The sequence below is a fragment of the Rhizobium sp. PRIMUS64 genome, from assembly GCF_023006465.1.
In the GTDB taxonomy this organism is placed as follows: Bacteria; Pseudomonadota; Alphaproteobacteria; order Rhizobiales; family Rhizobiaceae; genus Rhizobium; species Rhizobium leguminosarum.
On the sequence record NZ_JALBGX010000005.1, the window covers coordinates 57,672 to 115,342 of the forward strand.

Annotated in this window: 52 protein-coding genes (2 of these 52 cut by a window edge); 20 read left to right on the plus strand and 32 right to left on the minus strand. The window is 61.2% G+C overall.

Features of this window, described 5'->3' with window-relative positions; translation table 11 throughout:
- The 3 genes in view from MOV76_RS03855 to MOV76_RS03865 are tightly spaced (at most 47 nt apart) and all read left to right on the plus strand, a layout consistent with a single transcriptional unit that may run on beyond the window.
- A protein-coding gene (locus MOV76_RS03855) for an SRPBCC family protein (RefSeq protein ID WP_112907364.1) crosses the window boundary here: on the plus strand, positions 1–24 show its 3' portion. It extends 1,230 nt beyond the left edge of the window; only the last 24 of its 1,254 coding nucleotides appear in the window; the start codon falls outside the window, past its left edge; its stop codon occupies positions 22–24.
- The gene (locus tag MOV76_RS03860; protein WP_247263871.1) at positions 14–1,105 is read left to right on the plus strand and encodes a hybrid-cluster NAD(P)-dependent oxidoreductase; all 1,092 of its coding nucleotides are present in this window, start codon (positions 14–16) and stop codon (positions 1,103–1,105) included. The genes MOV76_RS03855 and MOV76_RS03860 overlap by 11 nt, the downstream gene beginning before the upstream one ends.
- A 47-nt stretch (positions 1,106–1,152) precedes the next feature.
- Complete coding sequence (locus MOV76_RS03865) at positions 1,153–2,433, plus strand: Xaa-Pro peptidase family protein (RefSeq protein ID WP_247263872.1); 1,281 nt, start codon at positions 1,153–1,155, stop codon at positions 2,431–2,433.
- A 6-nt stretch (positions 2,434–2,439) separates the two neighbouring features.
- Here MOV76_RS03865 and MOV76_RS03870 read toward each other — a convergent pair whose 3' ends face one another.
- The 18 genes from MOV76_RS03870 to MOV76_RS03955 form a co-directional block, all read right to left on the minus strand.
- Positions 2,440–3,453 carry a GlxA family transcriptional regulator gene (locus tag MOV76_RS03870; protein WP_247263873.1) on the minus strand — a complete coding sequence of 338 codons (1,014 nt, stop codon included), beginning with the start codon at positions 3,451–3,453 and terminating at the stop codon, positions 2,440–2,442.
- A 55-nt stretch (positions 3,454–3,508) separates the two neighbouring features.
- Positions 3,509–4,507 (minus strand): 4-hydroxyproline epimerase, encoded by a 999-nt coding sequence (locus MOV76_RS03875; protein WP_247263874.1) that lies wholly within the window; start codon positions 4,505–4,507, stop codon positions 3,509–3,511.
- A gap of 16 nt (positions 4,508–4,523) precedes the next feature.
- The gene (locus MOV76_RS03880; RefSeq protein ID WP_018445121.1) at positions 4,524–5,375 is read right to left on the minus strand and encodes a proline/glycine betaine ABC transporter permease; all 852 of its coding nucleotides are present in this window, start codon (positions 5,373–5,375) and stop codon (positions 4,524–4,526) included.
- Positions 5,372–6,220, minus strand: a complete 849-nt coding sequence (locus tag MOV76_RS03885) for a proline/glycine betaine ABC transporter permease (RefSeq protein WP_210069520.1) — start codon at positions 6,218–6,220, stop codon at positions 5,372–5,374. Before MOV76_RS03885 ends, MOV76_RS03880 begins: the two co-directional genes overlap by 4 nt.
- 5 nt (positions 6,221–6,225) lie before the next feature.
- Positions 6,226–7,371, minus strand: a complete 1,146-nt coding sequence (locus MOV76_RS03890) for a glycine betaine/L-proline ABC transporter ATP-binding protein (protein WP_018445123.1) — start codon at positions 7,369–7,371, stop codon at positions 6,226–6,228.
- 46 nt (positions 7,372–7,417) lie between these two features.
- Positions 7,418–8,269 (minus strand): glycine betaine ABC transporter substrate-binding protein, encoded by an 852-nt coding sequence (locus MOV76_RS03895; protein WP_210069521.1) that lies wholly within the window; start codon positions 8,267–8,269, stop codon positions 7,418–7,420.
- Positions 8,270–8,348: 79 nt separating this feature from the next.
- A complete protein-coding gene (locus MOV76_RS03900) occupies positions 8,349–9,695 on the minus strand; it encodes an FAD-binding oxidoreductase (RefSeq protein WP_247263875.1) in 1,347 nt (448 codons plus the stop codon).
- Complete coding sequence (locus MOV76_RS03905) at positions 9,692–11,209, minus strand: aldehyde dehydrogenase (protein ID WP_222284128.1); 1,518 nt, start codon at positions 11,207–11,209, stop codon at positions 9,692–9,694. Before MOV76_RS03905 ends, MOV76_RS03900 begins: the two co-directional genes overlap by 4 nt.
- Positions 11,202–12,113 carry a dihydrodipicolinate synthase family protein gene (locus tag MOV76_RS03910; RefSeq protein WP_222284127.1) on the minus strand — a complete coding sequence of 304 codons (912 nt, stop codon included), beginning with the start codon at positions 12,111–12,113 and terminating at the stop codon, positions 11,202–11,204. The genes MOV76_RS03905 and MOV76_RS03910 overlap by 8 nt, the downstream gene beginning before the upstream one ends.
- A complete protein-coding gene (locus tag MOV76_RS03915) occupies positions 12,110–12,826 on the minus strand; it encodes a GntR family transcriptional regulator (protein ID WP_247263876.1) in 717 nt (238 codons plus the stop codon). The genes MOV76_RS03910 and MOV76_RS03915 overlap by 4 nt, the downstream gene beginning before the upstream one ends.
- 500 nt (positions 12,827–13,326) lie before the next feature.
- Positions 13,327–13,899, minus strand: coding sequence for an S-(hydroxymethyl)glutathione synthase (gene gfa / locus MOV76_RS03920; protein WP_018246031.1), 573 nt, complete (start codon positions 13,897–13,899; stop codon positions 13,327–13,329).
- A 54-nt stretch (positions 13,900–13,953) separates the two neighbouring features.
- A complete protein-coding gene (gene fghA, locus MOV76_RS03925) occupies positions 13,954–14,790 on the minus strand; it encodes an S-formylglutathione hydrolase (RefSeq protein WP_247263877.1) in 837 nt (278 codons plus the stop codon).
- A gap of 3 nt (positions 14,791–14,793) precedes the next feature.
- Positions 14,794–15,921 carry an S-(hydroxymethyl)glutathione dehydrogenase/class III alcohol dehydrogenase gene (locus MOV76_RS03930; protein WP_247263878.1) on the minus strand — a complete coding sequence of 376 codons (1,128 nt, stop codon included), beginning with the start codon at positions 15,919–15,921 and terminating at the stop codon, positions 14,794–14,796.
- A 152-nt stretch (positions 15,922–16,073) separates the two neighbouring features.
- Positions 16,074–16,769, minus strand: coding sequence for a dimethylsulfonioproprionate lyase family protein (locus MOV76_RS03935; protein WP_018246035.1), 696 nt, complete (start codon positions 16,767–16,769; stop codon positions 16,074–16,076).
- Between the two features lie 15 nt (positions 16,770–16,784).
- On the minus strand, positions 16,785–17,714 hold the full coding sequence (locus MOV76_RS03940; RefSeq protein WP_018448099.1) for an electron transfer flavoprotein subunit alpha/FixB family protein: 930 nt from the start codon (positions 17,712–17,714) through the stop codon (positions 16,785–16,787).
- A gap of 25 nt (positions 17,715–17,739) precedes the next feature.
- Entirely contained in the window at positions 17,740–18,489 is a 750-nt protein-coding gene (locus MOV76_RS03945) for an electron transfer flavoprotein subunit beta/FixA family protein (RefSeq protein WP_131701978.1), read from the minus strand.
- Positions 18,490–18,523: 34 nt separating this feature from the next.
- On the minus strand, positions 18,524–19,126 hold the full coding sequence (locus MOV76_RS03950; protein WP_247263904.1) for a dimethylsulfoniopropionate lyase: 603 nt from the start codon (positions 19,124–19,126) through the stop codon (positions 18,524–18,526).
- A gap of 48 nt (positions 19,127–19,174) precedes the next feature.
- A complete protein-coding gene (locus MOV76_RS03955; protein WP_247263879.1) occupies positions 19,175–21,211 on the minus strand; it encodes an NADH:flavin oxidoreductase in 2,037 nt (678 codons plus the stop codon).
- 147 nt (positions 21,212–21,358) lie between these two features.
- Here MOV76_RS03955 and MOV76_RS03960 point away from each other — a divergent pair, with 147 nt between their 5' ends.
- The 7 genes from MOV76_RS03960 (at position 21,359) to MOV76_RS03990 (ending at position 29,074) form a co-directional block, all read left to right on the plus strand.
- The gene (locus MOV76_RS03960; protein WP_018246039.1) at positions 21,359–21,988 is read left to right on the plus strand and encodes a TetR/AcrR family transcriptional regulator; all 630 of its coding nucleotides are present in this window, start codon (positions 21,359–21,361) and stop codon (positions 21,986–21,988) included.
- A gap of 11 nt (positions 21,989–21,999) precedes the next feature.
- Entirely contained in the window at positions 22,000–22,794 is a 795-nt protein-coding gene (locus MOV76_RS03965; RefSeq protein ID WP_247263880.1) for a pyrroline-5-carboxylate reductase, read from the plus strand.
- Between the two features lie 67 nt (positions 22,795–22,861).
- Positions 22,862–23,863, plus strand: a complete 1,002-nt coding sequence (locus MOV76_RS03970; protein ID WP_018246041.1) for an ABC transporter substrate-binding protein — start codon at positions 22,862–22,864, stop codon at positions 23,861–23,863.
- Between the two features lie 95 nt (positions 23,864–23,958).
- Positions 23,959–24,846: a proline/glycine betaine ABC transporter permease gene (locus MOV76_RS03975; RefSeq protein WP_018246042.1), complete on the plus strand. Its 888-nt coding sequence runs from the start codon at positions 23,959–23,961 to the stop codon at positions 24,844–24,846.
- Positions 24,839–25,918, plus strand: coding sequence for a glycine betaine/L-proline ABC transporter ATP-binding protein (locus MOV76_RS03980; RefSeq protein WP_247263881.1), 1,080 nt, complete (start codon positions 24,839–24,841; stop codon positions 25,916–25,918). The genes MOV76_RS03975 and MOV76_RS03980 overlap by 8 nt, the downstream gene beginning before the upstream one ends.
- Positions 25,919–26,075: 157 nt before the next feature.
- Entirely contained in the window at positions 26,076–27,077 is a 1,002-nt protein-coding gene (locus MOV76_RS03985) for an Ldh family oxidoreductase (protein ID WP_247263882.1), read from the plus strand.
- Between the two features lie 998 nt (positions 27,078–28,075).
- Positions 28,076–29,074, plus strand: a complete 999-nt coding sequence (locus tag MOV76_RS03990) for an AraC family transcriptional regulator (protein ID WP_047622940.1) — start codon at positions 28,076–28,078, stop codon at positions 29,072–29,074.
- 11 nt (positions 29,075–29,085) lie between these two features.
- Here MOV76_RS03990 and MOV76_RS03995 read toward each other — a convergent pair whose 3' ends face one another.
- The 7 genes from MOV76_RS03995 to MOV76_RS04025 form a co-directional block, all read right to left on the minus strand.
- Entirely contained in the window at positions 29,086–29,370 is a 285-nt protein-coding gene (locus MOV76_RS03995) for a hypothetical protein (protein WP_018246047.1), read from the minus strand.
- Positions 29,367–31,661, minus strand: coding sequence for an FdhF/YdeP family oxidoreductase (locus MOV76_RS04000; RefSeq protein ID WP_247263883.1), 2,295 nt, complete (start codon positions 31,659–31,661; stop codon positions 29,367–29,369). Before MOV76_RS04000 ends, MOV76_RS03995 begins: the two co-directional genes overlap by 4 nt.
- Before the next feature lie 77 nt (positions 31,662–31,738).
- On the minus strand, positions 31,739–33,667 hold the full coding sequence (locus MOV76_RS04005) for a diguanylate cyclase (protein ID WP_247263884.1): 1,929 nt from the start codon (positions 33,665–33,667) through the stop codon (positions 31,739–31,741).
- A 449-nt stretch (positions 33,668–34,116) separates the two neighbouring features.
- Entirely contained in the window at positions 34,117–35,556 is a 1,440-nt protein-coding gene (locus tag MOV76_RS04010) for a coniferyl aldehyde dehydrogenase (RefSeq protein WP_193442532.1), read from the minus strand.
- 21 nt (positions 35,557–35,577) lie between these two features.
- Positions 35,578–36,684, minus strand: coding sequence for an NAD(P)-dependent alcohol dehydrogenase (locus tag MOV76_RS04015; protein WP_193442529.1), 1,107 nt, complete (start codon positions 36,682–36,684; stop codon positions 35,578–35,580).
- A gap of 56 nt (positions 36,685–36,740) precedes the next feature.
- Positions 36,741–37,565, minus strand: a complete 825-nt coding sequence (locus MOV76_RS04020; protein WP_112907415.1) for a p-hydroxycinnamoyl CoA hydratase/lyase — start codon at positions 37,563–37,565, stop codon at positions 36,741–36,743.
- Between the two features lie 58 nt (positions 37,566–37,623).
- Positions 37,624–39,210 carry an AMP-binding protein gene (locus tag MOV76_RS04025; protein WP_247263885.1) on the minus strand — a complete coding sequence of 529 codons (1,587 nt, stop codon included), beginning with the start codon at positions 39,208–39,210 and terminating at the stop codon, positions 37,624–37,626.
- Positions 39,211–39,410: 200 nt separating this feature from the next.
- On the opposite strand from MOV76_RS04025, the gene MOV76_RS04030 reads away from it, so the two are divergent.
- Complete coding sequence (locus MOV76_RS04030) at positions 39,411–39,896, plus strand: MarR family winged helix-turn-helix transcriptional regulator (protein ID WP_247263886.1); 486 nt, start codon at positions 39,411–39,413, stop codon at positions 39,894–39,896.
- A gap of 122 nt (positions 39,897–40,018) precedes the next feature.
- Positions 40,019–41,425, plus strand: coding sequence for an adenylate/guanylate cyclase domain-containing protein (locus MOV76_RS04035; RefSeq protein WP_247263887.1), 1,407 nt, complete (start codon positions 40,019–40,021; stop codon positions 41,423–41,425).
- Between the two features lie 446 nt (positions 41,426–41,871).
- Here the strand turns inward: MOV76_RS04035 and MOV76_RS04040 are convergent, their stop codons facing one another.
- A complete protein-coding gene (locus MOV76_RS04040; protein WP_247263888.1) occupies positions 41,872–43,575 on the minus strand; it encodes an adenylate/guanylate cyclase domain-containing protein in 1,704 nt (567 codons plus the stop codon).
- A 241-nt stretch (positions 43,576–43,816) separates the two neighbouring features.
- Positions 43,817–44,716 carry an AraC family transcriptional regulator gene (locus MOV76_RS04045; protein WP_247263889.1) on the minus strand — a complete coding sequence of 300 codons (900 nt, stop codon included), beginning with the start codon at positions 44,714–44,716 and terminating at the stop codon, positions 43,817–43,819.
- Between the two features lie 248 nt (positions 44,717–44,964).
- Here MOV76_RS04045 and MOV76_RS04050 point away from each other — a divergent pair, with 248 nt between their 5' ends.
- The 8 genes from MOV76_RS04050 to MOV76_RS04085 all read left to right on the plus strand — a co-directional run bounded on the left by MOV76_RS04050 (position 44,965) and on the right by MOV76_RS04085 (position 53,541).
- Positions 44,965–46,428 (plus strand): aldehyde dehydrogenase, encoded by a 1,464-nt coding sequence (locus MOV76_RS04050; protein WP_247263905.1) that lies wholly within the window; start codon positions 44,965–44,967, stop codon positions 46,426–46,428.
- A 69-nt stretch (positions 46,429–46,497) separates the two neighbouring features.
- On the plus strand, positions 46,498–47,817 hold the full coding sequence (locus MOV76_RS04055) for an ABC transporter substrate-binding protein (protein WP_130748185.1): 1,320 nt from the start codon (positions 46,498–46,500) through the stop codon (positions 47,815–47,817).
- On the plus strand, positions 47,810–48,577 hold the full coding sequence (locus MOV76_RS04060; protein WP_258719705.1) for an ABC transporter ATP-binding protein: 768 nt from the start codon (positions 47,810–47,812) through the stop codon (positions 48,575–48,577). Before MOV76_RS04055 ends, MOV76_RS04060 begins: the two co-directional genes overlap by 8 nt.
- Positions 48,574–49,302 (plus strand): ABC transporter ATP-binding protein, encoded by a 729-nt coding sequence (locus MOV76_RS04065; protein ID WP_247263891.1) that lies wholly within the window; start codon positions 48,574–48,576, stop codon positions 49,300–49,302. The genes MOV76_RS04060 and MOV76_RS04065 overlap by 4 nt, the downstream gene beginning before the upstream one ends.
- The gene (locus tag MOV76_RS04070; RefSeq protein ID WP_247263892.1) at positions 49,299–50,213 is read left to right on the plus strand and encodes a branched-chain amino acid ABC transporter permease; all 915 of its coding nucleotides are present in this window, start codon (positions 49,299–49,301) and stop codon (positions 50,211–50,213) included. The genes MOV76_RS04065 and MOV76_RS04070 overlap by 4 nt, the downstream gene beginning before the upstream one ends.
- Complete coding sequence (locus MOV76_RS04075; RefSeq protein WP_247263893.1) at positions 50,210–51,247, plus strand: branched-chain amino acid ABC transporter permease; 1,038 nt, start codon at positions 50,210–50,212, stop codon at positions 51,245–51,247. The genes MOV76_RS04070 and MOV76_RS04075 overlap by 4 nt, the downstream gene beginning before the upstream one ends.
- 39 nt (positions 51,248–51,286) lie before the next feature.
- On the plus strand, positions 51,287–52,072 hold the full coding sequence (locus tag MOV76_RS04080; protein WP_247263894.1) for a coniferyl-alcohol dehydrogenase: 786 nt from the start codon (positions 51,287–51,289) through the stop codon (positions 52,070–52,072).
- 23 nt (positions 52,073–52,095) lie between these two features.
- Complete coding sequence (locus MOV76_RS04085) at positions 52,096–53,541, plus strand: aldehyde dehydrogenase (protein WP_247263895.1); 1,446 nt, start codon at positions 52,096–52,098, stop codon at positions 53,539–53,541.
- Between the two features lie 147 nt (positions 53,542–53,688).
- On the opposite strand, the gene MOV76_RS04090 is transcribed toward MOV76_RS04085, so the two are convergent.
- The 5 genes from MOV76_RS04090 to MOV76_RS04110 all read right to left on the minus strand — a co-directional run.
- Complete coding sequence (locus MOV76_RS04090) at positions 53,689–54,867, minus strand: hypothetical protein (protein WP_247263896.1); 1,179 nt, start codon at positions 54,865–54,867, stop codon at positions 53,689–53,691.
- A complete protein-coding gene (locus MOV76_RS04095; RefSeq protein ID WP_247263897.1) occupies positions 54,864–55,610 on the minus strand; it encodes a GAD-like domain-containing protein in 747 nt (248 codons plus the stop codon). The genes MOV76_RS04090 and MOV76_RS04095 overlap by 4 nt, the downstream gene beginning before the upstream one ends.
- 87 nt (positions 55,611–55,697) lie before the next feature.
- Positions 55,698–56,573, minus strand: a complete 876-nt coding sequence (locus MOV76_RS04100; protein ID WP_247263898.1) for a GAD-like domain-containing protein — start codon at positions 56,571–56,573, stop codon at positions 55,698–55,700.
- Positions 56,574–56,902: 329 nt separating this feature from the next.
- Entirely contained in the window at positions 56,903–57,196 is a 294-nt protein-coding gene (locus MOV76_RS04105) for a PAAR domain-containing protein (RefSeq protein ID WP_026158225.1), read from the minus strand.
- Between the two features lie 104 nt (positions 57,197–57,300).
- A protein-coding gene (locus MOV76_RS04110) for an SMI1/KNR4 family protein (RefSeq protein ID WP_309506049.1) crosses the window boundary here: on the minus strand, positions 57,301–57,671 show its 3' portion. 205 nt of this gene lie beyond the right edge of the window; only the last 371 of its 576 coding nucleotides appear in the window; the start codon falls outside the window, past its right edge; the stop codon is at positions 57,301–57,303.

Below are 57,671 nucleotides of genomic sequence, written 5' to 3' on the forward strand. Positions count from 1 at the left end.
CGGATGCGCGCCCATGGATACTAGAAGCCCACAGGCGCCCGCGCCCAGAGCCGCCCTTCACGACCTGTGGAACCCAGAGGAAGACGACGCGCTGGTTTGCCTCGACGTTCAGCAGGAGACCCACGACGTCAAGACATTCACCTTCGCCTCCCGTGAGGGTAAGCGGTTCGCGTTCAAGGCCGGGCAGTATTTTCTGTTCGACCTGGAACATAATGGAGACGCTGAAAACAGGTGCTACAGCATCTCCTCCTCGCCGCATCGGACGAACGCCTTCTCCGTGACGGTGAAGCGCGTTCCCGGCGGCAAGATCTCCAACTGGCTTCATGACACCCTGGTTCCCGGGGCAACCGTCAAGGCGAACGGCCCGCTTGGCCATTTCGTCAGGCCCGCGGCTTCGAAACCGAAGCTTCTGCTGCTGTCCGGCGGTTCCGGCATTACGCCCGTCATGTCCATTCTGCGTGAACTCGCCGACAGTTGCGAACCTGCCGACGTCGTCTTCATGCATGCCGGCCGGACGCCGCAGGATCTGATCTTTCGCGACGAGCTCGCCTGCATCGCCCGCAGGCTGAAAGGCCTTCGCCTGCACTTCCTCCCGGAGACCGTTGCCGGCGAGCCATCCTGGCCCGGTCTGACCGGCCGTATCTCGGCAGACTATATGCGGCTGGCGGTTCCCGATATCGCCGACAGAACCGTGATGTGCTGCGGCCCCGCCCCGTTCATGGCCGCCGCGCGCGGCATTGCCGCCGAACTCGGCGTGCCCGACTCGAACTACCTGGAGGAAAGCTTCGACGCCGCGGTCATCGACGAACCCGAAATCCCTGCGGTTCAGGAGGCCGCTGCCAAGGTCTTTCAGGTCACCTTCTCGAAGCAGGCCCGCAGCATCGACGTCTCCGGCGACCAGAGCGTGCTCTCATGCGCGAAGAAGGCAGGCGTCAGGATCCCGTCGTCCTGCGCGAACGGCGTCTGCGGCACCTGCAAGTCGAAGCTGACGTCAGGCACGGTCGACATGAACCACAATGGCGGAATTCGTCAGCGGGAAATCGACGCCGGCCTCTTTCTGCCCTGCTGCTCCAAGCCGCTTAGCGATCTCGTCATCGAGCGCTGAGCGCCCGGTAACGTCGCGTCACCCACCGACAACAGGGATTCACTGAAATGTTGCGAGAGGAAAGCGTTTCCGCCGAGCTGACCGGCCCGACGGTCTTCAAGGATGAGCGAAAGCAGGCATATCTCAATCCCGAGGGAGCGGATCGGCCTCTTATCAGTCCTTTGCCGGCCACGACGCTCGATCTGGCTCGCCGCTATCGTCTGGAGCGCCTGCGCACGAAGATGCGCGAATGGGATTGCGGCGCCCTGCTCCTCTACGATCCCGTCAACATCCGATATGCCTTCGATTCATCGAATATGAGCATCTGGACGATGCACAACGCCTCGCGCTACGCTCTGATCCTGGCCGATGGTCCGGCCATACTTTTCGAATTCGAAGGCGCCGAACATGTCAATGACGGGCTTCCCGGCATCGACGAGATCCGGCCGGCGAAGTCATGGATATTCTTCACGGCCGGGAACCTTATGGAACCCCGGCTGAAAGCCTGGGCGGAGGAAGTCGCGGACCTCATAAAGAGCAACGGCGGCAACAAGCGCGTGGCGGTGGACAAGCTCGAACCCGCCGGCGCGTTCGAATTGCGGGAACGCGGCTTCATGCTCTTAGACGGTCAGGAGCTGGCCGAGCGGGCGCGATCCATCAAAAGCGCTGACGAAATCGAGCTGATGAGATGGACGATCCGTGTCTGCGAAGCAGGCATGGCGCGGATGTACGAGGTATCCGAGCCGGGCCGCACCGAAAGAGAGATCTGGGCCGAGCTTCACTTCGAAAACGCACGCAGCGGCGGCGAGTGGCTCGAGACCAAGCTCTTGAGCGCAGGCCCCAGAACCAATCCCTGGTATCAGGAATGTTCGGACTACGTGGTCAAACGCGGGGAGATGATATCCTTCGACACCGATATGATCGGACCCTACGGCTATTGCGCCGACCTCTCGCGCTCGTGGACAGCGGGACACGTCGCGATGAACGCCAAGCAGAAGCAACTCTACGCCGCCGCCAGGGGTCAGATCGAGCACAATCTCGCAATCCTGAAGCCCGGCATGACCTTCGCGGAGTTCAACGCGCTGTCGTGGCGGATTCCGGAGAAATACCAGCCTTATCGATACACGCTTGCTCTGCACGGAACCGGAATGGCGGACGAATGGCCAGGGATCCTTCTGCATCCGGATTTCGACCCCGATTTCAGCGGCCTCATCGAGGAGGGCATGGTGCTCAACGTCGAGAGCCTGATAGCCGAAGCCGGATCTGAAAGCATCAAGCTGGAAACCCAGGCTCTGATCACGGCAAGGGGCGCGGAGCGGCTGGACACCTTTCCGTGGGAGGATATCTGAATAAGCTCAGTGTGCTCTCGAAGCGGCTGCACGATGCTGTGAGGGGGTCTGCCCGAATGTGCGTTTGAACGTTCGCGTGAACTGCGAGGCATTTTCAAAGCCGACATCCAGCGCGATCTCGATCAGGGGCGCCTTCGACTGGGCCAGGATCGATTTCGCCCGCTCCATGCGAACACGATTATAGGCCTTGGCAGGAGACATCCCGGTCTTGTCGATAAAGATCCTCTCCAGTTGCCGCCGAGACAGGCCAACCGTGGCGGCAAGCTTTTGAATCGACATGCTGCCATCGACGAACTGTTCCATCGTAATCATCGCCGCCTTGACGCGGGCGTCGTCATAGTCGTCGTAGAGCGGACGCCGGGGCTGTATGTCCGATGGAGTCCGGGCCTTTTCGATCTGAAGCACTTCAAGCGCGTTTCGTTCAGCGTCGCGGCTGATATATTTTCTGACCAGCAACGCCGCCATGTCGGCGGAACTGCTGCCGCCTGCGCACGATCCGCGCTGGCGATCGAGATTGAAGAGCCGGTCGGAGCGAACGCTAAGCTCGGGGAACCGCTCCCGAAACTCCTTGTAATGCAGCCAGCTCACACAGGATTCATGCCGCTTCATCAGGCCTGCTGCAGCAAGAATGAACGAACCCGTGCACACGCCGATCAGCGGCACCTTCTTGGCGTCGGCCTGCTTGAGAAAAGTGATGGTCTGCTGGTCGACAGGGTTCTCCACCGTCAGAAGGCCGCCGACGACCACGATGTAGTCGAACCTCGACGGATCGACGAAATCGGATGTCGGAGCAACCTGGACGCCGCAACTCGCGGTGATCAAGTGCCTCGTGCTGCCGATCACCTGCCAGTCTGCAAGGACCCTTCCGGAACGATCCTGCTCGTCGCTGGCAAGCCGCAGCGTGTCCACGAAGAGCGCAAAGGCGGACAGCGTGAATGATCGCGCCAGAACGAACCCAACCTTGAGCCGGCCAGCCGACTTCGCGTCGGCGTCTGCCTGTCGATGCTGCTCAGGTCGCATAGTCATCTCCTTGCCGCTTCTTACCGCGCCCCCGTCTTCTCAGACGAAAACGCGCTCATCGGATCTGAAAGCCATGCGCCAGCGGATCCCGATCGTCAACGAAAATGGTGTTGTGGCCGATGACGCGTGCCCAGCCTCCGATGCTTGGAAGAATACCGCTATGGGGCCCAATGCGTGCCTCGGCTTCGACCCGGCCCTCGAAGACGGTTCCGATCAGGCTTTCATGCCGATATCTCGACCCGACGGTAAGCCGTCCCTTCCCGTAGAGCTGGGCCATGCGGGCGGAAGTGCCAGTGCCGCCCGGCGAGCGATCGATGGCCTTCTCGCCATAGAAGACCGCGCAACGCCCATCCGAGGTGTCGTTCACGGGGCGGTCACACCAGATGGCATGATGGACGCCGCGAATCCTCGGATCGTCGGGATGAACGGGATCGCAAATATCGGCAAGCGCTGACCTGAGCTTCTGGCTGCAGCCGACGATATCCGATGCGGTCATGCCGTCGAGCCCGCTCCAGTTATCCTGCGGTTCGATGACCGCATAATAGTTGCCGCCATAGGATATATCGACGCGCAGGCGGCCCATTCCCGGCACATCGACCTCGACATCCGCCTCGTGCAGATAGCTTGCAACATTGTGGAGACGAACGGATTCGACATATCCGCCCTTTTCCTCATAGGTGACATCGACCCTCCCCGCAGGCGTCTCGATGGCAACCCTTCCCGGCTCCCGCGGCTTGACGAGCCCTTCCTCGATCGCGGCGGTCACGACGCCGATGGTGCCGGCGCCGCACATCGGCAGGCAGCCGCTCACTTCGATGAAAAGAACGGCAAAATCGCAATCCTCCCGGTAGGCCGGATAGATGATCGCCCCCGACATGATGTCGTGACCCCTTGGCTCGAACATCAGCGCCTGGCGCACCCAGTCGTGATCGCGGACAAAAATCTCCCGACGCTCGCTGATCGGCGCATGCGGAAGCAGTGGGCCGCCTCCGGCAACAAGGCGCACGGGATTTCCTGACGTATGGGAGTCGATGCAGAAGAAGCTGTTTCTCATCTTTTGGTGTCCTTGCTCATCTCGTCTTCGGCAGCCTGTCACGGTCGAGCAGACCGCGGGACAGCCGGTCGAGCAGAAGGGCGATTGAGACGATCGCCAGGCCCGCCCGCAGGCCAAGCCCCATCTCCATGCGCGTCAAGCCGCGCGTCACCTCCGCGCCGAGACCGCCGGCGCCGACGAGCCCGGCCAACACCACCATCGCCAGGGACAGAAGGATGCATTGGTTGAGCCCGACCAGGAGCGTCTGCCTGGCCAAGGGGATCTCGATCTTCCAAAGCACCGAACGAGGCGGCGCGCCGATGGCGCTGCCGAGTTCCACGAATTCTCTCGGCACCTGGTTGAACGCCAGGGTGGTCAGACGGAGCATCGGCGGAATGCCATAGACGATCGTGGCGATGATTGCCGGCACACGTCCAAGGCTGAAGATCATCACCGCAGGAATGAGGTAGACCCAGGGCGGCACGGTCTGCATCACGTCGAGAACCGGGCGAACCATCGCCTCCAATGTCTTGTGGCGCGAGCACAGGACGCCGATCGGGAAGGCGATGAGCACGGAGATCAAGACAGCGACCGTGACCAGGGATAGGGTCTGCATCGATGCCGTCCACAGCCCCATGAGGAGACAAAACCCCAGGCAAAGCCCCGCAAGGATCGCGGCGCGCAGACCGACGGCGACGAATGCCAGGATGACGACGATCGCGATAAGCCCATAGGGCGGCACGAAGAGGAGGGCCGCCTCGAATCCGGAAAGAACCGCTTCGATCAGGTAGCTGATCGCCGCAAACAGCGGATGAAGGTTGGTGTTGAGCCAATCGACTGACGGCGCCAAGAAAGCGCCGGGCGAAAACTGCAGGATGGACGGATTCATGACTTCCTCCCCGTTCCCAAACGAGCCGCGCTCTGAGTTATCCGGTCAAGCACCATGGTCAGAACCACGATGGCTATCGCTCCATTGATGGAGGTCGCGATGTCGAGCGTTCTGATCGCGCCGTAAATCGTCTCGCCGAGCCCGCCGGAACCGACGATGCCTGCGATCACGACCATGCCGAAGGCCATCATCAGGCTCTGGTTGATCCCTGCCATGATGCTCGGCAGCGCAAAGGGAAGGCGGATCTTGAAGAACATCTGCGCCGGTCTGATCCCAAGCGCCTCTCCAAGTTCGATGAACTCCCTGGGCGTCATCCGGATACCGAGAGACGTCAGGCGGATTGCCGGCGGCACGGCGACGATCACCGTCGCGATCAGTGCCGTCGCCGGTCCATAGCCGAGCAGGGCGATCGCCGGCAGCAGATAGATGTATGGCGGAAGTGTCTGGATCAGATCCAGGCCGGGCTCCATGAAGCGATCGAGGGCGGGGAAAAAGCCGGCGGCAATACCGATCGGGATCCCGATCGCCAGGGCGAGTGCGGTTGCGGTCAATACCAGCGCCAGGGTGCTCATCGTCTCCGGCCAGAGCCCCATGGAAAAACAAAGCGCCAGCGCGACGCCGCTCAGCACGGCGAACCAGACATTGACCAGCCGCCAGCCGATGAGCGCCACGATCAGCGCGACCAGGTAGAAAGGCGGAAGCTGCAGAAGCCAGAGGATCCCGTCATAGAGCCCTTCGAGGACCTGCCTGATAGAATCGAAAAGGAACTCGCCGTTGTCGCTCACCCACTCGAGCGCCGAGTCCGTCCATTCGTCAAAAAGATCGGTGAAGCCTGAACTATCCATGTCAATCAGCTCCAGTTGTGGGACGCCGCCGTGAGATCGTGGGTGGACGTCCCCTTGACGCCCATCAGGAGGCTGCGTGGCGTGACCACGCCGACGATCTGATCATTGTCGACGACGGCGATGGCATCTCGCTCCGACTGCATCGTCAATGTGATGAGTTCGTCGATGTCGGCATCCGGCGTCGTGCGCGCCAGCGATGCGATGTCGGAATTCGGCTGGCTCTCATGGAATTCGGCGACGCTGCGCATGACGGAATGCGCCTTGATCAGATGGAGGCGGGATATGCCGGCGACGAATTCGGCGACATAAGCATCTGCCGGGTTGAGGATGATTTCCTCGGCCGTGCCGGTCTGGATGATGACGCCGTCCTTCATGATCGCAATGCGGTCGCCGATCCGGATCGCCTCATCGAGATCATGGGTGATGAAGACCGCGGACTTGCCCAAGGCTTTCGTCAACTGCCGGAACTCGTCCTGAAGCTGACGCCGGATGAGTGGATCGAGAGCGCTGAACGGCTCGTCCATCAGAATGATCTCGGGGTCGGAAGCGAGCGCGCGGGCGAGCCCGACGCGTTGCTGCATGCCGCCGGAAAGCTCGTTCGGATATCGATTCACCCAGTCGGCGAGGCCGACCTTCTCGAGCGCTGCAACGGCGGTCTTGTTTCGCTCCGGCTTGGCAATTCCCTGTACCTCGAGGCCGAAGGCCGCATTTTCCAGGACTGTGCGATGCGGCAACAGAGCGACGCTTTGAAACACCATGCCGATGTTCCTGGCGCGCATCTGCCGGAGATCGACCGGCGACAGGGCGGCGAGGTCGCGTCCCTTGACGAGGACTTTGCCGGAGCTCGGCGTGATCAGCTTGTTGAGAAGGCGGATGAGCGTCGATTTTCCGCTTCCAGACAATCCCATGATGCAGAAGATTTCGCCGCGCCGGACCTCAATGCTCGCGTCGGACACGCCGACGACGCAGTTGAACTCCTTCAACACCTCCTTTTTGCCGAGGCCGCGCTCCTTGATCGACTTCATTGCCGCAGCGGACTTGTCACCGAAGACTTTCCAAAGGGATTGGCAGTCGATCAGGACGTCATTGATATCGGCATTTATGGCTTTCATAGCGATCCCCTTTGAGCCATTCGGCGCTGGCTTCTTCATTAGGTTTCAGGGTGACCGCCCGACGGATCGGACGGCCACGACGCGTTTAGTTCTTCCTGATGTTTTCCCAGCGCTTGATCAGGTCGGCATGGGCGCCGATCCAATCCTGCACGGCCTGGTCCATGGTCTTGCCTTCATTGACCGCGCCGTTGATGGCGGTGATGTCGGCGATCGGGACGTAGACGCTGGCCATAACTTCACGCGCATGCGGGTTCTCTGCGGAGAAGCCCTTGTGGCCGATCCAGTAGTAGCTCTGCGGCGGCGGGAATACGCCCTTCGGGTCCTTGAGGTACTTGACCTCGTACTTCTGAACCATCCAGGACGGCTCCCAGATCGTTACCGCAATCCACTCCTTGCGATCATAGGCGGACTTCAGCGCCGCCGTCATCGCGGCGGTGCTGCCCTCGACGAGCTGGAGCTTGAGGCCGTAGTCCTTGACCGCATTCGAGGTATCGCGCATCAGGCCCGAACCCGGTTCGATACCGATGATCTTGCCGCTGAACTTGTCGGCGTTTTCGTTGAGCTGTTCCAGCGAGTCGATCGGGACATATTTAGGAACCGCAACGCCCTGATAGAGGCCGTGCGAAACGGGCGAAATCTTTTCGAGGCGGTTCTTGTTCTTGTCCCAGTAGTCCTGCGCAACATAGTCCGTCTGCGAGGTGAGAACCTGGATGTCGCCCTTGGCGAGAGCGGCGTAGGCGATGCCCCACTCGGAGAACTCGGTGACCTTGACCGTATAGCCGGCGTCTTCGAGAACCTTCTTGGTGATTCCGGTGATGGGCGTCAGGTCCTCCCACGACATCGTACCCATGGTGATCGTCTTTTCTTCCGCGCGAGCAGGAAGGATGCTGACCCCGATCATCGCAGCGGCGCAGAGCGCCCTCCACAAATTTTTCATTGTTCTTACTCCTGTTTTACGTTCCCATTCTCATTGAAGTCTGCGAGCGGGCAGTCTTCATATTGCGTGGGCCGAGGGATCATCCCTCGCGGCCTGCGCGCAATTCCTGCAAACGGATCATCGCGTTGATGCCCAGCCAGGCGAACGGCTCCGGCGGGAGCCTCGAAGGCTCAGGGTGATCCATGTATTGTTCGAGATGCCGGGAGGCCGTTCGGGTCGCCAGTTCCGCCGCCATCATACCGGCGAGTGTGCTCTTGACCGTTCCAAGCCCGTTTTCGCAGCATGCGGAAAACAGTCCTTCTTCGATCTCGCCGAAGGCGGGCACGTGGTTCCGGCTGAGACACAGACGACCTGCCCAGCTATGTTCGAAAGGGACATTCGCGAGACCCGGGAACCGCGCGTCGAGCGCGTCTCGATGGGCCCTGGCCATCTTGCCCATGCGCCAGTCCGACGCCTCCAGCTTGCTTTCGTAGGTGTACTTCGTGCGGATTACGATCCGCGACTGGCCAGCGGAGGTAATCTTTCGAATCGTGGCTCCCATCGCATCTGCCGGGAGCAGCGCCCACTTGTCCTGCCCTGAGGCCTTCTGGCCGAAGTCGTCTGCTGGAAACGGCGCTGTCATCGAGGCATAAGCAAAGATGTGCATCAGGCGGCCGCGATAGTGCCCGAAATCGTCGATGTGGCCATTGACCCCGAGGATCACCTTTGGAGCGGTGACCTTCCCTCGGTTTGTCATGGCGGCCCAGGTGCCGCTGTCTTGCTTCAATGAAGTGACAGGAGAACGCTCGAAAATACTGACCCAGCCCGACAGGCCCGCCGCAAAAGAGCGGATGTAATCGGCGGGCTGGATAAGCACCGCTCCGGGCGTGTACAGACCGCCGGTGTAGTAATCCGATGCGGTGATCTCCCGCATCTCTTTCGCGTCGAGAAACGTATGCTTCTCGCCAGCGCCCCTCAGGGATTCTCCGAAGCTCCGGTTGAGCCTCATGCCGCGAGCAGTGGCCGCGGCGTTGATCTTTCCAGCCGGGTCGAATGTCGCGCGCGACATCCCATACTCCTCCGCCGCTTGCGCGGCAAAGGCTATCGCTGAGCGGTTCTGGGCCATCTCCAGCCGAGTGGCGTCCGCCTCTCCACTCGAATACTCCCCACCTGAAAGGTTGTGCGGAACGTCGATCATGAAGCCGGAATTTCGGCCCGACGTCCCCTTCCCCACTTCGCTCGCATCAAGGATGACGATCTTGTCATCCGGCCGAAGTTCGAGAAGACGGCGGGCCGCCGAGAGGCCAGCAAACCCCGCGCCGACGATCAGCCAATCCGCGGTCACATCGCCGTCGAGGGTCCGGACCGGGAAAGGACGTTTGCTGACCGCCTCCCAGCCCGAGACGCCATTCTCAACAGGCAAACGTTTGACCGACTTCGAGATCATCGGATGGTCTCGTCGACCGAGCGATCCGAGACGTCGATCCAGATCGTCTTGAGTTCGCAGTAGTTGTCGTGGGCGAAGACCGACTTGTCGCGGCCGCCGAAACCGGACTCCTTGTAGCCGCCGAACGGCGTGCTGGCGTCGCCTTCTCCGAAGCAGTTGACGGTGACGACGCCGGCGCGGATTTCGCGCGAGAGCTTGATGGCGTTCCTCAGGCTGCCGGTATAGACGGACGCCGTCAGACCGTAATTCGTGTCGTTGGCAAGAGCGATTGCTTCGGCAAGCGAATTGAAGGTGGTAACAGACAGCACCGGCCCGAAGATCTCTTCCTGGAAGAGGCGGCTGGCGGGCGTTACACCCTCGACCACCGTCGGTTCGATAAAGATGCCGCCATGCGTTTCGCCACCATGGGTGACCGTCAGCTTCTCCTTCCTGGCGCCGTCGAGGAAGGATTTCACCTTCTCGAAATGAGCCTTGCTGACAAGCGCGCCGATGCGGTTTGCGGGATCGAGCGGATCGCCGGTCTTCCATTCGCGCATATAGGCGCCGATGCGTTTCAGCAGCTCATCCTTGACCTTGGAATGAACGATGAGACGCGACGTGGCCGAGCAGTTCTCGCCCATATTCCAGAAGGCGCCGTTGACGACCTGCTCGGCAACGAGGTCTAGGTCTTCGGCATCGTCGAGAACGACGGCGGGGTTCTTGCCGCCGCATTCGAGCACGACGCGCTTGAGATTCGAGTCCGCTGCATAGCGCAGGAAGCGGCGGCCGGTAGGCGTCGATCCGGTAAAGGCCACCATATCGACATCCATATGCATGCCGATCGGTTCTCCGACTTCCTTGCCGCCGCCGGTCACGACATTGAAGACGCCGGCTGGAATGCCCGCTTCATGGGCAAGCTCGGCGACACGCAGCGTTGTGAGCGTCGTTTCCTGCGCAGGCTTGACGATCACCGAGCAGCCGGCAGCGAGCGCCGGACCGATCTTCCAGGCCAGCATCAAAAGCGGGAAATTCCACGGAAGCACGCATCCGACGACGCCGACAGGCTCACGCACGATCATCGTCAGCGCGTTGGCGCCGACAGGCGCGGTGTTGTCATAGAGCTTGTCGATCAGTTCGGCGTGCCAACGGATTGTGTGAATGGTATCGGGAACATCGACCGTCTGGCATTCGCCGACCGGCTTGCCGCTGTCGAGGCTCTCCATCACGGCGAGTTCGTGACGATTGTCCTCCAGCAGCCTGGCGAGCTTGAGGAGCACCGCCTTGCGTTCTGCCGGCGAACGCAGCCGCCAGCGGCCGTCGTCGAAGGCTTGCTTTGCCTTGGCGACGGCGGCGTCGACATCGGTGGCATCGCATGCGGCAATCTCGGCGAGAACCTCGCCCGTCGCGGGATTCGTCGAGGTGAATGTCTGCCCGGAATTGGCCGGACGAAATGCGCCGTCGACGAAGGCATTCGTCGGAAACTGAAGACTGGCGGCGATCGCCTTGTATTCGGAAGCGGTCAAGGGTTCATGCATGATTTGCTCCCGAGGTGATCTGGCCGACCGTGCGCTTCAACGTGGCGACGACGGTCTGGAGGGTTCGTTTTTCTTCGGAGTTGAGCGGCCGCAGCGGCGCGCGGACCGATCCGACATTCAGCCCGATCAATTCGCATCCATGCTTGATCGATTGGACGAACTTCCCGCACTCCAGGAAATCCATGAGCGGCAGCATCGCCGTCATGATGGCGCGGCCCTTGTCGAAATTCTTTTCGAGCACGCAGGCTTCATAGAGGGCGACATGTTCGCGCGGGAGGAAATTGGAGCCGGCGCAGACCCAGCTCTTCGCGCCCCAAGCGAAGAATTCGAGCGCCTGGTCGTCCCAGCCGCAGGACAGCGCAATATGGGGAAATTTCCGGGCTAGCAGGTGCAGATTGCCCATGTCGCCGGAGCTTTCCTTGATGGCGATCACGTTCCTGGACTTGCCGAGGCGGGAGAAATACTCCTCGCCCATCATCACGCCCATACGAGCCGGATAGTTGTAGAGCATGATCGGCAGGTTGGCCGCGCGGTCGACGGTCAGGGCGTGGACCGCATTCTCGCGCTCGGTCGGCAGCGCGTAGGGCGGTGACGACACCAGGATCGCATCCGCGCCGATTTCCTTCGCCGCCTTTGCGTATTCGACCGAATCTTCGGTCCGCGTGGCGCCGGTCCCGATAATGAGCGGCAGCCGCGTGCCGATGACGTCCCTCGCATAGGCCGCAAGCTCGAAACGTTCCTGGCTGCTCTGGGCGTAGTACTCGCCGGTCGAGCCGCCGACGATGATGCCGTGGACGCCCGCCTCGATCAGCGACTCGAGCACGGCGGCAAATCCAGCCCTGTCGATCTGACCAGTTTGGTCGAACGGCGTCACCGCCGGCGTATAGATCCCCTCAAACTTCACGACGATTTCTCCAAGAGGTGGGTGGCGGGGCCGCCGAGGAAGGCGTCTGCCTTGAGACCTTGCGGGGCGATGAACATCTCCATGTTCTCGCGGGACAATTCCCAGTGTTCGAAGACGAGGTCGACGACGGCATTCTCGTCGTGAGCGCCGAGCGCATCGATGAAGCCGTCATGATGGCCGACGGCCACTTGAAGCCGTCGCTTCATGTCCTCGTTCCTCGGCCGGAAGAAGGTGTGGCCGATACGCGCGTGGTCGATGAGCAGCCGGCCAAGGCTCGGCTGCAGATAGACGTTGCCCGACATCTCGCCGAATATTTCGTGGAAGCGATTGTTCGCGAGGACCATCGCCAGGGCGTCCATGTTCTCGCTGGCGGCGCGGAACCGCTCCTGGGTCTGCTTCAGGTCCGAAAGCTGAGTGGGCTTGAAGTTCTGCACGGCGAGACGGCCGATTGCCGCGTAGATCATCGGCGCGACGAGAAAGAAATTCCGCAGGGTGGAGTGGTTCATCGGGATGACCCGTGCGCCCCTGTTCTCGCGGATGTCGATATAGCCCTCACCGGCAAGGCGACGGAATATGTCGCGGACCGGCGTCCGGGAGAGCCCGTATCTTTCGCTCAAACTGGCCTCGTCCAGATCGGCGTCCGGGTCCAGTTCCATCGTCAGAATCTGCCGTTTCAGATCTTCGTAGAGATTGCTCTTGGGGGTCTTCGCCATCGTCATTCTCCGGCCGCTGGTTGCTCTACGCCGTGAAGATGGCACGCCTCTTAGGGTGAGTCAATAATTGTGTACATTGAGTACACAATTAGTATTTCTAAAATACACAATGATGCCGAGCAAAGCGTCCCCGGCGCGCGTCAGGCGTCATTTCAAAGCGCTGTCCAGGGATCGGCGTTCCGCGGCGGCGGCCATCGCGGAGCTTCCCAAGCGAATTATGGTGGCGGGTCTGTGAGAATTTCGGTGCAGTCGAGGTTGATGCGATTTTTATGCGCATCAACCTTGATCATCAGGCGTCGGAAGCTGGCTGCCGGCAAGCCGGTGCGCAGCCATCACGGACTTTCTCGATATCCGGTGGCGGCGGTTTTGTCGGGGAGCGCCGGCTCGGCGTCCCAGAGCATTTCCGCTTTCTCTCAAGTCACGGAAATGCTCTCTTTTGTTTTTAAGCAATCCCGGACGCAAAAACGCTGCGCACTTTTGCTGGGAATTGCTTTAGCCGATCACGAGGCCAGCACGCCGCTCTTCTTGGCGGTCCAGGTTGCGATGTAGTCCATAAGGCCAGGGTTTAGGCAATCGTAAGGCTCGAGGCCTGATGTCCTCAGCTGCGCCCTGACGGCGTCCATCTTCGCGGGGTCGAAGCCGCTTTCGATGATCGACGACACGAAGGCCGCAAAGCCCGGCTTCGCCCAGCCGCTTTCCTGGAAGCGTTCCGGATGGATGAACGACAATCCCTGGAACGGATGTTCGCGAACGACCGGCCCATACATATGCACGCCGCATTCCTTGCAGGCGGTGCGCTGGATCAAGGCGGCGGAATCGACGACAGCGAGCTTGTCGCCATTCTCCAAGACTTCGACACTTTCGGTCGGAGCGACCGCCACGACCGAAAAGACTGCACCTTCGGGCTTCCAGCACTTCGTGCAGCCGCAGGCGTGATTGTGGGCGATATCGCTCTTGATTCTTACCTTCACCGGATTGCTGGCGCACTTGCAGACGAGCGTCCCGCCTGCAAAAGCAGCGTCAGTCGCCCGAAAGCCTGAATCCACTGCCGGATGTATGGCTATGCTGGTCATGGGTTTCTCCTCCCCTTCTGGGCCGTTTGCGATATGCCCGGCCAAGCTCTGCAATCAGTCTCCCAATCTCCGCGCGTGCCAGCGCAGATGGTCTTCCATGAATGTCGAAATGAAGAAGTAGGAGTGACCGTAGCCTTCCTGCATGCGAAGCCGCAGGCTGATGCCGGCCGTCTCGCAGGCTTGCCTCAGCTCTTCGGGGCGCAATCCATCCTCCAGGAAGCTATCCGCCGTCCCTTGGTCGACGAGGAATTCCGGGAACCGGTGCCCGTCTTCGATCAGCGAGCAGGCATCATATGCCCGCCATTTCTTTTCATCCGATCCGAGGTATTTCTGGAATGCCGGCTTTGACCAGCCGGAGACCGATGGATGGCTGATCGGCGCGAAGGCCGAGCAGCTGCTGAAGCGTTCGGGGTTCTTGAGCGCGATCGTGATCGCGCCATGTCCCCCCATCGAGTGACCGAAGATTCCCTGTCGCGTCATGTCGACCGGAAATTCGGCCGCGATAAGCTTCGGCAATTCATCGACGATGTAGCTGTACATCCGATAGTTCTGTGCGAATGGCGGCTCGGTGGCGTCGACATAAAAACCGGCACCCTTGCCAAACTGCCAATTATCCGGCTCGTCTGGGACGGCATCGCCGCGTGGACTGGTGTCGGGGCAGACGATAACAATACCGAGTTCTGCGGCAAGACGCCGATACTCTCCCTTGTCCATGACGTTGGCATGGGTGCAGGTCAGACCGGAAAGGTACCACAGAACTGGCAGCTTCCGTCCTTTGGCCTGCGGCGGTAGAAATACCGCAAAGGTCATGTCGCAGTCGCAGACATCCGAGCGATTGACGTAAACGCCCTGGGTGCCGCCATGAGAATTGTCGGTCGAGATGGTTTTCATGACTCAGTAGACCACCACGCCGCGGATGCTCTTGCCCGAATGCATCAACTCGAAGCCCTTGTTGATGTCTTCGAGCGGCATGGTGTGGGTGATCATCGGATCGATCTGGATCTTGCCCTGCATGTACCATTCGACGATCTTCGGCACGTCGGTGCGCCCGCGCGCGCCGCCGAAAGCGGTGCCCATCCAGTTGCGGCCGGTGACCAGCTGGAACGGACGGGTGGAGATTTCCTGGCCGGCGCCGGCAACGCCGATGATGATGGACTTGCCCCAGCCGCGGTGGCTGGCTTCGAGCGCCTGGCGCATCACCTTGGTGTTGCCGGTGCAGTCGAAAGTGTAGTCGGCGCCACCGATCAGGTCGCCGTTGCGTTTGGTCAGGTTGACGAGGTAAGGCACGATGTCGTCACCGACCTCCTTCGGATTGACGAAATGCGTCATGCCGAATTTCTCGCCCCATGCCTTACGGTCAGGGTTGATATCGACGCCGATGATCATGTCGGCACCGGCAAGTTTCAGGCCCTGGAGCACGTTGAGACCGATGCCGCCGAGACCGAAGACGATCGCCGTGGCGCCGATCTCCACCTTGGCGGTGTTGATGACCGCACCGATGCCGGTCGTCACCCCGCAGCCGATGTAGCAGATCTTGTCGAAGGGCGCGTCGGGATTGACCTTGGCAAGGGCGATCTCCGGCAGCACGGTGAAGTTCGAAAAAGTCGAGCAGCCCATATAATGGTGGATCTTGTCCTTGCCGATTGAGAAGCGGCTCGTTCCGTCCGGCATCAGCCCCTGGCCCTGGGTAGCGCGGATCGAGGTGCAGAGATTGGTCTTGCGGGAAAGGCAGGAATAGCACTCGCGGCATTCCGGGGTGTAGAGCGGAATGACATGGTCGCCCTTCTTGACCGAGGTGACGCCGGAGCCGACATCGACGACGATGCCGGCACCCTCATGGCCGAGGATGGCCGGAAACAGGCCTTCAGGATCGGCGCCCGACAGGGTGAAATCGTCAGTGTGGCAGATGCCCGTCGCCTTGACCTCGACCAGCACTTCGCCGGCCCGCGGTCCCTCCAGCTGCACGGTCATCACTTCCAGCGGTTTTCCTGCCTGAACGGCAACGGCGGCGCGAACGTCCATCTTGATATCCTTCCTCTTAAATTGAATTCTGATGCTACATATTCCGATAGACCGGCTTCTCAGCGATCTGCTTCGCTGCGTGACCGCCGAGACTTCATGCTCTCGCCTTCGGCCTTTTCGTTCATCTCAGGCTCGTCGTTGCCAAGCACCCATCACGTCTCCCGCTCAACCTGGCACCAGACCGCAAGCAGAGGCCGGGCTGTGCATCTTATCGCGAAAGATTGGCCGGCGTCGTTCGCAAAGACCGTGCCGACACCGGCGGAGAACCACTCGGAATCGCCAAGGCGGATTTCGCCCGGCGAAAGCAGAATGAAGGCGCGCGGCTGCGTCTGAACATGATCCGGGAAACGGGTGTAGCGATCCATGTAGATCACGCCGACCCTGAGATCGGCGCGTTCCTCCATGCCGCCAGGACCGACCACGACCGCATGGGAATGCGTATCGCCAAAATTCAGGCTTGCAAACGGACCGGAGCGGCCGCGTCTCCAGAGCAGTTTGTCGGCGAGACTATGGAACTGGCTGGCGATCGCCTCGTATTTCCGTCCCGATTTCGCAAGATGGCCGATGGCGTCATCAAGCCCTTCCGGCGCGCCGGGAAGAGACCCGCCCTCCGGGCGCACCTTGCCGGTCTTGAGCAGTTTCTGGAGAACCTTGCCCGCGACGAAGCTGGCGACGGCAGGAGCCTCCGCCGACAACATCAGCCCGCCGACATCGTTGAGGAATTCCTGCAACGGCCGAGAACGTCTTTCCCTGCCGATGTCGTGTAGCCGTATGTATGCCGGCTTCTCGTCATCGTTCAGGAGAAGGTCGGCACCAGGTTTGATTGGACGTCCCACGACGCGCGCCACGTTCGGTCTCCCCCGCTAGAGTGCCTTTTGCAATTCCGGCAGGGCGTCGAAGAGATCGGCGACCAATCCGTAGTCGGCGACCTGGAAGATCGGCGCCTCTTCGTCCTTGTTGATGGCGACGATCACCTTCGAATCCTTCATGCCGGCCAGATGCTGGATGGCGCCTGAAATGCCGCAGGCGATATAGAGCTGCGGCGCCACCACCTTGCCGGTCTGGCCGACCTGCCAGTCGTTCGGCGCATAACCGGCATCGACGGCCGCACGGCTGGCACCGACGGCAGCACCCAGCTTGTCGGCGAGCGGCAGGATGACCTCCCTGAACTTCTCGGCAGAGCCGAGTGCCCGGCCGCCGGAGATGATGATCTTGGCAGAGGTCAGCTCCGGACGGTCGGAGGCCGACAGCGCGTCCCTGACGAAGGTCGACAGCCCCGGATCGGAAACCGCCGGGATCGCCTCGACGGTGGCCGAACCACCTTCCGGCGAAGAGGCAAAGGATGCGGTGCGCACGGTGATCACCTTTTTGGCATCGGTCGCCTGCACCGTCTGGATGGCATTGCCGGCATAGATCGGCCGCTTGAAGGTATCGGACGAGATCACCTCGATGATCTCCGAGACCTGGGCGACATCGAGCAGGGCTGCCACCCGCGGCAGCACGTTCTTGCCGACCGAGGTGGCGGCCGAGATGATCGTGTCGTAGCTTCCCGCCAGCGAGACGATCAGGTCAGCCAGCGGCTCGGCCAGATTATTGGCGAGTTCGTCGCTTTCGGCGAGCAGCACCTTGGAGACACCGGCAAGCCTGGCGGCGGCATCGGCAGCAGGCTTGGCAGCCTTGCCGGCAACCAGCACATGCACGTCGCCGCCAATCTTGGTTGCGGCCGTCAGCGTCTTGGCGGTCTGGTCGGACAGGCTGGCATTGTCGTGGTCAGCCAGAAGAAGAATGGTCATGATGATGGTTCCTGTTCCAACCTGATTACAGCACGCCGGCTTCGTTTTTGAGCTTGTCGATGAGTTCGGCGACCGACTTGACCTTGACGCCGGCCTTGCGGCCCGACGGTTCCTCGGTCTTCAAGACCTTGAGGCGCGGCGTGGTCGAGATGCCGAAATCATCCGGCGTCTTCTTGTCGAGCGGCTTCTTCTTCGCCTTCATGATATTCGGCAGCGAGGCATAACGCGGTTCGTTCAAGCGCAGATCCGTGGTGACGACCGCCGGCAGCTTGATCTCGATCGTCTGCAGGCCGCCATCGACTTCACGGGTGACCTGAGCCTTGCCATCGCCGATCTCGATCTTCGAGGCGAAGGTCGCTTGAGGCATGCCCAGCAGCGCTGCCAGCATCTGGCCGGTCTGGTTGCTGTCGTCATCGATCGCCTGCTTGCCGACGATGATCAGACCGGGCTGTTCGGCATCGGCCACAGCCTTGAGGATCTTGGCAACCGTGAGCGGCTCGATTTGATCGTCGGTCTCGACCAGGATCGCCCGGTCGGCACCCATGGCGAGTGCGGTGCGCAGCGTCTCCTCGGCCTTGGCAGGACCGATCGACACCACGACCACTTCCTCGGCCTTGCCGGCTTCCTTCAGCCGCAGCGCCTCTTCCACCGAGATCTCGTCGAACGGGTTCATCGACATCTTCACATTGGCAAGCTCGACACCCGTGCCATCCGGCTTCACCCGGATCTTCACGTTGTAGTCGACAACCCGTTTGACTGGGACGAGTATCTTCATGGGCAGCCCCCCTTTATTTCTAAACTGCTGGCCGTCAGTTCGGCCGTTCGGCAAGCAATGCCCAGAAGGCGAAGAACGGCGTGTCAAGCGACCTCATGGCATGTTTGATGCCGGGGACATTATAGAAGGATCCGCCGATACCTGGCGAAAACCAGTCCCCTTCCCCCTGCTGGAACTCTCCCTCGGAAAGCACGAGATAGACTTCCTCGGGCACATGGTCGTGATCGGGATAGCGCACGTGAGGCGCCATCAACGTCACGCCGATCCACAGGTCGCTCCGCTCCTCCAATCCTCCCGGGCCGATAATCATCACATTGGCATGCCCATCGACAAAATTGTCGCTGGCCGTGTGGTCATACTTGGTGCGCCGATGCCATTCAAGCATTGGCTCGATGCCTTTGAACCCCTCGATCAAACGCGTCAGCGAAGGATAGGACGTATCGACGGAAAGCGCCACATCAAGGAGAGCGCACGCAGGCAATCGGCCTCCCTCCCCCGCACGCGCCGTTCCCGGGCGCTCCAGCGCCGCAGAAATCTGACGAATCGAGCGGCGAGCCTCCGGGGTATTCGTGAACTGGTCGAAAGCCACAAAAATTGCATCCAGGAAAATCTGGAGGCTTTCATTGCGTAAACTCATGACATCACCTCCCGAGACGATCGGCCGACAAGCGGCCCACTCTTGCAATCAGATATCTTTCGCGATGCGCAACCCATCATAGACGGCTGCATGCGTGTTGCGCGCGGCAACGGCATCGCCGATCCGGAACAGCTGGAACTTGCCATCAGGATTGCGGATCACGGACTGAGGTTCTCCGGAAAGAAGCTGATCGTGCGACATTTCGCCGAGATTGCTCGAGCTGGGTTTCAGTTCGAAATAGAGTTCATCGAGCGGAATGGTCCCATGATTGACGACGATCTGGTCGAAGCTGTGCTGCTTGGCAATCCCGCCGTAATCGCTGCCGACATGGGCGACGAGCTGATTACCGCTCTTTTCGACGGCTTCCAGACGGTAGGTGACGGTGAAGGTCACGTCATGCTTCTGCAGAGACCGCATATAGGGCACGAGATTCATGGCCATGACCTCGGGCGCGAAGGACCGGTCCGGCGTCATGATCTCGACCTTGGCGCCTGCCTTGGCGAGAAACTCCGCCGCCTGCAGGCCGGCATGATCGCCGGCGTCGTCGAAGATCAGCACGTTGGTTCCAGGCTTCACGTCGCCGGAGATGATGTCCCATGACGAAACCACCAGGTCGTTGCCGCTCGCCAGGACCTCGGTATGCGGCAGGCCGCCGGTTGCGATGATGACGACATCGGGATTCTCGGCCTCGATGGTGTCCGCTTCCGCCCAGGTGTTGAAGTGGAAGGTGACGTCGTATTTCTCGCACTGGCTCATGCGCCAGTCGATGATGCTGATCATTTCCTTGCGGCGCTCGCTTTGAGCGGTGAGCCGGATCTGACCGCCGGGATTGTTCGCCGCTTCGAAAACGACGACCTGGTGGCCGCGTTCTCCGGCGACGCGCGCCGCTTCCAGACCGGCCGGGCCGGCGCCGACGATGACGACCTTTTTCTTGGCGTCGGCCTTCGCCACGATATGCGGTATGGTCAGTTCTCGGCCGGTGGCGGCATTGTGGATGCAGAAAGCGGCTCCGCCCTGGTAGATACGATCGAGACAGTAATTGGCGCCGACACAGGGACGAATATCGTCTTCCCGCTTTTCGATGATCTTGCGGACGATATGGGGGTCGGTCATGTGGGCGCGGGTCATGCCGACCATGTCGACCTTGCCGGAGGCGATCGCGTAGCGCGCGGTGGCGACGTCAGGGATTTTCGCCGCATGGAAGGTCGGAAAGTTGGTTGCGGCGCGAATTTCGCCGGCGAAATCGAGATGCGGCGAATTCGCCATGCCCTGGATCGGGATCACGTCGGTGAGGCCCGCATCGGTATCGATGTGGCCGCGAATGACGTTCAGGTAATCGATGAGGCCGCTTTCCTTCAGGCGCCGGGAGATTTCCAAGCCTTCGGCTTTGCCGGTACCGCCGGGAAGACATTCGTCGGCGGTATAGCGCACGCCTAGAATGAAGTCGTTCCCCACTCTTTGCCGGATCGCCTTGAAGACGTCGAAACAGAAGCGCAAACGGTTATCGAGCGATCCGCCATAGGGGCCGTCGAGCTCGTTGGTGAGCGGCGAGGTGAACTGGTCGATCAGATGGCCGTAGGCCTCCAGTTCGACACCGTCCATGCCACCCGCCTTCATGCGTTCGGCAGCGTCGGCGAAATCCTTGATGATGCGCTCGATGTCCCAATCTTCCACCTTCTTCGGGAAGGCCCGGTGGGACGCTTCGCGCTGATGCGATGGCGCCACCACAGGCAGCCAGTCGCCCTTGTCCCAGCGTGTGCGCCGGCCGAGATGGGTGAGCTGGATCATGATCGCCGCTCCCTCTTCATGCACGGCGTCGGTCATCTCCCTGATCCAGGGCACGATCTCGTCCTTGTAGGCGAGCAGGTTGTTGAAGACCGGCGGGCTGTCCCTGGAAACCGCGGCCGAGCCGGCCGTCATCGTCAAGGCCACGCCGCCCTTTGCCCGCTCCACCGTATAGGCGCGATACCTCTCCTTCGGCATACCGTCTTCCGGATAGGCCGGCTCGTGGGAGGTGACGATGATACGGTTGCGCAGTTTCAAATGCTTGAGCTGGTAGGGCTGCAGAAGGGGATCGTTCGACATGGGCCGTGGTTCCGGATTAAAAACGTCAGAGCCGACGCTAGGCACAATGTACATATGTGTCAATGTTGAAAACATGTGGGTCGTCATTTTCGACACTAATGTACATTTTCCTTGTGCGCTGCCGTATAATTTGATAGGAGATAGTCTATGGATCAGGCTCTGAACGACACTGGCTGGCGGGGATCACAAGAGGGATGGCTGGAAGCAGCTTACCACTCGCTGCTGGATTCCGGCGTGGATTCGGTGAAAATTCTGCCGCTGGCGAAGAGGCTCAATCTCTCGCGCACGAGCTTCTACTGGTTCTTCAAGGATCGGGAGGAGCTGTTGGCCGGGCTCGTGGCGCGGTGGCGCGACAAAAATACCGGCAACATCGTCAAGCAATCCGAAGCCTACGCGGAATCGCTCGCCGAGGCGATGCTCAACGTCTTCGACTGCTGGCTCAACAATGATCTGTTCGACGCCAGGTTCGAATTTGCCGTGCGCAGCTGGGCGCTGCAGTCCGACGAGATTCTCGCCGAGGTCCGGCAAGCCGATCAGCTCCGGCTGGAAGCCCTCAAGCGCATGTTTATCCGGTTCGGGCTACCAGAAGCGACATCAGATGTCCGAGCGCGAACAACTTACCTCGTGCAGATCGGATATATCTCCATGCAAGCTAAGGAGGAACTCGCCGTCCGCATGAAACGGATTCCCGAATATATCGCGATCTACACCGGCGAAGTGCCGCAGCAGAGGGAGCTCGATCGCTTCTTCTCCCGGCATGGCTATAGGCCGGGTTAGGGAAAGCCGAGATGAGCGTTTCCTTGAGGATCGGTATAATTGGTGGCGGCGGTTGGCTTGGCGGAGCAATCGCCGGCTCGATCCTCGATGCCGGCCTGGTCGAACCTCAAAAACTCTCCCTCTCCTATCGCAGCGAAGAGCCGCGCCGCTTCCCGAATTCTTTCTTGACCACCGACAATCAGGCGCTTGCCGACCGTTCGGACGTGATCATTCTTTCCGTCCGCCCTGATGACTGGCATGCTCTTGATGTCGATGCCGGCGGCAAGCTCGTCATCTCAGTCATGGCGGGCATCCGCCTGGACGCACTTTCGGACCGCCACAACACCGGTCGCGTCGTCCGCGCCCTGCCGAATGCCGCCGCCGAATTGGCCAAGTCCTATACACCCTGGATTGGCGCGAGCGATGTCACCGAAGACGACCGGGCGCTCGTCCGCGCGATTTTTCAGGCATGCGGATCTGAGGACGAGGTCGCAAGGGAAAGCGACATCGATTACCTCACCGGCCTGTCCGGGTCCGGACCGGCTTTCCCGGCATTGCTCGCCGCCGCCATGATGAGCGATGCCGTCGCCCATGGCCTGCCGGCGGAGATTGCGCGGCGCGCCGTCAACACGGTGATGACAGGCGCCGGTCGCCTGCTGGAGCGCCACGACGAATGTCCCGATGAGGTTGTTCAAACCTTTGTCGGCTATCGCGGAACCACGGCGGCGGCCATCGAAGGCATGCGCGCGGCCGGGTTCGACGCTTCGGTTGCGGAGGGACTATCGGCAGCATTCAAGAAATCGGTGAGTATGGGAGACGCTTCCTGACAACCGTTGGAGCGGGTCCTGCGGCGCCCCGCTCAGCAAAACTGGCCGCTAAACAGAGGGAACGAGAATGAAAAAACTACTCGCATCGACATGTCTGACGTTTGGCCTGATGGGCGGGGCGTCTTTCGCCAGCGCCGCCGAATGCGGCACTGTGACCATTGCCAGCATGAACTGGCAGAGTGCGGAGGTTCTCTCTAACCTCGACAAGCTCATCCTGAACGAAGGTTATGGCTGCGCCGCCGAAATCACCGTCGGCGATACCGTCCCGACGATTACCTCGATGGCCGAAAAGGGCCAGCCGGACATCGCGCCGGAAGCCTGGATCGACCTGCTGCCGGATGTCGTCAAGAAGGGGACGGATGAAGGCCGGATCGTCCAGGTCGGCTCTCCGCTGCCCGATGGCGGCGTACAGGGCTGGTGGATTCCCAAATATCTGGCCGACGCCCATCCCGATATCAAGACCATCGGTGATGTGCTGAAGCATCCGGAACTCTTCCCCGATCCTGAGGATTCGAAGAAGGGCGCCATCTACAACGGGCCGCAGGGCTGGGGCGGCACCGTGGTGACCACGCAGCTCTACAAGGCCTTCGAAGCCGAGAAGGCGGGCTTCACCCTCGTCGACACCGGTTCAGCTGCCGGCCTCGACGGTTCGATCGCCAAGGCCTACGAACGCAAGGAAGGCTGGGCCGGCTATTACTGGGCGCCAACCGCGCTGCTCGGCAAGTATCAGATGGTCAAGCTCGAAGCCGGCGTGCCGAACGACGCCGCCGAATGGAAGCGCTGCAATACCGTCGCCGATTGCCCCGATCCGAAGCCGAATGCATGGCCGGTCGATCACGTGGTGACCCTGGTTGCCAAGCCTTTTTCGGAAAAGGTCGGGCCTGAGGTCATGGACTACCTGACGAAGCGCTCCTGGAGCAATGAGACGGTCAACAAGCTGATGGCGTGGATGACCGACAACCAGGCAACCGGCGAGGATGGTGCCAAGCACTTCCTGAAAGAAAACAAGGACCTGTGGACCAAGTGGGTCTCGCCTGAGGCAGCTGCGAAGATCGAAGCTGCTCTTTAAGACCGACTATTGCGGTGCGCCTAAAGCGCACCGCCTCTCGCTGCCGATAAAATCAAAAAGACTGCCGCGGCTCTTTGAAGAAAAAGGGGAACCGAATGGAATGGTTTTACAAATTCCCGCATATGGATGACGACGCCCTTCGCAATCTGAAGAAGGCGATCGATGACGGCTTTCGCACATTTACCCGCACCTATGGCGACGCAATCGAAAGCCTCTTCTCCCCGCTGCAGCATTTCCTCATCGCCGCCGACCGCTTCATGACGCAGACGCCGTGGCCGATCATTACTGCAATCATCCTTGTCATCGCATGGTTTGCGAGCCGCAGCCTGAAGATCGTCTTCGGCTGTCTCGTCACGCTGCTGCTGATCGGCTATTTCGACATGTGGGACGATACGATGCGGACGGTCTCGATGATCTTCGTCTGTACCGTGCTCTCCATCGCCATCGGTATCCCGATGGGGATCTTGATGGCGCGTTCCGACCGGCTGCAGCGCATCATCAATCCGATCCTCGACGTCATGCAGACGATGCCGAGCTTCGTCTATCTCATCCCTGTCGTCATGCTGCTCGGCATCGGCAAGGTGCCGGGACTGATCGCAGTGGTCATCTATGCGATACCGCCGATGATAAGGCTGACCGACCTCGGCATCCGCCTGGTCGACAAGGACGTGCTCGAGGCGGCCGACGCCTTCGGAACGTCGAGTTCGCAGAAACTGTTCAAGGTCCAGCTGCCGTTGGCGCTTCCCACCATCATGGCCGGCATCAACCAGACCATCATGATGGCTCTCGCCATGGTGGTCGTCGCCTCGATGATCGGCGTCCAGGGCCTGGGCCAGCCGGTTCTGAAGGCCATCGCCAACCAGTACTTCACCCTGGGTATTTTCAACGGCCTTGCCATCGTCGGCATCGCCATCATCTTCGACCGGGTCAGCCAGGCGTATGGCAAGAGGCTCCAGAAGCATCGGGAGATCGTCCATGGCTGATCAACGTTTCGGCGGCATCAAGATCCGCCACCTTTACAAGATCTTCGGTCCCAACCCTGCCGCTCATGTCGATGCCGTCAAAAAGGGATTGTCGAAGACCGAGCTCAACGAAAAGCACGGCCACGTGCTGGGCCTGAAAGATATCAATGTCGAGATACCCTCGGGCCGCATCCAGGTCATCATGGGCCTTTCGGGTTCGGGCAAGTCGACGCTCATCCGCCACATCAATCGTCTGATCGATCCGACCGCTGGCGAAGTGCTTGTCGACGGCGTCGATGTCGTGAAAATGAACGAGACCGAATTGCGGACGTTTCGCCGGCACCAGACGGCAATGGTGTTTCAGAAGTTCGCGCTTCTGCCGCATCGGAATGTTCTCGACAATACCATCTTCGGCCTCGAAGTGCAGGGCATGGAGCGCTCGAAAGCCGCCGACGTCGCCATGCGCTGGCTGGAGCGGGTCGGCCTGAAAGGTTTCGAGAGCAAATACCCCAACCAGTTATCGGGCGGCATGCAGCAGCGCGTCGGGCTGGCGCGAGCCCTCTCGAATGATGCTCCCGTTCTGCTGATGGACGAGGCCTATTCGGCGCTCGATCCTTTGATCCGCACGGATATGCAGACGGTCCTTCTCGATATTCAAAGGGAGATCAAGAAAACCATCGTCTTCATCACCCACGATCTCGATGAGGCCCTTCGCCTGGGCGATCAGATTGCGATCCTGCGCGATGGCGAAGTCATCCAGCAAGGCACCAGCCAGGACATCGTTCTGCGTCCGGCCGACGCCTACATCGCCAACTTCGTCAAGGAGGTCAATCGAGGCCGGGTCATCCAGGTCGATGCCGTCATGACACCCTTGCATTCCGGTGCTGCGCCCGGCGGATTGACGATTGCATCAGGTACGACCGTCGAAGAGGCTGTGCGGATGTTGGCAGCGGCGCCGGACGAGGATGCCAGGGTGATTTCACCATCCGGGGAAGCTTTGGGGCTTGTCACCTTCCGCCAGCTCGCGGGTGCAATGGTGAACTCGCAGGAGGTGGCTCCCCGACGCGATAGCGCGCTTTCAGTCGCCCTCTGAAGTGCGTCGCAATCAACATGCGGCCATCTCTGCAGCGGCCAACTGACTGGGCGAAGAACTGCGTTCGTATGGTTGCGATGTCGTTGAAATCGGAGACTGCGTCGCGCCAGGCACCCTGCGCCTTCTATGAGGGTAGACGAGCGGCATTGGAGCTGTGATGGCAAAGCAGAGGATGAGAATGCCGATCGACGAGCTCCGCCAATTGGCGCTCGAAGCCTGCCTCGCCTGCGGCGGCAGCCCGGCCATGGCGACGGCGCTCGTCGATGCAACACTGTCGGCCGCCTGCTTCGGTCGTACCGAGCTGGGTTTTCCGCATTTCGTCGATTATCTCACCAGCCTGCGCGACGGGCGGATCAACGGAGACGCCAAGCCCCGCTTCGACTACGTGCTGCCGGCCCTGATTTACGCCGATGCGGACGGCGGCATAGCGCAGCTCGGGTTTGACCTGATTTACGACGACTTCGTAAAGCGCGTGAAAACCTTCGGCATTTCAGTCTTCACGCAAAGAAACAGCTATACCGCCGGGGAACTGGGATATTACGTCCGGCGCCTCGCTGAGGACGGGTTGATAGCCATCACCGCCGCCAACGGACCGGCCTTGATGGCCGCCGCCGAAGGCGGGGAGCGCGCCTACTGCACAAATCCGCTCGCTTTCGGCGCGCCTTTGCCGGAACCCTTGCCGCCCCTCGTCATCGACCAGGCGACGAGTGCGACGGCCTTCATAACTCTTGCCGAGGCGGCAAGGGAACAGTCGCCGATTGCGCACGGCATAGCCATCGACGAGACCGGCGCAATCACCACCGATCCTGTCAAGGCGATGCTCGGCGCCCTCCTGCCCTTCGGCGGCTATAAGGGCGCCAACATCGCTCTTATCGTCGAGATGCTTTCCGCGGGTCTTTCCGGGGCCGCCTGGTCGCTCGATGCGGGCCACTTTTTCTCGGGCGAGCACCCGGTGAATGCGGGAATGACCGTGATCGCGCTATTCCCCGCGGCCGTGGATACAGGTTTCCCGGATCGCGCCGAAGCCCAATTGGAACGGCTGCGCTCCAAGGGAGTCCGTATCCCCGGAGACAGAGCAATGCCCGCGAGCGCGGAAACCGATAGTCTTGACGTCGATATAGGCGTGTTGGAAACGATCCGTCGCTTGTGCCTTCGGTGAGAAAATCATTACTCAGCTCAAAGAATCGAATGCATCGTGCCCGGCGGCAGCATGCCGAAGTTCCCATCGTTCGTGCTAAATGAGAAATTGAAGATCTCTATCCACTCTGCGCAGGCCATGACGCGGAACACGCGGCTTCCACGAAGCGCTTGCCTATACATTTTGCGCAAGGTCAGTCCAGACTGCGTCACGAAAAGCCGGTTGGCCGACAATATCGGGGCCTGACAATTGCTCCATAGCTAAGGAACAGTAAGATCAATCTCGACCAAGGCCATGATGGTTGACGGTCCCAAAACCAAGCCCTTCCATCCGTTACCCCCAAAGGATGAAAGGGATCATACATACGCACTCCATCCCGTGCGTATGCTTGCATGCCTGTCTGCCTGCCGAAGGCCATCTTTAAGCGGTCCACTAAGAACCTTCGGCAGGCGACTGCGCAGCTCGCGAATTGGGGCGCTCTCTATAAGCTTCAGATGATGCGCATCGCGGCAAGATCGCCGCGGTTGAACCTGTGGCGTGGCGGCTACAGCTGTAAAATCGCTCCTTCAGCGTAATCGTTTTATCAGCGGGTTGTCATCATCGCCGGCAGCGTGACGTCTTGCCAATGGCCGCGGGTTCTGTCAGTTCCTGATCTGGATGGGAACTAATGCATTCAACGGGTTGGTCTTTTTGACGTCTGCCATACCCGAATTCGGCCTGCATCAGCTGGCACAAGCCGCTGATCTCGATGCCGGTATGACGCGGAGATCCACCTGCTCCGTTGCAAGCTGCTGCACTCTATCCAACAATCGTCTAATATACGTCCTAGGCCGCTCATCCATGCCGTCTACAGGCTCTGATGAAGCGCCGCAGCGCAGGACGACCATCCATGACGACTGGCAAGGCTGGCAGAGGTACGTGCACCAATCCGACACTCTCGCCGGCCGCGCGTCACGCTGGCACCTGCGAGCGCTGGAGAAAAGCATGTCGAAACAGCCACATCGAACAATGGGAGCAGCATGACGGAAAATAGCACTGCGCCATTCTCATTCCGATTTAGCGGTTCGTCCTTCGACAACATGGTCGAAACGCTCGGGGGGGCTTTTGGCGCATTTGATGCCGAGCCTGTCGGCCGCGCCCAGGACTTCCATTGGGGATTGGATTTCTCGGTATGTGACAACGCCGTCCTGCTCACCGGTTATCATGAGGCGGAGTTTCAGTTCAATATCGAGCCGACCGTCGATACGGCCGAATACCTGTCGATCGTCGTGCCGCGCAGCGGCGGCATGGGGGTAACCTATGGGTCCCGTGTCGCCGAGGCCGGGCAAGGAAAATTGCTTCTTTATAACAATTTCGAGCCCAATAGCGTCATCATGCATGGGCGATCGAACGTCATCGACGAGTTGCTGATCAACTGGCCTCTCATCCTGCAAACGATCGGCCAGACGTTCGAGATGCCGTTCAGCGGCTCCCTTGACCTGCTGCCCGAACTGGATCTGTCCAAACCGGAAGGCCGGTTGATCAACAATCTCACGGAAACGATCATCTCAGGCATGCGCGACGATGGCCCCTTGCTGCAGTCGCCGATCGCCATGGCGCATATGACGCAGGCGCTCGCCGATCTGGTTGTGCGCCTGGTGCCGCACCGGCTGTCGCATTTCCTGGAGAATGGCCCCGCCCTGATCGCCCCGCGACATGTGCGCCGGGCGATCGAATTCATGCACGCCAATATCGATCAGCCGATCACAATGCCGAAGGTGGCCGAAGCGGCCGGCGTATCCAGCCGGGCGCTCGAAACCGGTTTTCGTGCCTTCAGAGGAACCTCTCCCGCTGCCTATCTGCTGACGCTTCGGCTGCGTGCCGCGCGCCAGGATCTGCTCGATCCCGAGAGCAAGGAGACCATGAAGGCCATCTGCCTCAAATGGGGCTTCTTTCATTTCGGCCGGTTTTCCGCAGTCTATAAGACGACATACGGAGAATACCCTTCCGATACCAGGAAGCGCGTGATGCGGCGATAACGCATGGGGGTTTACGTCTCGTCTCGCGGCGGCAATGTGTAATGCACTCTCATTGTCCTCAGATCCCGCTTGACGATCTGCAGCATCCCTTCGCGTTCCGCCAGGGCGTTGAGCTCCCTGAGCACGAGAGAATGCGCGATCCCCAGCATGCGCGCAAAGGTGCGACTGTCACGGGCAATCCCCAAATCCGCGGCGACAAGGAGACCGGCCTGGATGGGTGTCAGCCTGTTATCCCTGCCTTGCGCCGCAGCGACGAGGGCGAGAAAGCGATCGGCCTCCGACGCTTCTTCGCTCACGCGGCTTTTCGCCGGCGGAAGGACACCATGATCGATTTCGAGGTGGGCGTATCGCTTTCCCTACCCGCGCTGCCAAGCGGCACGAGCACGTTCAGCTCGGGATAATATCCCGCTATGCTTCCCCTCGGAATATCATGGGGCACAAAGCGGAAATCCTCTGCGATGCGCTCGATACCGTCATCATGCTCGCCGATCACGTCGACCCGGTCGCCGGCCTTGGCATTCATCGCCGTCAGGTCGGCTGGGTGAATGAAGATGACCTGCCGCTCCCCATAGACGCCGCGATATCGGTCATCGAGACCATAGACCGTCGTATTGTATTGATCGTGCGATCGGAACGTCTGCAGGGCGAAACGCCCCTCTCCCTTTCGCGCCCGCTGATGCACCGTCTCCTCCGGAAGCGCCTCCGAAGAAAATGACGCCTTGCCTGCCGGTGTATGCCACTCCCGATGGGCGGCCGTGTTGCGCAGGTGGAAACCGCGCGGCTTGCGCAGGCGCTTATTGTAGTTTTCGAAACCGGGAATGGTCGCCTCGATGTGATCGCGGATGCGGTCGTGGTCGTCGGCGAGCTCTGCCCAGTCGACCACGGCGGGGCCGACCGTCGCCTGTGCAATGCCGGCAATGATGGCGACTTCCGAGAGGAGATGCGGCGAGGCCGGGCGATTGATACCGGCAGAACCATGCACCATGCTCATCGAATCCTCGACGCTCACGAGTTGGGAGTTGCCCGCTGCGTTCAGATCCATCTCGGTGCGCCCGAGGCACGGCAGGATGAAGGCCGTCTCGCCGGGCATGAGATGCGAATGATTGGGTTTGGTCGCGATGTGCACAGTCAGCTTCAGCCGCCGCAGCGCCTTTTCAACGAGTGCGCTGTCAGGCGTGGCGCGCGCGAAATTGCCGCCAAGCCCGATGAAGGCATCAGCCGAGCCGTCGAGCATCGCTCCGATCGCGGCAAGGACATTGTGGCCATGTTCGCGGGGAACACTGAAGCGGAAGTGCTTTTCCAGCGCATCGAGGAAATCCTCCGATGGCTTTTCGTTGATGCCGACGGTGCGGTCACCCTGCACGTTGGAATGGCCGCGAACCGGGCAAAGGCCGGCACCCGGCCGGCCGATATTGCCGCGCAGGAACATGAAATTGGCGATCTCGCGGATCGTCGCCACGGAATGCAGATGCTGGGTTACACCCATCGCCCAGGTGCAGATGACCCGCTCGGCGTTGACATAGACATCGGCCGCCCTCTCGATCTCCTGCCGGCTCAGTCCCGATTGGTCCTCGATGTCAGCCCAGTTCGTCGCCTCGACCGCTGCCTTGTATTGCGCAAAACCCGCGCAGTGTTCGGCGAGAAATGCATGGTCGAGAACAGAGGGCAGACCGGCGGCGACCGCTGCATCCTCTGCAGCCAGCACGACCTTCGCCATCCCGCGCACCGCAGCCATGTCGCCGCCGAGTTGCGGCTGGAGATAAAGGCTGGCGATGTCGGTCGAACCGCCGCGCAGCATCTCGATCTTGTCCTGCGGGTCGGAGAAGCGCTCCAGGCCGCGTTCACGGATGGGATTGAAGACGACGACGCGCGCGCCGCGGATCGCCGCCCGGCGCAAGTCGCCGAGCATCCGCGGATGGTTGGTGCCCGGGTTCTGCCCGATCACGAAGATCGCGTCGGCCTCTTCAAAATCCTCCAGCAGCACGGTGCCCTTGCCCACGCCGACCGCCTGGCGCATGGCGATGCCGCTTGCCTCGTGGCACATGTTGGAGCAGTCGGGAAAATTGTTGGTGCCGTAGACGCGCACGAACAGCTGGTACAGGAAGGCGGCCTCGTTGCTCGCCCGGCCCGACGTGTAGAATTCCGCCCGGTTGGGGCTATCGAACCCCCTCAGAATGCTGCCGATCTCGGCAAAGGCATCCTCCCACGCGACCGGCAGATAACGGTCGCTCGCCGCATCGTAGCGCATCGGATGCGTAAGGCGGCCGTTGAGTTCCAGTTCATAATCCGTCAGCCGGCGAAGCTCAGATACCGTATTGTCAGCAAAGAAGGTGGGCGTTGCCCGCTTCTCCGTCGCCTCCCAGGCGACGGCCTTCACGCCGTTCTCGCAGAACTCGAACGACGATCCATGCTCTGGATCGCCCCAGGCGCAGCCCGGGCAATCGAATCCATCCGGCTGGTTCGCCTTCAGCATCGTCCGCGCGCCTGAAATGGGCATGCCGCTTTGAAGCAAACGCTTGCCGCAGCTCTTCAAAGCGCCCCAGCCGCCGGCTGCCGCCGATTTCTTACCAATGAATTTTGTGTCCATGCGCCCTGTATTGTCGAAGCGACGAAAACATCAAGGGCGCACGAGCGATGGCACGATAGGAAAAACCTATCAAGGATCTAACCGGCGTCCTTCATGGCATGCCGTTCGTCGGGCGAATGTGCCAGGATGCGATTGCGACCTTGGGTCTTGGCGTCGTAAAGCGCGGCATCGGCCTCGGTCAGGAGGCGGTTAGGGTTGACCCTCAAGGTGGCTCCCGTCGCGCAGGATATGCCGATGCTGGCGGTCACCCGTCCGAATTCACTGCCGGAATGAACGATATTCTCCTGGCTGAGGAGACGAGCGAATTGCTCGGCAACGATCATTGCCCCTTTCGCACTGGTTGCGGGGAGCAGAACCACGAATTCCTCTCCGCCGTAGCGCGCGACGATGTCTGCCGGCCGGCTTACCGACTGGCGCAGACACTTGCTGACGACACGCAGGCATTGGTCTCCGGCGGGATGGCCGTAGGTATCGTTATATGCCTTGAAGCGGTCGATATCGACCATCAGAAGGCTGAACGGCGTGTTTTTCCTGGCGCTGCCTGCGGTCTCACGGGCGAAAGCTTCGTCGAAGGCCCGGCGATTGACCATGCCGGTGAGCCCATCGGTCTCGGCCAGATTCTTCAGCTGCTCCGCCGACAGCCTTAGCGCGATTTCCGCCTGCTTCGTCGCGGTGATGTCCGAGACAACGGCCATCGCCGTGCCGTCTTCCGCAAGCCTTGTCCGGATGCTGCGCCAGTCGCCGTTGTGAAGCTGAACCTCTTCGTCCTTGTTGCTGTGCAAGGTAGCACTGGCGGCCTTGATCCACTCTTCGCGGTCATTGTCCGGAATACCGGCCCGCTCGCCTGTTTCGGCGACGCGGCGAAGAATGTCGCTGATATGCGCGCCAACCACGCGGGCGTCCCCGGATAGCGGAAACGCGGTGCGATACTGCTCGTTACAGAAAACAAGAAAACCCTTGCTGTCGTACATCGCGATACCATCGGACATGCCGGCCATCGCATGCGACAGCAGGTTCTTGCTTTCGCGCAGTTCCCGCTCCAGAGCAGCACGCTCCGTCACATCACGCGTTACCCCGGCAAGGCCGATCACCCGCCCCTGTCTATCCCTCAGCGGCACCTTGGAGGAGAGCAGGTATCTGCCTTCGATGCGCTCGGTGGAGTCGATCAGAGGCACGCCAGTGTCCATGACCTGCTGTTCGAGATAATACAATTCTTCGGCGAGCGGCCGTGACAGAAGATTGAAATCCGACAATCCGGTCATCTCTGCCGTCGTCTTGAAACGATAGAGGCGGATCATATTTTCATTGACGGTGATGAACCGGCTGTTTCGGTCCTTCACGTAGAGATAGTCGGGCGACTGCGAAAACGCGGTCACCAATATGCTTCGCTCCAGGTCCCATTGCTGTGTCTTCAACAGCACGAAACCACAGAGCACGGTCGCCAGGCAGTTCAAAACGGTCATGGGCAGACCGATGATGGCCAATATGCGGGCGTGCACCAGAGTGGGAAGCACCGCCATCAAAACAACAAGTGCGGCGCCGAGCGCGAGGCTCAGCAGTGCAATGTCCATGAACCCGGGAGATCTCTTCCGGATCCAGAAATTGGCAGCCAGGCCGATGCCGGTCGCGACAGCAATTGCGATCAGACCATCGACCATTGCCGTGCCGCCGACACAGAAGCGGAAGGCCATTGCCAGCGACGCCGCAAAGGCCGCCGCGATCGGTCCACCAAACATGCCCGCCAAAGCAAGCGGCGAGAAGCGCATGTCGATATAGATGCCGGGATTGACTTCGACGGCCAGCAAAATGGATCCGATGGAGGCGCCGCCGGCTATGATTCCGAAGGCGATTTTTTCCTGTATGGCCGAACGACGCTGAAATTGGATCGAGAAATGCGCCCATAGCGAAATCGCCAGGCACACGAATGACAGGTTGCCACCGAATTGCGTCCAGATGCCATTCACTGCGTTGGATCCACCTTCCAATACATGTACAGAACCAATCATAGGGCAACACTGGTTTGAGCTTCGTTAAACTGGAGACCTATCAGGCTATACTCGTTTGCTTATGCGTCTCCAGGCCGGTCGGCGGCAATACGGCGACAGGAAAGCGGCGACTGCCGCGACGATGCGGTATGGGCAAGCAGGGCCTGCTGCCAGATTTGGTCACATGAGAAATAGGCGAAACCGGAATTAAAGGTCATGCTCCAGGACGGCAGGGGACATCATGTCCGCAACGCCCTGCGGTTCAACGGCTAGCACCCGATGGATAAGGCATGTTTAACAACGGCATCCTCTGCATCAGGACACCTAGCCCAATGACGCAATATAGCGTTATCCGGATAAGTCTGCGCAATCGGGCCATTCCTTGAGGTGAAAGCAGTCGCGAACCCACAGCGCCCGCGTCATGCCGTCAGCAGCCGAGGCTGCCGACGGCATCGCCTACCACTTGTCTTTTACTTGCAGATCGCCGCCGTCAAGAAGCCGCGCATCGCCTCGCCATAAGGCGGCCGCATCATGTATTCCGCTTCGACCATCCTGCTCTGGTGATAGACGGCGCGCGGGTGCGAGAAGGCGAGGAAGCCGAACTTCCCATGATAGGCTCCCATGCCCGAATGGCCGACGCCGCCGAAGGGCAGGCCTTCCGCCGTGACGTGGCTCATGCAGTCATTGACCGTCACCCCGCCGGAGGTCGTGTTGTCGAGGACGCGGCGTTCCTCTTGCTGATCCTGGCTGAAGTAATAGAGAGCGAGCGGGCGCGGCCTGGCATTGATACGGTCGATGACGTCGGCGATATCGCGATAGGGAAGGACCGGCAGCACGGGTCCGAAGATTTCCTCCTGCAGCACGCGCATGTCTTCCGTGGGATCAAGGATCAGGGTCGGAGGTATACGGTGGGCCGATTGCTGGGAGAAATTCTCTGCCGCCGGGTTGATCTCGACGACACGGGCGCCCTTGGCCCTGGCATCGTCGATCAGGCCCTGGACGCGGGCGAGATGGCGGGCATTGACGATCGAGGTGTAATCAGGATTTTCCTTCAGCGTCGGATACATCGCGCCGACTGCCGCGACCGCGTGTCCGGCAAAGGCTTCGACGCTTTCCTCGGGCACATAGACATAGTCCGGCGCAAGGCAGATCTGGCCGGCATTCAGGGTCTTGACCGTCATGACGCGCCGCGCCGCGTCTGCGAGGTCGGCCGAGCGGCCGACGATGACGGGTGATTTTCCGCCGAGCTCAAGCGTCAGCGGTGTCAGGTTTTCCGCCGCCGCGCGCATGACATGATGGGCGATCGCAGTTCCGCCGGTGAAGATCAGGTGGTCGAAGGCAAGTGATGTAAAGGCCGTGCCCGTCGCCGGTCCGCCCTGAATGACTGATATTTCCGTTTCGTCGAAGGCGCCGGCGATGAGTTCCGCCATCAAGGCTGATGAAGCCGGCGTCACCTCCGACGGCTTGATCATGGCGCGGTTGCCGGCGGCAAGAATGCCGGCGAGCGGCGCAAGGGCGAGCTGATAGGGGAAATTCCACGGGCTCAGGATCCCGACAACCCCCTTCGGCTGATAGACCACTTCTGCCACCGCATCCGGGAACAATGCCTCGTGCTGCTCGGGCTTCAGCCATTCGGCTAGATGGGCCTTGGCATATTTGAGTGAACCGACGCAGGTGAAGACATCGAGAAGCAGGCTCGCCTCGACACTGCGGCTGCCGAAATCCTCCGACAGGGCCGCGGCAATCGCATCCTTATGGTCGACGAGAAGGGCGATGACGCGGTCGATGCGATCGATGCGGGTGTCAATGCTTGGCGGCCCTTCCCTCAGGAAAGATGCCCTTTGCCGGCCAAGCAGCGCCTTCATCGCATCGGGACTGGTATCGGTGGCGATTGGGGTGACGGTGTTCATTGTTTCCTCCCTCGAACGGTGTCAGACGGCCGGCTGGCGCACGACCGGTTTCAGCACGATGCCCTTTTCCGAATCCTCCACCGCTTGGTTGATGTCGGCGAAATCATAGAAGGTGACGAGCCTGTCGAAGGGGAAGCGGCCCTGCCGATGCAGGTCGATCAACAACGGGATCAGCACGTCGGGATTGGAATCGCCCTCGACGATGCCGCGGACCCGGCGCCCGCCGGACAGGATATGGGTGAGGTCGAGCGTCAGCGTCGCGCCATGCGGCGACGCCCCGACGATGCCGCAGGTGCCGCGCGGCGCCAGCACACGCACGCACTGGTCGATGACCGCAGGCACGCCGGATGCATCGATCGAATAATCGACGCCGGCGCCGGTCAGCGCCATGATCGCGGCAACCGCGTCGCTCGCCCTGCCGTTGACGATATCGGTCGCGCCGAGTTCCGCTGCAAGCGCCAGCCGCGTCTCGTTGACATCGACGGCGATGATCCGTGAAGCACCGACGATCCGCGCCGCCATCACCGCGGCAAGTCCGACGGAGCCCATGCCGAAAACCGCGAGCACCTTTCCCGGCTCGACATCAAGCGCGTTCATCACCGCGCCGGCGCCGGTCTGGATGCCGCAGGCGAGCGGCCCGAGCAGTGCCAGGTCCGCATCCTCAGGCACTTTCACGATATTGCGTTCATGGCACAGGGCGTGGCTGGCGAAGGAGGATTGCCCGAAAATATTGCCGTGAACCCGTTCTCCCTCGCATGAGAGCCCGCTCGAACCATCGGCGCGCGCACCGAAGAAATTGCGCGGGAAAAATTCGTGGCAATAGGTCTCCTCGTGATCGTTGCAGCTCGGGCAATGACCGCAGGAGTTGAAGGTCATGACCACGTGATCACCGGGCTTGACCTTGGCAACGCCCGACCCGACACGCTCGACGATGCCCGCACCTTCATGGCCGAGCACGACCGGCTGCGGCACCGGCAGATGCTGGTCACGCATGACGATATCGGTGTGGCAAACTCCTGTTGCCACGATGCGAACCAGGATTTCACCCTCGCGCGGCTCCTCCAGATCGAGCCTTTCCAGCGAAAACGGCGTATGGGGCGCACGCGCCACCGCGGCATGAATTTTCATCGCTTTCCTCCTCCCGATGATCGGCTCATGAACGACCCGGCATGCCGGGCCCGTCCTCAGCGGCCGCGCTTGTAGGCGCCGAGCCCCGGCTGATAGGTCTTGTCGTCGAGGAACTGCTTCAGCCCCTCGTCGCGCCCCTTGGTCTTGTCGAGAAACAGCATCTGCTCCAGCTTGGCGTAGATGTAATCGTCGGCGAGATCCCAGGGCAGGTTGCGCACCCGCTTGTAGGTGTCCTTGGCGGCCTTCAGCGTCACCGGGTTCTTTTCAAGCAGGCTGGCGCAGATCTTGCGGACCCGGATTTCCAACTCCGCCAGCGGCACTGCCTCGTTGACGAGACCCATTTCCGCGGCCTTGCGCCCGCCGAACAGTTCGCCGGTCATGATGTAATAGAGAGCGTCGCGATGGCGCATCACTTCGGCGACAGCGCGGGTGACATTGCCGCCCGGCAGAATGCCCCAATTGATCTCGGAGAGGCCGAAATTTGCCTCCTCGGCGGCGATGGCGAGATCGCAGGACACCAGCGGTGTGAAGGCGCCGCCGAAGCACCAGCCGTTGACCATGGCGATCGTCGGCTTTTCGAAATACATCAGCCGGCCCCACCAGTTGCCGGACTGGCGCCGCGCCTTCAGCGTGACGTCACGCGGCTTGTCGTCATTGTCGCGGAAATATTCCTTCAGATCCATGCCGGCCGACCAGGATTCGCCGGCGCCGCGCAGGACGAGGACGCCGCAGCGTTCATCACCCTCGAGTTCGTCGAGCACCTCGAGCATCCTGATGTTCAGGGCCGGATTCATCGCATTGCGCTTTTCCGGACGGTTGAGGGTCACGAAAGCGATGCCACTATCGAATTCGACCAGAACCGGCGATTGCATGTCAGTCATGTTCTTTTCAGTCATGGGGGATTACTCCATTGGTTTCGGCGTCAATGCCGGGGCCGCTTTACGGGGCCTGTCGTTGAAGGGTTTCGTCGGAATGGAACTGGCGCAGGACATGTTTCTGCACCTTGCCGGAGGCGGTGCGGGGAATGGCCTCGACGAAGAGAATGCGCGCCGGGCGCTTGAAGGTGGCGAGCCTTGCCGCGCAATGGCCGGCGATCTCATCGCCCGTTGCCACGGCATCCGGCCGCAGCACGACATAGGCCAGGCCACATTCGCCCCATCGGATATCGGGAATGCCGACGACCGCGGCGTCGAGGATATCGGGATGACTTGCGAGTGCCGCTTCGACCTCGGCGGGATAAACATTCTCGCCGCCGCTGATGTACATGTCCTTCAGCCGATCGACGATGCGATAAAAGCCGTTCGCTTCGCGTCGGCCGAGATCGCCGGTGCGGTACCAACCGTCGGTGAAGGCGGCAGCGGTTTCCTGAGGCTTGTTCCAGTAGCCCGGCGTCACCGCCGGCCCGCGCAGCCAGAGTTCGCCGATCTCGCCTTCGTCAACCTCGCGGCCGTCCTCGCCGACGATACGAATGTCGAGCAATGGCGCGGGAAGACCGACGCTGCCGGGATTATCCTGCACGGCGCGCCGGTCGATCGGTATATGCAGCACCGTTCCCGCCTCGCTCATGCCGTAACCGTTGACCAGCGCAACGCCGTCATCGAGATAGCTTTCGATCAGCGCCTGCGTCAGCGGTGCACCGCCGACGAAGAGCGCATGCAGGCCGGCGAGCGCCGCGGCGCTATAGGCAGGGTCGTTGCGCAAGGCGAGCGCGATCTGCGGCACGGCGAAATAATGGGTGATGGCACGCTGCCGGTCGGCAAGGGCTGCGAGTGTGCGCGCCGGCGTGAAGCGATCGGAGACGACGAGCGTACCGCCCAGCATCAATGTGGTTCGTGCGACGGCGATCAGACCGATCGTGTGGAAGAAAGGCAGGTCGCATAGGGCGACGGATCTCGGCCCGATCTCGCCGACCACGGAAAAATTGATGGCGGCGAAAAAGGCGTTGCGGCGGGTGATGACGACGCCTTTCGGCTGTCCCGTCGTGCCCGAGGTGTAAAGAAGGACGCAGGGTCCATCGGCATCGGCGGGCACGGGAGCGGCCGGAAGGCTCGCCTCGATCACCGCGGCGAGACCGGCCGAACCGTCTGCCGTCGATATCACCGCCATCTCGGGATCGGCGTTCGCAACGCTGGCCACCGTTGCCGCGAACTCCTCGTCATGAACGAGCAGAGCCGGCGCGCAATCGGCAAGGATCGGCCGAAGCTCGGCGGCGTTGAGGCGCCAGTTGAGTGGCACGTAGATGGCGCCGGCACGCTGGCAGGCAAAGGCAAGCACGATCGAATCCATCGAGTTGCGCGCCAGCATGGCGACACGCGCCCCATCGCGGCGCACTCCGAGCACATCGCTCAGGAAGCCGGCGCAGCAGGCGATCCGCGCATCGAGCTCGGCATAGGTGAGCTGCCGGCCGGTGGCGATTTCGAACAGAGCCGGACGGTCCGGTGCGACGCCGGCGCGGTAAAGGATCGGATCATCCGTCACCAGTCCGCAATCCGCCGACGAAGCCATCCCGGAAAAGGAATACGCCATTTTCTCCTCCCATGCCCATCGCTCCCCATGACAGGCACCAAATTTGTATGCAACACATACTAATATCTTTTTCCCGCGATGCAAGAGGCTGTTTGAGGCAAATCCGATTGATCGAATGGCGCGGGGAAATCCGCACTACCGATATTGACTAACCTGCTGATTTTGATGGTTATGGCGCCTGGACGAGGCGAGAACGAACGATGGCGACAAAATCACCGCAGGACGATTTCGAAGGCGAAGATGCGCCCGCGACGCCAGGCCTCGACGTCGGCCGGCTGGGCGATCTGATGGGGTTTCATCTGCGCATGGCGCATGTCGCAATCTATCGCGACTTCGCCGAAACCATGCAGGAGCTGGCGCTGACGCAGAAGCAGCTGGCGGTGATGGAACTCGTCGCCGGCAATCCGGGCGCATCGCAGATCGACCTTGCCAACACGCTCGGCACCGACCGGGCAACGATGATGGCCCTCGTCAACCGGCTGACGGCCCGCAACCTGATCGAGCGCCGTCCCTCCGCGGCCGACCGCCGGCGCCAGGAACTTCATCTGACGAAGGCGGGCCGCGCAATGCTCGCGCGGGCGCGTGAGCTGATCGACAAGCATGAGCAGCGTTTCATCGACCTGTTTTCGCGCGACGAACTGGATGCGCTGCTGGTGGCGCTGAAGCGCATATACAAGGGGAAATGAACCCGCCTTCGCTTGGGAAACAAGCAGCGTCCAGGCCTATAGATTTCTATTGGGAAGTTCCCGTGTTATGATCCCGATCCTGGCGTCGTCCGCCGTGGGTTCTGCACACGGAGACTTGTCTAATGAGCGAAGTGGACGTCCTTTTTGCCTCCCTGCGACAGGCGGCTGACCCGCCGACGGTTGAGTGCATCGAGAACGTCGTCATGCATGGCTCGGATCGCGAGCTCAATCGCATCAATGCGCTCGCTTTCGCCGATAAGCACCATCTCGATCAAGAGAAAACCATCGCCGCCTTTCTCCATGCAGCCCGCATAGGCGCATTCGAGATGACCTGGAATGTCCTTTGCCCAGGATGCGGCGGCGTCCTCGACAGCGGCGCAACCCTCAAAACCGTCGTCCACGAGACGTACCATTGCGCGCTCTGCGCAGCCGGATACGAGCCGACCCTCGACGAGATGGTCGAGGTCACGTTCACGGTCAGTCCGCGCGTGCGCAGGATTGCCGCTCACGATCCCGATCGGTTGCCGCCGCTCGAGTACTATCGCCAGATCTTCTTCAGCTCCGGAGTGGACCTGCCTGACGATCTCGAAGCGAGGTTTTCGCGCATCCAGCTGGAGATGATCGAGTTGGCTCCGGGCGAGAAGGCCTTCGTCTCCCTGCAACTGCCGGCGCAGTTCGTCATCATCTTCGATCCGGTGACACACTCGGCGCAGTTCATCGACGTGCAGGGTGAGCCCACCGACGAACGTCAAACCCTCTCGATGATCATCAGTCGGACGCATGCGCTGAACGAAACGCTGACCCTGCGCCCGGGCTCACTGCGGCTCACCCTCGAGAACCACACCGACCGCAGAGTGGTGCCGAACGTCTGCATCGCAGGAGACGAACTGCACGACCTCTTGGGCCGCAGGCGGCCTTTCCTGACAGCCAAGCGTCTGCTGACGAACCAGAGCTTCCGCGACATCTATCGGACCGACACACTCGACGTCGACCAGCGCCTCAAGATCACCAGCCTGACTTTCCTCTTCACTGACTTGAGGGGCTCGACCGCTCTCTATGAGCGCGTCGGAGATCTTGCCGCTTTCGATCTGGTGCGCGCCCATTTCCGGGTTCTTCATGAGATCGTCGCCACAGAGGCCGGAGCGGTCGTGAAGACTATAGGCGATGCCGTAATGGCGACCTTCCCGAGCCCGGACCGTGCGGTAGCGGCCGCACTCAAGATGCGGGAGGCGATGCTTCGCTTAAATGCCGAACACGGCAGCGACGACCTTCTGCTGAAGATCGGCATCCACGAGGGCCCATGCCTCGCAGTCAACCTCAACGACCGGCAGGACTACTTCGGCCAGACGGTGAATATCGCCTCCCGCGTCCAGGGCCTTGCCGATCCCAATGTCATCATGACGACGGAGGCGATCGTCGAGGATGCCCAGGTTTCAGAGATCCTGCGTGACAGCGGCATCTCATCGGCCTCCCGGATGGCGGAGCTTCAGGGCATCGGGAGAGAGGTGAGGATTTTTGCGCTGTCGTGAGTTTGGTCTTCTTGGTGAAATTAACTTCAGCAGTTTCCGGTAACGGTCGGCCCTAAGCGGACTTTTTTCGTTGTCGAAGGACACGGCTTTGCGCCTAATTTTGCCGTTGAAACAGACCATGCACCTGCCGGAAAGCAGCCATTGTCGAGTTTCAAGGTAACGGCATCTTTGCGCCGCCGATAGCGGAAGCAGGCGTCGTCGCCTTCATGTCTCGGCGAAGCTGCTTAAATGTTTTGCAAAGCATCCTGTCTTCATTCTGGGCTACGGGCTCATCGCCACCACGATGCAAGGCGGTCCAGCGGAAAAGTCATGTAAGACTCGGGCTGATTGACGCGTTTTGTGGAGCATCTGAGGAAGCTTGGCACTGCGATCCAGGCCGCCGTTCTCGCGCAGCGCATATCCGTCGATCAAGTTCTCGAACGCGTCGCGATTGTCCTCACCCGCTGTCACATCTCCGGCAGGCCGGCCTTTCGGAAGCCGTCGACAAAGTGGTCTCGTACAGATGCATCGCGCAGCGGCTGGGAACTGAGCCAATGCCCGATCGTGAAATGAGGGTGGGCGATCAGGAATAATTCTGCTTCTCGCCGCGCCTCCTCATGGTGGCCCAACTGCGCAAGCGTAGCGGCCAGGAATTTGCGTGAGTTGGTACGATACGTGTCTTCCCTGCGGAGTGTAGCGGCTGCCGCCTCATAGTCACGCGCGGCGTATTGCGCTTGCCCAAGATGACAAAGATACCAGCACGCTGGATAGGGATTGAGCCGCAGAGCTTTTTCGATCTGCGCAAGTCCGTCGGCAACCCTGCCGTCCAGCACTGATACGTCCGACATGGCGGCCCAGGTGTCGGCGTGGTTGGGGTCCAGCTCCAGGGCCTTGGCGAAGGCGGCCTCCGATTCCTCCCATCGCCGCTCATAAGCCAAAATGGTCCCCAGAACGTAACGGCAGCCGGCATCGTTGGGATCCAGGTCGACCGCCTTCTGCGCGGACGTCACCGCCATCCGACGGTTGGGATCTTCGGGCTCGCCGAAATGAGTCCAGGCAAGCCAACGATTATAGGCGAGCAGACCAAGCGCCTCGGCATATGATGGCTCGAGCTTGACCGCGCGTTGGAGCAGAATATAGGCCTCACGCTCAGTTTGCGGCGACTCTTCCGTCAGGAGGCGGGCGCGCACACACAGGTCGTACGCCTCAAAGTTCTTCGGCCGATTGCGCTGCGGCGGGATGGTCAGTCGGCCGACGAGGGCTTCAACAATCTTGGCGTTAACTTCATCCTGTAATTCGAAAACATCTTCCACCGTCCTGTCAAACCTCTCGGCCCACAAGTGCCGGCCGCCAAGCGCGTCGACCAATTGGGCATTGATGCGGACACGGCCCATTGCGCGTCTGGCACTCCCCTCCAGGACGTAGCGGACGCCGAGTTCCTGGGCGACCAGCCGTACGTTGACCGGCTTGCCCTTGTAGCCGTACACGGAATTGCGCGCGATGACGAACAGGCCAGCCGTTCGGGAAAGGTCAGTGATCAGGTCTTCGGTCAAGCCGTCGACGAAGGGCGCGTCCGCTTCATTCCCACTCATATTCGTGAACGGCAATACAGCGATCGAGGGCATTTCGGGCAGCGGCAATATGCTCTGCAGCGCATCCGGCCAATGCCACACGTGGACTGGGCGAGTCAGGTTCTTCAGGTAGCGTTCGCCTGCATCGAAGAACCGGTCGCCGATCTTGCCAACGATCTCGCCGTGAACGCTGGCTGAAATGCAGATACCTCCCGGCGCGGCCTGCGTCTCGAGGCGCGCCGCGACATTGACCCCGTCGCCGAGGACGTCTGAACCGTCATCAATGACATCTCCCAGATTGACGCCGACACGCAAAAGCAGGCGCCGGTCGGAGGTCTCACCAGCGGTGGTGGCCCGTTGCATTTCCAACGCTGCTGCGACCGCTTCCACCGCGCTACTGAATTCGATCAGGAAGCCGTCGCCCACAACCTTGAAGATGCGGCCGTTGTGGCGCATCACAGCCGGCTCGATAACGCCAGAACGGAGTTTCCTGAGGTTCGCCAGCGTTGCGCCTTCATCAGCCTCCATCAGGCGTGTATATCCCACCACATCGGCAACGACGATGGCGGCAAGGCGACGCTGAATAGATTGATCCGTCATGTGAGGACAAGCCTAATGACCAGATTAGCAAGTTATTGTTCAACCGCAGGTGAGTCAACAAATCGTAAGAGGTAATATCCAGGCGATCTCCACCTTCCGGCCCCAAATCCGTCATTCCTTCACGCCGGGGCAACGACCGCTTCTTGGCGCATTGCAGGCCTAGGCCGGCTTGGAGTTCCGCATCAGCATGATCTCCGATCCAAGACTGGCAAATTCTAGCCTTGACCAAATGAGCCCGAGCCTAAGGCCAATCGGCGTAACCTGAGGACAGCATGCTGTTTTCCGAGCCGGCCGAAGCGCGGGCGATCTCGCGGTAGCCGGCGGGCGAGAGGCCGGTCTTGCGCTTGAAGAAATGGCTGAAATAGGTCGGGTCGCGGAAGCCGAGGCTGTCGGAGATTTCCTGGATATTGCGGGCCGAGCGCTCCAATCTGAGCTTTGCCTCCTGCACCACGCGCTCGTGCAGGAGCTGGATCGGCGCGCGTCCGAGTGCCCTTTGGCAGATGGAATGCAGCCGGTCGGCCGTGACGCCGAGTTCCGCGGCATAGTCGCTGATCGGCCGGTGCCGGCGGAAGCCGGCCTCGACCAGTTGCCGATATCTCTGCAGGATCGATCCGGTTTCGCCCTGCCCGCGCTGCTCGCTTCTCTCACCATCGGAACCGCGCCACAGCGCCATCAGAATGAGCCTGATATAGGCGGATGCGACCATCCAGGAGGCGCGGGAGGGATCACCGAGTTCCCGCACGAAGCCTGATATCAGCGGACTGATTTCGGCCACCGCCGAGGGATCCAATGCCTCGACCAGCTTGCGCTGCTCGGTGAAGATGCGCAGCGAATAGGATTCCACCTTGTCGCCGATCGCATCGACCATGATCTGCGGCGAAGCTCCGACCAGATGGGCCGCGGTTCCGGCTGATATCGACAGGTCGCATCGCGCCTGCGGCGGCAGGAAGGCAAGCAGCGGCCCGTGCAGCGGCCGATGTTCGCCATTGTCGAAATGTAGCTCCCCGCTTCCCTCGCCGAGCAGAAGGAAATGGTGGAAATCGGCATAGAGTCCTTTTTGAAATCGGATACGCCGGTGCGACAGCGACGGCCCGTGCCATTCGCCCCTGGCATAGTGATGAATCCCTCCGTCCGTTGCCAAGCTTCTCCTCCATTCCCTATGTCAAACAATGCTGATATCACCGGATAATTACAATATTAACCCAATAAATCGCATTCCATCCGCGCCAGATCGGCGTAACCTTTTCTCCATCAGCCTTTGGGAGGAGGCTCTTCAACAGATGCAGGAACCGTCAGGCGGCCCTCGTGGCGCCGCGTCCGCTCGTTTTCTCCCATGGCAACAACGCAAACCGGCATGTGGCGCCAGTACGTGGCGCCAATGCGTGGCAAATGGGTGGAACAGTGTTCGCGGCAAAGCTGATGATCAACAACGAGGCGATGGATGCTTCCGAAGGGGCCACCTTCGAACGCATCGATCCGCTGACCGGCGATGTCGCAACGATCGCCTCGGCAGGATCCGTTGCCGACATGACAAGGGCAGCCAATGCAGCCGCTGCAGCCTTTCCGGACTGGTTGCAGACCGGTCCGGGCGAACGGCGCAGGCTCCTGAACGCCGCAGCCGATATCCTCGAGGCCCGCACGCCCGAACTCGTTGCCGCCATGACCGGCGAAACCGGCGCGACCGCGCAATGGGCGGCGATCAATTGCGGCCTTGGCGCGGATATTCTTCGCGAGGCGGCGGCGATGACCACGCAAATATCAGGCGAGCTCATTCCTTCCGGCATTCCGGGAAGCCTCGCCATGGCGGTCCGCCAACCGGCGGGCGTCTGCGTCGGCATTGCCCCCTGGAATGCACCGATTATCCTCGGCACCCGCGCCGTCGCCATGCCGCTTGCCTGCGGCAATACGGTCATCCTGAAGGCATCCGAACTCTGCCCGAAGACCCATGGCCTGATCGGCGACATCCTGCGTGACGCCGGTTTCCCGCGCGGCGTCGTCAATGTCGTCTCCAATGCGCCGAGCGATGCCGCCGCCGTCGTCGACGCGCTGATCGCCCATCCGGCCGTCCGCCGCATCAACTTCACCGGCTCCACCCGTGTCGGCCGGATCATCGCCGAATCCGCGGCAAGGCATCTCAAGCGCTGCCTGCTCGAACTCGGCGGCAAGGCGCCGTTCATCGTCCTTGCCGACGCCGATATCGACGAGGCGGTGCGTGCTGCCGCCTTCGGCGCCTTCATGAACCAGGGCCAGATCTGCATGTCGACCGAACGGATCATCCTCATGGACGAGATCGCCGACGGCTTCGTTGGCAAATTCCGAACGAAGGCCGCAACCCTCGTCGCCGGCAACCCCAAGGACGGCGACACGCCGCTCGGCACGCTGATCAACACTGAGGCCGTCCGCCGCGTCAGGTCGCTCGTCGATGATGCCCTGCAGAAGGGCGCGGTCCTCGTCTGCGGCGGCCAGGCCAACGGCACGCTGATGGACGCGACCGTCATCGATCACGTAACGCCTGCTATGCGCATCTACCGCGAGGAGAGCTTTGGACCGGTCGCGGCGATCATCCGGGTCGGCAGCGTCGACGAGGCCGTGACGGTTGCCAACGACAACGAATATGGGCTGTCGGCCGCCGTTTTCAGCGCCGACGTCAATGCAGCGCTTGCCGTTGCCATGCGGCTCGAATCCGGCATCTGCCACATCAACGAAGCCACCGTTTCCGACGAGCCGCAAATGCCCTTCGGCGGCGTCAAATCGAGCGGCTACGGCCGCTTCGGCGGCAAGGCCGCGATCGATGAATTCACCGAGCTCAGATGGATCACCATGGCATCGGGAAAACGGCACTACCCGATCTGAATTGAGATCGGTCGACATGAACATTGGGAACGGGCTGGGAGGCCCGCATCAAGAGGGAGGAATGAATTCATGAACGGCATTTTCCGCAGCGGAAAATTCAACGCGGCATCGCTGAGCCGCCGGTCTTTCATCGCATCGACCGTGGCGGGCGGTGCGGCGCTGGTGCTATCAGGCCGCACGGCCTTTGCTCAAAGCAGCGACACGCTGAAGGTCGGCTTCATCAGCCCGCGCACCGGCCCTCTCGGCGGCTTCGGCGAGACGGACGGCTATGTGCTCGACCTGGCGCGCAAGGCGTTGGCGAACGGCCTGCAGGCGGGCGGCAAGACCTGGAAGGTCGATATTCTCGACCAGGATACCCAGTCCGATCCCTCGCGCGCCGGCCAGTTGGCGAAGGACCTGATCAACAACCAGGCGATCGACCTGATGCTCGCCGTCTCGACACCCGAAACCATCAATCCGGTGGCTGATGCCTGCGAAGCGGCCGGCATTCCCTGCCTCTCAACGGTCATGCCTTGGGAAGCCTGGTATTTCGGCCGCGGCGCCAAGCCGGGCGCGCCGTCGCCCTTCAAGTGGACCTATCATTTCGGCTTCGGCGTCGAAGAGTTCCACAAGGCCTATGTTTCGCAGTGGAACCTGATCGAGACCAACAAGAAGGTCGGCGTCATGTATCCCAACGACGCCGACGGCAATGCGATCCGCACCCATCTGGCGCCGGCGCTTGCCAAGGCGGGCTTCACCATCGTCGATCCGGGAGCCTATGAAACCGGAACCACCGACTTTACCGCGCAAATCGCTCTCTTCAGGCAGGAAGGCGTGGAGATCTTCAATTCGTTCCCGATACCGCCTGATTTTGCCGCCTTCTGGCGCCAGGCTGCGCAGCAGGGCCTTACCCAGCAGATCAAGATCTGCCAGATCGCCAAGACGGGCCTGTTTCCCTCCGACATCGAGGCGCTCGGCGACCTCGGCCTGAACATCGGCAGCGCCGCCTACTGGCACAAGGCCTTCCCCTACAAATCCACGCTGACAGGCGTATCCGGAACCGAACTCGCCGACGGCTATGAGACGGCAAGCGGCAAGCAGTGGACGCAGCAGCTCGGCGCCAGCCTTGCGCTTCTCGACGCCGGCTTCGATGCGCTGAGGGCCAGCACGGACGTCAAGAGCAAGGAGGCCGTCGCCAAGGCGATCAGCACGTTGAAGACCACCACGATTGCCGGCAAGGTCGACTTCACCAGCGGCCCCGTCGCCAACGTTTCTCCTGGACCGATCATCGGCACACAATGGGTGAAAGCGCCGGAGGGCTCGAAATTCGCGCTCGACTACGTCGTCACCGAAAACGCCACCGATCCCAATGTCCCCGTCGGCGCCAAGCTCACCGCTTACAATGGATAACCAAGTGCAGCGACAGGAAGCACAAAGGCGGCCGGGGGGAGCCTTTCTCTCCGCCAAAGGGATCCACAAGCGGTTCGGCGCGCTTGTGGTGCTGGAGAAGCTGGATTTTTCCATGGGTGATGGCGAGGCGGTCGGCATTGTCGGGCCGAACGGGGCGGGCAAGACGACCCTGCTCAGCGTGCTCGCCGGCGCCTTCCCGCCGAGTGAGGGAAGCATCATCTTCGATGGCGCCGACGTCACCAACCGGACGGCGGCGGAACGCTGCCGCTCCGGGCTCGTCCGGACCCATCAGATTCCCAAGCCTTTCAGCGGCATGACGACCTTCGAAAATGTCTTCGTCGCCGCATCGCACGGCAGTGCCGCAAGCCGCGACGAGGCCTATGAGCGTGTGGTGAATTCACTTTCCCTTTGCGGCATGCTTGGCGTCGCCAACCGCCCTGCCGACACGCTCGGCCTGCTGGATCGGAAGCGCCTGGAGCTTGCCCGTGCGCTTGCCACGCAGCCGAGGTTATTGCTGCTCGACGAGATCGGCGGCGGCCTGACCGATGGCGAGGCGAGCGAACTCGTCGAAACCATCCTCGAATTGCGCCGCCGCGGCATCGGCATCGTCTGGATCGAGCATATCGTTCATATCCTCCTGCAGGTGGCGGAACGGCTGATCTGCATGGATGCCGGCAGGATCATCGCCGACGGCGAACCGAAGATGGTTATGAGCAATGCGGAGGTGGTCAAGGCCTATCTCGGAGGGACACCCGCATGAGCCTTCTCTCCATCCGCGACCTCGACGTCCGCCACGGCCTGCTCCAGGCGGTACGCGGGGTCAGTTTCGATCTTGCCAAGGGCGAGGTACTGGCGCTGGTCGGCGCCAACGGCGCGGGCAAGACGACGCTGCTCAGATCGATCGCCGGCGCCCACCTTCCATCCTCCGGCAGCGTCCTTCTTAACGACGAGGATCTGGCCGCCGTCCCGTCCCATAAGCGGATCGCCAAGGGCATCGCTCTGGTGCCGGAAGGCCGGCGCCTGTTTTCACAGATGACGGTGGAAGAGAACCTGCTTCTCGGAAAGACCTCCGGACGCAAGGGCGAGTGGAGCATCGATCGCGTCCTCGACGCCTTTCCGAACCTGAAACCCCGCCGTCACGCCAAAACAGGACACCTCTCGGGTGGGGAACAGCAGGCAACCGCCATCGGCCGGGCGCTGATGAGCAATCCCGATATTCTTCTCCTGGATGAGGTCTCGCTCGGGCTTTCGCCTCTGGTCGTCGATCGCGTCTATGCCCAGTTGCAGGCACTGCTCACGTCGGGAACGACCATCGTGCTTGTCGAGCAGGATCTCGCCCGCGCCATGAGCGTCGCAAGCCGTGTCATCTGCATGCTGGAAGGACGCATCGTCCTCGACAGGCCGGCTGCGGCCGTCACGCGCGAGCACGTCACCCAGGCCTATTTCGGATTGCACCGGGCAACCGGCGAAAGGAGCGCATCGTGATCAACACCCTGCTCCAGGGCATCCTGCTGGGCGGTTATTACGCCGTCATCGCCTGCGGACTGTCCTTCATGTTCTCCGTCATGCGGATCATCAATCTTGCGCATGGCAGCCTGGCGGTTGCAGCCGCCTACGGACTGTGGCTGCTGGCCGCCAAATTCGGCATTCCGCCCTTCGCCGGCCTGCTGATCGTGCTGCCGGTCATGGCGACCATCGGCTGGCTGTTGCAGCGCTTCATTCTGGAACGCAGCGCCCGCGGCGGCACGCTCCTGCCGATCCTGACGACCTTCGGCCTGTCGATCGTCATCGACAACCTGCTGTTCGAGCAGTTCGGCGCCGACACCCGCTCGCTCGCACCGTTCATCGGCAACCTGTCCTATGCTTCCTGGCAACTGCCAGGCCACATCTTCGTCGGCAAGCTTGCCGTCCTGATGATGGTGACGGCGATCCTCATTCTCGGCGGGCTGCAGTTCTTCCTGAGCCGCTTTGCGCTTGGTCGCGCCATCCGCGCCACGGCCGAAGATCCCGATACGGCCGGGCTGGTCGGCATCGACGCCCGCAGGGTCAACGCCATCGCCACCGCGATCACCATGGTCACGGTCGGGATCGCCGGTGCTTTTCTCGGGATGCGGGCAACCTTCAGCGCCTATGCCGGCGGCCCACAGCTTCTCTTCGCCTTCGAGGCGGCCGTCATCGGGGGAGCGGGATCACTATGGGGGACGCTTGCCGGCGGCATCGTTCTGGGTCTAGCCCAATCGCTCGGCGCGCAATTGCATCCGCAAGGTTTTCTGATCGGTGGCCATGCCATGTTCCTGCTGGTGCTTTTCGTCAGGCTGTCCCGGTTCGGCATGCCGGTTCTCGATAAATTTGGCGCCTCTCTCAAACTGCGCGCCCGTCTCCGGAGCCCGACATGAGCCCCAACGCGACCCTTGCCTCCACCGGAATATCGATAGAGCGCTGGACGAAATCGTCGCGGGTGGCGCTTGGCTGCATGGCCGCGGTGATCGCCCTGCTGATGTTTGCCCCCGCCGTGCTCGGCGCCGGTGCGATCGACCGGATGACAGCCCTGTTCATCTACGTGATCCTTGCCGCCATGTGGAATGCGCTTGCCGGTTTCGGTGGGCTCGTCTCGGTCGGCCAGCAGGTGTTCTTCGGCCTCGGCGCCTATTTCACCATCCGGCTGGCCGATGCGGGGCTCAATCCCTTCGTCTCGCTGTTTGCCGCCGCGGTGGTGACCGGCGCGCTGTCGATCCCGCTTTCGCTGTTCATGCTGCGCCTGAAGGGTGGCGAGTTCGCGATCGGCATGTGGGTCATAGCCGAACTCGCCCATCTGCTCGTCAATCTCGACCGGCTAATCCAGGGAGAAACGGGAACCTCGCTGATTTCGCTCAATGTCTATGACGGCAACACGCGGCGGGCAACGATCTACTGGCTGGCCTTGATAGCCATGGCCGCCCTGCTCGGCGCTCTCTTCCTCCTGATGCGCAGCCGCGTCGGTGCCGCCATGCAGGCGATCCGCGACAATGAGGAGGCGGCGACCTCGCTCGGCGTGCGCGTGATCGCCACCAAGAGGCTGCTCTTCGTGCTCGCCGCCTTCGGCATCGCGGTCGCTGGGGGCCTGTGGCTGGCGACCGCCACCACCTTCCAGCCGAAGACCTATTTCAGCGTCCAATGGACGGCCTACATGATCTTCATGGTGCTGGTCGGCGGGATCGGCAAGTTCGAAGGCGCAATCCTCGGCGCCATCCTGTTCTTCGTCATCGAGACCTTCTTCGGCGCAGCCGGCGTCTGGTACCTGATCGGCCTCGGCGCCACCGCCGTGATTTTCTCGCTCTATCTGCCGCGCGGACTGTGGGGCGAAATCGAGCGCCGCTACGACTTTCAACTTCTGCCCGTCGGCTACCGGATGAAATTACCCGGTCCGCATAAAATCCAATGGGAAGAATGAGCCGGCTTGCGTCCGGATCTCTTGCGAAAGGTGACGTTCATGCTTTTTGGTAAAACAATCCTGGTGACCGGCGTGGCTTCCGGCATCGGCGCCCGCACGGCGGAACTGGCCGGCCAGATGGGTGCCGAGGTCATCGGCGTCGATGTGCGCGAACCAGCGGGTGGAACTGTCGCCTTCATCAAGGGTGATCTGTCGACCGCCGCTGGCGTTGCCGACATCGTCGCGCAGCTTCCAGCGCGCCTCGACGCGCTCGCCAATGTCGCCGGCCTTTCCGGCAGCACCGGCGTCGTCTCGACGCTGGCCGTCAATTTCTACGGGCTTCGCGCTCTCTCCGAAGCCGTGGCACCCCGCCTGCGCGAAGGCGGCGCCATCGTCAACGTCGCCTCGATCGCCGGCTACGGCTGGCGCGCCAACCTCGAGCGGGCAAAGTCTCTGACCGGCATAGACGGCTTTCCCGAAGTGGCGGCGGTTGTCGCCGAACACGGCCTCAAGGATGAGGAAGCCTACCCGCTCTCCAAGGAGCTGCTGCTGCTGTGGACCATGCGGGCCGCCCATCAGCCGCTGTTCAAAAACCGTGGCATCCGCGTCAATGCCGTCAGCCCCGGGCCGGTGGAAACGCCGATACTCAAGCAGTTCCGTGCCGTGCTCGGCGACGCCAGGGTCGATAGCGACATCACCCGCGTCGGCCGGGCCGGCACCTCCGCCGATATCGCGCCGGCCGTGCTCTTCCTCTGCTCGGATGGCGGGCGCTGGATCAACGGCGCCAACATTGCCGTCGACGGCGGCCTCGAAGCTTCCATCAACGCCGAAGTCCTCGGCTTCTAGTTCTTGTCCCCAGGAGACCTCCGATGAATATTTCCCTCCTCATCAATGGCGCCGACCGCGCAGCCTCCGGCGGCCGGACCTTTGATCGTCTCGATCCCTTCACCGAAAAGCTCGCAAGCCGCGCCGCAGCGGCAGACCTGGACGACGTTGCAGCAGCCGTTAATGCCGCCTCCGCTGCCTTCGGCGCCTGGTCGAAGACCGGCCCCGGCCAGCGCCGCGCCATCCTGATGAAGGCTGCCGACATCATGGATTCCAAAGTGGGCGAGTTTACCCAGTTGATGATCGAGGAGACGGGCGCAACCGCGCCCTGGGCCGGCTTCAATGTCATGCTCGCCGCCAACATCCTGCGCGAGGCCGGAGCCATGACGACGCAAATCACAGGCGAAATCATCCCTTCCGACAAACCCGGCACACTCGCCATGGGTGTTCGCCAGGCCGCCGGCGTCTGCCTGGCAATTGCCCCCTGGAACGCCCCCGTCATCCTCGCCACCCGAGCCATCGCCATGCCGATCGCCTGCGGCAACACAGTCGTCCTCAAGGCATCGGAACAATGCCCCGGCACGCACCGGCTGATTGCCACAGTGCTGACCGAAGCGGGCCTGCCGGCCGGCGTCATCAACGTCCTCACCAACGCACCGGAGGATGCGCCTGAGATCGTCACCGCGCTGATTGCCCATCCGGCTGTCAGGCGCGTGAACTTCACCGGGTCGACCAAGGTCGGCAAGATCATCGCCGAGACCTGCGGCAAGCATCTGAAGCCTGCCCTTCTTGAACTTGGCGGCAAGGCGCCGCTCGTCATCCTCGACGACGCCGATATCGACGGTGCCGTCAATGCCGCCATTTTCGGCGCCTTCATGCATCAAGGCCAGATCTGCATGTCGACCGAGCGGATCATCGTCGACGAGACGATCGCCGATCAGTTCGTCGCCAAACTGGCCGCCCGCGCCAGCCAGCTGCCGGCCGGCGATCCGCGTGGCCACGTCGTTCTCGGTTCGCTGATCAGCCTCGATGCGGCGAAGAAAATGGAGGAGCTGATTGCCGATGCGACGGCCAAGGGTGCAAAGCTCGTGGCCGGTGGCAAGCGCTCGGGCACCGTGGTCGAGGCGACGCTGCTCGATCATGTCACGCCCGAGATGCGCGTCTATGCGGAAGAATCCTTCGGCCCGGTCAAACCGATCATTCGTGTTGCCGGCGAGGAAGAAGCCATCCGCATCGCCAACGACACCGAATACGGCCTGTCCTCCGCCGTCTTCAGCCGGAATGTCCAGCGGGCAATGACGGTTGCAGCGCGGATCGAATCCGGCATCTGCCACATTAACGGCCCGACCGTGCACGATGAGGCGCAGATGCCCTTCGGCGGCGTCAAGGGCAGCGGCTACGGCCGCTTCGGCGGCAAGGCGGCAATCGCCGAATTCACCGACCTGCGCTGGCTCACGGTCGAGGATTCCGCCCAGCACTATCCCTTCTGAGCAGGTTTTACAGTCGTTGCCGTGCCACGACGCATTGCGGTCGTGGCACGGCCTATGCTCAGACCGGCGAAGAGATTTCGCACCGCCCTTAGGAAGATGCTTCAGCGCTTCGATATGGCGTGGGCGGCGACCGCGATCGATCCGCGTTCAGCTCTCCAGCCATTCGGCGATAAGCTTGGCTGCCACCCGCCTGCGGCCCACACGAATGTCGGCGGCGCCGGTGTCGAAATCCATGCCATTTTTCTCGCGCACCTGTCTCAGCCATGTCGGAAAGGCATGAAGATTTCCGCATCCGAGAATGGGAAGACCGAGATCGTTCCGGTAGGTCTTTTTCTCGCTTTCCGAGAACTCTCCGCGCTCGGCGATGCGTGCGTTCAGTTCCCACTCCCAGTCCGGCTTCGGCCGGATCTGCAATCGCACGACGTTCTTGGCGATCAACGGATGGCCTTCGGTGCCACGCAGCGGGACCGCAATATGGATTTCCCAGTCCTCGTCGCCGTCGAATGGCAGGCCCAGCCTTTGCGCCAGGGCGACGGATTCGGTGGCATTGCGGCGCCCAAGCTCGATGTCCTTGAGCTGCCCCGCCAGCGAGCGGAAACGCTCTTCGTCAGGCTCGATATCCGGCAGAGCTGTCTCGACATAGCGGTGTAACATCGCCAGCTGCTCGACGCGCCGCATGAGATCATATTTGCCCTCAATCATATCGGCAACAAGCTCGCCGCGGGTCGCCTTGTTGAGCAGGCAGATAAACACCATGCCCCAGAAGCTGAGATTGGTGACGTCGTAGAGGTCTTCGCCATAACGTCGGTCGTGGCGATAGCCCAGATGCCGGAAAACCTCGAGAATACGCACCGCCTCGTCGGCGAAAGGAATAAACTTTGCCTTCTTGTCGCGCTGGGCAGGCATCGTCGTATAATTGCCGACCTGCGCGATGAGCTTGAGCCGCACCTTTAGCGCCTTGGTCGAAATCGTCTCGCCGCTCGGCAGGGCGCCGGTATCGTCAAAACCGAACACGAACAGCAATTTGTGCCGCCGCGACATCGGGATGACGCCGCCAAGATCCAGAAACGGCAGCATCCGCCGATAGGCCTCGAGCAGCAGCGGCATGTCCTTATCTCCGACGGAGGGTGCGCCGCCGGCAGTGCGCATGAAATGGAAATAGAAATCGATTTGCTCGTTCGGATCGAGCAGCCCGGAAACTTTGGTCGCCAGAGGCCCGATACGATGATGATTGGCCGGCCAAAATTTCCCCTGGCGCCGGTCGGCAAAGGCTTCGTTCTCGTCGGCAATGAATGTCCGCAGCAGCTTTGCGTCGGTGTCCGTCATGGTGTGTCCCTATCGATCAGACGGTCATGTCCGATCGTACGGACAGCCTCGAGATGTCCAAAGGGTCCTCGGCCACCCTGCTTCGGATCGATATAGCGTTCGAGCGTAAAGGATCCTATCTGTGACAGAACGCCCAGATATTCGATGAAGCCGCCGATTGAAAAATCCTTGGCGGTGCCATCGCCGCCGAGGCGGAAATGCGGGACCATGGTGTAGACCTGATCGGCACTGATCGGCCCAAGCCGCCGCCGAACCGCATCGATAACGGGCTTGCCGGTTGTAGCATCCACCCAGCCATGACCATCGAAAACGCTGGCGTCCACGGCGGCAGCTACCGCCATATCATCGTCGAAGGGGGGTACGCCCTCAATGACGTGGGTGGTAATGTCGGTGGTCGTGACGGTGCCGAGATTCATCTTGAGCGTGATCAGCTTGAACTTCGGATGCCAGACGCTGACCTCGCCGAACGCATCACGCATGAAGGGCACCATTCTTGCGACGTCGAATTCCGGATCGCCTGCAAACAGCGCATGCAGAACAGGCATGATCGGCTCGGGATCGCAGATCCAGAAAAGACCGTCGCGCCACTGCCCGCGCCCATGCTCAGTCCAGAAATCAACCATGGCGTCAGGCAGCTTCCCGCGATAGCCCGCAGCCCGCGAAGCAGAAACCGTCGTACCGTCTTTGAGCGGTCCGAATTCATCCAGTATTTCTTGTAAGGGACGCCGAGGTGTTGCGGCCATATTGGCTCCTAGTTGACAACGAGATTAACGTGCATCATCGGGCAACCATCGTGCGTTGCGTGTGCACGCCGGCCGGACGACGCCGTGCTACCGTGACCCGATCTTCCGGCGTGGAATCACCGTTCCGAAACCGCCTTCCCCATCGGCAGGCGGTGTGTAGTCGTACAATGTCGGCGGCTCCAGCGACGCCAGGAACACAAGATGCTCAACCACAGGCATCTTCTGCAAATGCTGTATGGCGTTGCTCCCGCCCAGGCTCAAAGCCGGCACGAATCCGTATATTTCTCCTACATTCAGCCGCCCCAGAATTTCCAAAGCGCGTGGCATCAAGTTCTTTTTGTTTTCGTCTTCCCACGGCGGAGTAGCCGGCGCAAACCGACCTGAGAAACACAGGCCCAACATGACTTCATCGGTCCACCGGCGTTGGTGTTCCTCGTTATATCCTCGATTGTCGACACCCACCTCTCCCCTCGGCAGGTTCAACCTAGTCATGGCATCGCCATACCAGATATCGATCTCACCGAAGGCAGTATAGCCAAAGGCATACATCTTTTCGGGATTGAGCTCCGGATCACCGCGGAAGACATAGTCCAGCACCGGCTTCGGCAAGGAAGGATTGCAAAGCCAGTACTGACCGTCGGACCAGCTGCACCAGCCATGATCAGCCCAGAAACGGAGAAGAAAATCCGGCAGCTTCCCGCGATAGGCCTCTATCTCAGCATCGCTCGGGTTGATGATATTGTCGATCTTGTAGGCCGAGAGAAACTCGTCGAACCATTTGATCTCGAAGATGTTGTAGTTTGATTTTTCTGCCACGTTTTCGTTCCCGAAAAGCATTTGCCTGGGTGGGACAATCTGCTGGACTGCGCCCGTTTCCTCGCGGGCGCAATGCTTAATCATGCGGATTGCACCTAAGGCGAAGCGCACATCAATTATCGTCAGTTGGAAACGGCTCTTGATCACCCCACATCTAGCCTTCAAAGCGAATGGGTTTGATGAGCCGTGCGACCGCGCGATAGCTCTCCGCCCCCCGCTCGCAGCATCGCTCAAGACAGGCAAGGCCCCGGCGCGAAGGATTGCTCCGTTTGAGAACTGACGGGCGACTCAATGTTCGCTTCGCCGAGAACGGTGAGCCAGTTTGATGAGCGCGGCTTCTCCCAACCACCTTCCTCGGTTTCTGCCCAGAAGAGTCCCACAGCGTCGTGCTCCAGCCCTGGATATTGCTTGAGCCAGGGATAGCAAATGGGCATCTTTCTCGTGGCTGACCAAAAGAACAGACCGATTTGCCAATGTTAATCCGCAGTGAGCCAGCCGAGGCCCTCGACGATGCGCCCACCATGCGCGGTCGGATCCCCCATCCGCGCCAAGGCCTTGCCTTCGATGAAGACAATCGACGAGCCGCCGCTGATCGTGTCCGGGCCGCCGACCATGCAGGTGCATTTGTCGCCGACAACGGCAACCGGCACGCCGTCGACGGTCACCAAAGTCTGCGTTTGCGAAATCGGCCCGCCGACATGCGGCTTGGGTCCCGGTTCAACCATCGGGCAAAGGTGGTTGTGACCCTTGAGGGAAACGTGAGACGACATATAAAATTTCCGTGCAATCCCTGTTGATCGAAATAACTAGCCATAGAAACTCGGCCGCCGATACCCCTCCCGGCCCCAGCTGGGCTATCGGTCAGGCGTCGGACTTACTCGAAGTCCTTTGCCCGATCCTTCCAGTATTCGCTGATGAATTCACGTGACGGTGGCGAATCCTCCTCGTCGTCATCGAATTCCGGACCACCTTGGGCGCGCGCTTCCAGAGTGCGCCGCACTTCGTTGCGCAGGAACTCGCCAAAGCTGTCCGCAATTTTGTCCTTGCCGATCGCGTATCCGCCAGCAGACACCTCGTAGACCGGCGCCTCGCCGTCTGCGTTCATCTCGGCGCAATCCATCACAAAGAAGGGACCATAACCCGCCGTCAGAAACGGGATCATCGTCTCGCTGATCCGACCATCGGCGCGCTCTCGTTCCGTGGCATACACGACATTGGTGATGAATTTCGCGTCTATACCTTGGG

Excerpts from the sequence above, each read along its gene's own strand:
- MOV76_RS03860 (WP_247263871.1), top strand. The coding sequence starts at position 14 with ATGGATACTAGAAGCCCACAGGCGCCCGCGCCCAGAGCCGCCCTTCAC.
- MOV76_RS03865 (WP_247263872.1), top strand. The coding sequence starts at position 1,153 with ATGTTGCGAGAGGAAAGCGTTTCCGCCGAGCTGACCGGCCCGACGGTC.
- MOV76_RS03870 (WP_247263873.1), bottom strand. The coding sequence starts at position 3,453 with ATGCGACCTGAGCAGCATCGACAGGCAGACGCCGACGCGAAGTCGGCT.
- MOV76_RS03875 (WP_247263874.1), bottom strand. The coding sequence starts at position 4,507 with ATGAGAAACAGCTTCTTCTGCATCGACTCCCATACGTCAGGAAATCCC.
- MOV76_RS03880 (WP_018445121.1), bottom strand. The coding sequence starts at position 5,375 with ATGAATCCGTCCATCCTGCAGTTTTCGCCCGGCGCTTTCTTGGCGCCG.
- MOV76_RS03885 (WP_210069520.1), bottom strand. The coding sequence starts at position 6,220 with ATGGATAGTTCAGGCTTCACCGATCTTTTTGACGAATGGACGGACTCG.
- MOV76_RS03890 (WP_018445123.1), bottom strand. The coding sequence starts at position 7,371 with ATGAAGAAGCCAGCGCCGAATGGCTCAAAGGGGATCGCTATGAAAGCC.
- MOV76_RS03895 (WP_210069521.1), bottom strand. The coding sequence starts at position 8,269 with ATGAAAAATTTGTGGAGGGCGCTCTGCGCCGCTGCGATGATCGGGGTC.
- MOV76_RS03900 (WP_247263875.1), bottom strand. The coding sequence starts at position 9,695 with ATGATCTCGAAGTCGGTCAAACGTTTGCCTGTTGAGAATGGCGTCTCG.
- MOV76_RS03905 (WP_222284128.1), bottom strand. The coding sequence starts at position 11,209 with ATGCATGAACCCTTGACCGCTTCCGAATACAAGGCGATCGCCGCCAGT.
- MOV76_RS03915 (WP_247263876.1), bottom strand. The coding sequence starts at position 12,826 with ATGGCGAAGACCCCCAAGAGCAATCTCTACGAAGATCTGAAACGGCAG.
- gfa (WP_018246031.1), bottom strand. The coding sequence starts at position 13,899 with ATGACCAGCATAGCCATACATCCGGCAGTGGATTCAGGCTTTCGGGCG.
- fghA (WP_247263877.1), bottom strand. The coding sequence starts at position 14,790 with ATGAAAACCATCTCGACCGACAATTCTCATGGCGGCACCCAGGGCGTT.
- MOV76_RS03930 (WP_247263878.1), bottom strand. The coding sequence starts at position 15,921 with ATGGACGTTCGCGCCGCCGTTGCCGTTCAGGCAGGAAAACCGCTGGAA.
- MOV76_RS03940 (WP_018448099.1), bottom strand. The coding sequence starts at position 17,714 with ATGACCATTCTTCTTCTGGCTGACCACGACAATGCCAGCCTGTCCGAC.
- MOV76_RS03945 (WP_131701978.1), bottom strand. The coding sequence starts at position 18,489 with ATGAAGATACTCGTCCCAGTCAAACGGGTTGTCGACTACAACGTGAAG.
- MOV76_RS03950 (WP_247263904.1), bottom strand. The coding sequence starts at position 19,126 with ATGAGTTTACGCAATGAAAGCCTCCAGATTTTCCTGGATGCAATTTTT.
- MOV76_RS03955 (WP_247263879.1), bottom strand. The coding sequence starts at position 21,211 with ATGTCGAACGATCCCCTTCTGCAGCCCTACCAGCTCAAGCATTTGAAA.
- MOV76_RS03960 (WP_018246039.1), top strand. The coding sequence starts at position 21,359 with ATGGATCAGGCTCTGAACGACACTGGCTGGCGGGGATCACAAGAGGGA.
- MOV76_RS03965 (WP_247263880.1), top strand. The coding sequence starts at position 22,000 with ATGAGCGTTTCCTTGAGGATCGGTATAATTGGTGGCGGCGGTTGGCTT.
- MOV76_RS03970 (WP_018246041.1), top strand. The coding sequence starts at position 22,862 with ATGAAAAAACTACTCGCATCGACATGTCTGACGTTTGGCCTGATGGGC.
- MOV76_RS03975 (WP_018246042.1), top strand. The coding sequence starts at position 23,959 with ATGGAATGGTTTTACAAATTCCCGCATATGGATGACGACGCCCTTCGC.
- MOV76_RS03980 (WP_247263881.1), top strand. The coding sequence starts at position 24,839 with ATGGCTGATCAACGTTTCGGCGGCATCAAGATCCGCCACCTTTACAAG.
- MOV76_RS03985 (WP_247263882.1), top strand. The coding sequence starts at position 26,076 with ATGGCAAAGCAGAGGATGAGAATGCCGATCGACGAGCTCCGCCAATTG.
- MOV76_RS03990 (WP_047622940.1), top strand. The coding sequence starts at position 28,076 with ATGACGGAAAATAGCACTGCGCCATTCTCATTCCGATTTAGCGGTTCG.
- MOV76_RS04000 (WP_247263883.1), bottom strand. The coding sequence starts at position 31,661 with ATGGACACAAAATTCATTGGTAAGAAATCGGCGGCAGCCGGCGGCTGG.
- MOV76_RS04005 (WP_247263884.1), bottom strand. The coding sequence starts at position 33,667 with ATGATTGGTTCTGTACATGTATTGGAAGGTGGATCCAACGCAGTGAAT.
- MOV76_RS04010 (WP_193442532.1), bottom strand. The coding sequence starts at position 35,556 with ATGAACACCGTCACCCCAATCGCCACCGATACCAGTCCCGATGCGATG.
- MOV76_RS04015 (WP_193442529.1), bottom strand. The coding sequence starts at position 36,684 with ATGAAAATTCATGCCGCGGTGGCGCGTGCGCCCCATACGCCGTTTTCG.
- MOV76_RS04020 (WP_112907415.1), bottom strand. The coding sequence starts at position 37,565 with ATGACTGACATGCAATCGCCGGTTCTGGTCGAATTCGATAGTGGCATC.
- MOV76_RS04025 (WP_247263885.1), bottom strand. The coding sequence starts at position 39,210 with ATGGCGTATTCCTTTTCCGGGATGGCTTCGTCGGCGGATTGCGGACTG.
- MOV76_RS04030 (WP_247263886.1), top strand. The coding sequence starts at position 39,411 with ATGGCGACAAAATCACCGCAGGACGATTTCGAAGGCGAAGATGCGCCC.
- MOV76_RS04035 (WP_247263887.1), top strand. The coding sequence starts at position 40,019 with ATGAGCGAAGTGGACGTCCTTTTTGCCTCCCTGCGACAGGCGGCTGAC.
- MOV76_RS04040 (WP_247263888.1), bottom strand. The coding sequence starts at position 43,575 with ATGACGGATCAATCTATTCAGCGTCGCCTTGCCGCCATCGTCGTTGCC.
- MOV76_RS04050 (WP_247263905.1), top strand. The coding sequence starts at position 44,965 with ATGGGTGGAACAGTGTTCGCGGCAAAGCTGATGATCAACAACGAGGCG.
- MOV76_RS04055 (WP_130748185.1), top strand. The coding sequence starts at position 46,498 with ATGAACGGCATTTTCCGCAGCGGAAAATTCAACGCGGCATCGCTGAGC.
- MOV76_RS04060 (WP_258719705.1), top strand. The coding sequence starts at position 47,810 with ATGGATAACCAAGTGCAGCGACAGGAAGCACAAAGGCGGCCGGGGGGA.
- MOV76_RS04065 (WP_247263891.1), top strand. The coding sequence starts at position 48,574 with ATGAGCCTTCTCTCCATCCGCGACCTCGACGTCCGCCACGGCCTGCTC.
- MOV76_RS04075 (WP_247263893.1), top strand. The coding sequence starts at position 50,210 with ATGAGCCCCAACGCGACCCTTGCCTCCACCGGAATATCGATAGAGCGC.
- MOV76_RS04080 (WP_247263894.1), top strand. The coding sequence starts at position 51,287 with ATGCTTTTTGGTAAAACAATCCTGGTGACCGGCGTGGCTTCCGGCATC.
- MOV76_RS04085 (WP_247263895.1), top strand. The coding sequence starts at position 52,096 with ATGAATATTTCCCTCCTCATCAATGGCGCCGACCGCGCAGCCTCCGGC.
- MOV76_RS04090 (WP_247263896.1), bottom strand. The coding sequence starts at position 54,867 with ATGACGGACACCGACGCAAAGCTGCTGCGGACATTCATTGCCGACGAG.
- MOV76_RS04095 (WP_247263897.1), bottom strand. The coding sequence starts at position 55,610 with ATGGCCGCAACACCTCGGCGTCCCTTACAAGAAATACTGGATGAATTC.
- MOV76_RS04105 (WP_026158225.1), bottom strand. The coding sequence starts at position 57,196 with ATGTCGTCTCACGTTTCCCTCAAGGGTCACAACCACCTTTGCCCGATG.